The 57,671-nt window shown below is 39.0% G+C and carries 54 protein-coding genes (2 of these 54 cut by a window edge); 19 read left to right on the top strand and 35 right to left on the bottom strand.

The window, feature by feature from the left end; all coding sequences use genetic code 11:
- The 4 genes from ABLC00_RS03250 to thrS all read right to left on the bottom strand — a co-directional run.
- Nucleotides 1–59, bottom strand: the 5' end (the start) of a protein-coding gene (locus ABLC00_RS03250) for a YqaA family protein (protein WP_033846493.1). The gene continues 370 nt to the left of window position 1, outside the view; only the first 59 of its 429 coding nucleotides appear in the window; its start codon is at nt 57–59; its stop codon lies off the left edge, out of view.
- 52 nt (nt 60–111) lie between these two features.
- Entirely contained in the window at nt 112–732 is a 621-nt protein-coding gene (locus ABLC00_RS03245) for a glutathione S-transferase N-terminal domain-containing protein (protein WP_002054551.1), read from the bottom strand.
- Between the two features lie 205 nt (nt 733–937).
- Nucleotides 938–1,489, bottom strand: coding sequence for a translation initiation factor IF-3 (gene infC / locus ABLC00_RS03240; protein ID WP_079377112.1), 552 nt, complete (start codon nt 1,487–1,489; stop codon nt 938–940).
- 5 nt (nt 1,490–1,494) lie between these two features.
- Nucleotides 1,495–3,417, bottom strand: a complete 1,923-nt coding sequence (thrS, locus tag ABLC00_RS03235) for a threonine--tRNA ligase (protein ID WP_033846492.1) — start codon at nt 3,415–3,417, stop codon at nt 1,495–1,497.
- Nucleotides 3,418–3,829: 412 nt separating this feature from the next.
- Between thrS and ABLC00_RS03230 the strand changes: the two genes are divergently transcribed.
- Complete coding sequence (locus tag ABLC00_RS03230) at nt 3,830–5,458, top strand: acyl-CoA synthetase (protein ID WP_033846491.1); 1,629 nt, start codon at nt 3,830–3,832, stop codon at nt 5,456–5,458.
- Between the two features lie 58 nt (nt 5,459–5,516).
- Here ABLC00_RS03230 and yjgA read toward each other — a convergent pair whose 3' ends face one another.
- From yjgA to mazG, 9 genes are all read right to left on the bottom strand, one after another.
- Complete coding sequence (gene yjgA / locus ABLC00_RS03225) at nt 5,517–6,053, bottom strand: ribosome biogenesis factor YjgA (RefSeq protein ID WP_004710561.1); 537 nt, start codon at nt 6,051–6,053, stop codon at nt 5,517–5,519.
- 2 nt (nt 6,054–6,055) lie between these two features.
- Complete coding sequence (locus ABLC00_RS03220) at nt 6,056–6,325, bottom strand: HPr family phosphocarrier protein (RefSeq protein WP_000567533.1); 270 nt, start codon at nt 6,323–6,325, stop codon at nt 6,056–6,058.
- Nucleotides 6,322–7,173: an RNase adapter RapZ gene (rapZ, locus tag ABLC00_RS03215; protein ID WP_002054547.1), complete on the bottom strand. Its 852-nt coding sequence runs from the start codon at nt 7,171–7,173 to the stop codon at nt 6,322–6,324. The genes ABLC00_RS03220 and rapZ overlap by 4 nt, the downstream gene beginning before the upstream one ends.
- Before the next feature lie 22 nt (nt 7,174–7,195).
- Entirely contained in the window at nt 7,196–8,044 is an 849-nt protein-coding gene (gene panC, locus ABLC00_RS03210; RefSeq protein ID WP_002054580.1) for a pantoate--beta-alanine ligase, read from the bottom strand.
- A gap of 3 nt (nt 8,045–8,047) precedes the next feature.
- Nucleotides 8,048–8,857 (bottom strand): 3-methyl-2-oxobutanoate hydroxymethyltransferase, encoded by an 810-nt coding sequence (gene panB / locus ABLC00_RS03205; protein WP_000624763.1) that lies wholly within the window; start codon nt 8,855–8,857, stop codon nt 8,048–8,050.
- 45 nt (nt 8,858–8,902) lie between these two features.
- Entirely contained in the window at nt 8,903–9,385 is a 483-nt protein-coding gene (folK, locus tag ABLC00_RS03200) for a 2-amino-4-hydroxy-6-hydroxymethyldihydropteridine diphosphokinase (RefSeq protein ID WP_006581366.1), read from the bottom strand.
- Nucleotides 9,382–10,845 (bottom strand): polynucleotide adenylyltransferase PcnB, encoded by a 1,464-nt coding sequence (gene pcnB / locus ABLC00_RS03195; RefSeq protein ID WP_004710567.1) that lies wholly within the window; start codon nt 10,843–10,845, stop codon nt 9,382–9,384. The genes folK and pcnB overlap by 4 nt, the downstream gene beginning before the upstream one ends.
- 125 nt (nt 10,846–10,970) lie before the next feature.
- Nucleotides 10,971–11,381, bottom strand: coding sequence for a ComEA family DNA-binding protein (locus ABLC00_RS03190; protein ID WP_033846489.1), 411 nt, complete (start codon nt 11,379–11,381; stop codon nt 10,971–10,973).
- The gene (gene mazG, locus ABLC00_RS03185; RefSeq protein ID WP_033846488.1) at nt 11,350–12,156 is read right to left on the bottom strand and encodes a nucleoside triphosphate pyrophosphohydrolase; all 807 of its coding nucleotides are present in this window, start codon (nt 12,154–12,156) and stop codon (nt 11,350–11,352) included. The genes ABLC00_RS03190 and mazG overlap by 32 nt, the downstream gene beginning before the upstream one ends.
- A gap of 111 nt (nt 12,157–12,267) precedes the next feature.
- On the opposite strand from mazG, the gene ABLC00_RS03180 reads away from it, so the two are divergent.
- Nucleotides 12,268–13,041, top strand: coding sequence for an SDR family oxidoreductase (locus tag ABLC00_RS03180; RefSeq protein WP_033846487.1), 774 nt, complete (start codon nt 12,268–12,270; stop codon nt 13,039–13,041).
- Nucleotides 13,042–13,083: 42 nt separating this feature from the next.
- On the opposite strand, the gene ABLC00_RS03175 is transcribed toward ABLC00_RS03180, so the two are convergent.
- From ABLC00_RS03175 to cysM, 4 genes are read right to left on the bottom strand one after another with little or no spacing between them, the layout of a single operon-like run.
- Nucleotides 13,084–15,390: a bifunctional (p)ppGpp synthetase/guanosine-3',5'-bis(diphosphate) 3'-pyrophosphohydrolase gene (locus ABLC00_RS03175; RefSeq protein WP_002054537.1), complete on the bottom strand. Its 2,307-nt coding sequence runs from the start codon at nt 15,388–15,390 to the stop codon at nt 13,084–13,086.
- Between the two features lie 30 nt (nt 15,391–15,420).
- Nucleotides 15,421–16,812 (bottom strand): 23S rRNA (uracil(1939)-C(5))-methyltransferase RlmD, encoded by a 1,392-nt coding sequence (gene rlmD, locus ABLC00_RS03170; RefSeq protein ID WP_033846486.1) that lies wholly within the window; start codon nt 16,810–16,812, stop codon nt 15,421–15,423.
- A 9-nt stretch (nt 16,813–16,821) separates the two neighbouring features.
- Nucleotides 16,822–17,640: a 3'-5' exonuclease gene (locus ABLC00_RS03165; RefSeq protein ID WP_033846485.1), complete on the bottom strand. Its 819-nt coding sequence runs from the start codon at nt 17,638–17,640 to the stop codon at nt 16,822–16,824.
- A gap of 12 nt (nt 17,641–17,652) precedes the next feature.
- Complete coding sequence (cysM, locus tag ABLC00_RS03160) at nt 17,653–18,585, bottom strand: cysteine synthase CysM (RefSeq protein WP_002054567.1); 933 nt, start codon at nt 18,583–18,585, stop codon at nt 17,653–17,655.
- 172 nt (nt 18,586–18,757) lie between these two features.
- On the opposite strand from cysM, the gene ABLC00_RS03155 reads away from it, so the two are divergent.
- The 6 genes from ABLC00_RS03155 (at nt 18,758) to ABLC00_RS03130 (ending at nt 25,684) form a co-directional block, all read left to right on the top strand.
- Entirely contained in the window at nt 18,758–21,565 is a 2,808-nt protein-coding gene (locus ABLC00_RS03155; protein WP_033846484.1) for an ATP-binding protein, read from the top strand.
- A 97-nt stretch (nt 21,566–21,662) separates the two neighbouring features.
- On the top strand, nt 21,663–22,451 hold the full coding sequence (locus ABLC00_RS03150) for a crotonase/enoyl-CoA hydratase family protein (protein WP_033846483.1): 789 nt from the start codon (nt 21,663–21,665) through the stop codon (nt 22,449–22,451).
- An 11-nt stretch (nt 22,452–22,462) separates the two neighbouring features.
- A complete protein-coding gene (locus ABLC00_RS03145) occupies nt 22,463–23,329 on the top strand; it encodes an NAD(P)-dependent oxidoreductase (protein ID WP_033854136.1) in 867 nt (288 codons plus the stop codon).
- 16 nt (nt 23,330–23,345) lie between these two features.
- Nucleotides 23,346–24,140 carry a hydroxypyruvate isomerase family protein gene (locus tag ABLC00_RS03140; RefSeq protein WP_033846481.1) on the top strand — a complete coding sequence of 265 codons (795 nt, stop codon included), beginning with the start codon at nt 23,346–23,348 and terminating at the stop codon, nt 24,138–24,140.
- An 81-nt stretch (nt 24,141–24,221) separates the two neighbouring features.
- Nucleotides 24,222–24,623, top strand: coding sequence for a ribosome silencing factor (gene rsfS, locus ABLC00_RS03135; protein WP_001047580.1), 402 nt, complete (start codon nt 24,222–24,224; stop codon nt 24,621–24,623).
- Between the two features lie 239 nt (nt 24,624–24,862).
- Complete coding sequence (locus ABLC00_RS03130; protein WP_033846480.1) at nt 24,863–25,684, top strand: SDR family NAD(P)-dependent oxidoreductase; 822 nt, start codon at nt 24,863–24,865, stop codon at nt 25,682–25,684.
- 51 nt (nt 25,685–25,735) lie between these two features.
- Here the strand turns inward: ABLC00_RS03130 and ABLC00_RS03125 are convergent, their stop codons facing one another.
- Genes ABLC00_RS03125 through ABLC00_RS03115 form a run of 3 tightly spaced genes read right to left on the bottom strand, consistent with a single transcriptional unit; the run spans nt 25,736 to nt 28,656 of the window.
- On the bottom strand, nt 25,736–27,190 hold the full coding sequence (locus tag ABLC00_RS03125; RefSeq protein WP_000394402.1) for an NAD(P)(+) transhydrogenase (Re/Si-specific) subunit beta: 1,455 nt from the start codon (nt 27,188–27,190) through the stop codon (nt 25,736–25,738).
- A 12-nt stretch (nt 27,191–27,202) separates the two neighbouring features.
- Nucleotides 27,203–27,517 (bottom strand): proton-translocating transhydrogenase family protein, encoded by a 315-nt coding sequence (locus tag ABLC00_RS03120; RefSeq protein WP_000230434.1) that lies wholly within the window; start codon nt 27,515–27,517, stop codon nt 27,203–27,205.
- 11 nt (nt 27,518–27,528) lie between these two features.
- Nucleotides 27,529–28,656 carry a Re/Si-specific NAD(P)(+) transhydrogenase subunit alpha gene (locus ABLC00_RS03115; RefSeq protein ID WP_004883185.1) on the bottom strand — a complete coding sequence of 376 codons (1,128 nt, stop codon included), beginning with the start codon at nt 28,654–28,656 and terminating at the stop codon, nt 27,529–27,531.
- A gap of 240 nt (nt 28,657–28,896) precedes the next feature.
- Here ABLC00_RS03115 and ABLC00_RS03110 point away from each other — a divergent pair, with 240 nt between their 5' ends.
- From ABLC00_RS03110 to ABLC00_RS03090, 5 genes are all read left to right on the top strand, one after another.
- Entirely contained in the window at nt 28,897–29,823 is a 927-nt protein-coding gene (locus ABLC00_RS03110) for a DMT family transporter (protein WP_033846479.1), read from the top strand.
- A gap of 68 nt (nt 29,824–29,891) precedes the next feature.
- Complete coding sequence (locus ABLC00_RS03105) at nt 29,892–30,299, top strand: RidA family protein (protein WP_004883190.1); 408 nt, start codon at nt 29,892–29,894, stop codon at nt 30,297–30,299.
- 18 nt (nt 30,300–30,317) lie between these two features.
- Nucleotides 30,318–31,508, top strand: coding sequence for an MFS transporter (locus ABLC00_RS03100; protein WP_004710591.1), 1,191 nt, complete (start codon nt 30,318–30,320; stop codon nt 31,506–31,508).
- A 142-nt stretch (nt 31,509–31,650) separates the two neighbouring features.
- Nucleotides 31,651–32,655, top strand: a complete 1,005-nt coding sequence (dusA, locus tag ABLC00_RS03095; RefSeq protein ID WP_033846478.1) for a tRNA dihydrouridine(20/20a) synthase DusA — start codon at nt 31,651–31,653, stop codon at nt 32,653–32,655.
- Nucleotides 32,656–32,991: 336 nt separating this feature from the next.
- Nucleotides 32,992–33,501, top strand: a complete 510-nt coding sequence (locus tag ABLC00_RS03090; protein WP_002050979.1) for a hypothetical protein — start codon at nt 32,992–32,994, stop codon at nt 33,499–33,501.
- 11 nt (nt 33,502–33,512) lie between these two features.
- On the opposite strand, the gene ABLC00_RS03085 is transcribed toward ABLC00_RS03090, so the two are convergent.
- The gene (locus ABLC00_RS03085; protein WP_033846476.1) at nt 33,513–34,406 is read right to left on the bottom strand and encodes a LysR family transcriptional regulator; all 894 of its coding nucleotides are present in this window, start codon (nt 34,404–34,406) and stop codon (nt 33,513–33,515) included.
- Nucleotides 34,407–34,508: 102 nt separating this feature from the next.
- Here ABLC00_RS03085 and ABLC00_RS03080 point away from each other — a divergent pair, with 102 nt between their 5' ends.
- A complete protein-coding gene (locus tag ABLC00_RS03080) occupies nt 34,509–34,631 on the top strand; it encodes a hypothetical protein (protein ID WP_009503237.1) in 123 nt (40 codons plus the stop codon).
- Between the two features lie 65 nt (nt 34,632–34,696).
- On the opposite strand, the gene ABLC00_RS03075 is transcribed toward ABLC00_RS03080, so the two are convergent.
- The 14 genes from ABLC00_RS03075 to ABLC00_RS03010 form a co-directional block, all read right to left on the bottom strand.
- Nucleotides 34,697–35,458: a ThiF family adenylyltransferase gene (locus ABLC00_RS03075; RefSeq protein WP_002050983.1), complete on the bottom strand. Its 762-nt coding sequence runs from the start codon at nt 35,456–35,458 to the stop codon at nt 34,697–34,699.
- 366 nt (nt 35,459–35,824) lie between these two features.
- Nucleotides 35,825–38,581 carry an aconitate hydratase AcnA gene (gene acnA / locus ABLC00_RS03070; RefSeq protein WP_033854142.1) on the bottom strand — a complete coding sequence of 919 codons (2,757 nt, stop codon included), beginning with the start codon at nt 38,579–38,581 and terminating at the stop codon, nt 35,825–35,827.
- Nucleotides 38,582–38,705: 124 nt separating this feature from the next.
- Nucleotides 38,706–39,518 (bottom strand): TatD family hydrolase, encoded by an 813-nt coding sequence (locus tag ABLC00_RS03065; protein WP_033846473.1) that lies wholly within the window; start codon nt 39,516–39,518, stop codon nt 38,706–38,708.
- Nucleotides 39,518–40,459: an RsiV family protein gene (locus tag ABLC00_RS03060; protein ID WP_033846472.1), complete on the bottom strand. Its 942-nt coding sequence runs from the start codon at nt 40,457–40,459 to the stop codon at nt 39,518–39,520. The genes ABLC00_RS03065 and ABLC00_RS03060 overlap by 1 nt, the downstream gene beginning before the upstream one ends.
- 87 nt (nt 40,460–40,546) lie before the next feature.
- On the bottom strand, nt 40,547–41,389 hold the full coding sequence (locus ABLC00_RS03055; protein ID WP_033846471.1) for a hypothetical protein: 843 nt from the start codon (nt 41,387–41,389) through the stop codon (nt 40,547–40,549).
- 69 nt (nt 41,390–41,458) lie between these two features.
- Entirely contained in the window at nt 41,459–43,048 is a 1,590-nt protein-coding gene (locus ABLC00_RS03050) for a peptide chain release factor 3 (protein ID WP_289409795.1), read from the bottom strand.
- A 181-nt stretch (nt 43,049–43,229) separates the two neighbouring features.
- Nucleotides 43,230–44,234 (bottom strand): Fic family protein, encoded by a 1,005-nt coding sequence (locus ABLC00_RS03045; protein ID WP_002045547.1) that lies wholly within the window; start codon nt 44,232–44,234, stop codon nt 43,230–43,232.
- A 96-nt stretch (nt 44,235–44,330) separates the two neighbouring features.
- Nucleotides 44,331–44,837: a DUF4411 family protein gene (locus ABLC00_RS03040; protein WP_002045442.1), complete on the bottom strand. Its 507-nt coding sequence runs from the start codon at nt 44,835–44,837 to the stop codon at nt 44,331–44,333.
- On the bottom strand, nt 44,830–45,936 hold the full coding sequence (locus tag ABLC00_RS03035) for an ImmA/IrrE family metallo-endopeptidase (RefSeq protein WP_002045573.1): 1,107 nt from the start codon (nt 45,934–45,936) through the stop codon (nt 44,830–44,832). Before ABLC00_RS03035 ends, ABLC00_RS03040 begins: the two co-directional genes overlap by 8 nt.
- 125 nt (nt 45,937–46,061) lie before the next feature.
- On the bottom strand, nt 46,062–49,109 hold the full coding sequence (locus tag ABLC00_RS03030; RefSeq protein ID WP_002045594.1) for a type I restriction endonuclease subunit R: 3,048 nt from the start codon (nt 49,107–49,109) through the stop codon (nt 46,062–46,064).
- A gap of 34 nt (nt 49,110–49,143) precedes the next feature.
- The gene (locus ABLC00_RS03025) at nt 49,144–50,376 is read right to left on the bottom strand and encodes a restriction endonuclease subunit S (RefSeq protein ID WP_002045359.1); all 1,233 of its coding nucleotides are present in this window, start codon (nt 50,374–50,376) and stop codon (nt 49,144–49,146) included.
- A complete protein-coding gene (locus ABLC00_RS03020) occupies nt 50,373–52,610 on the bottom strand; it encodes a class I SAM-dependent DNA methyltransferase (RefSeq protein WP_002045509.1) in 2,238 nt (745 codons plus the stop codon). Before ABLC00_RS03020 ends, ABLC00_RS03025 begins: the two co-directional genes overlap by 4 nt.
- Before the next feature lie 27 nt (nt 52,611–52,637).
- Entirely contained in the window at nt 52,638–53,231 is a 594-nt protein-coding gene (locus ABLC00_RS03015; protein WP_002045337.1) for a restriction endonuclease subunit S, read from the bottom strand.
- A gap of 239 nt (nt 53,232–53,470) precedes the next feature.
- Complete coding sequence (locus tag ABLC00_RS03010; RefSeq protein WP_002045460.1) at nt 53,471–55,411, bottom strand: DUF262 domain-containing protein; 1,941 nt, start codon at nt 55,409–55,411, stop codon at nt 53,471–53,473.
- A gap of 3 nt (nt 55,412–55,414) precedes the next feature.
- Between ABLC00_RS03010 and ABLC00_RS03005 the strand changes: the two genes are divergently transcribed.
- From ABLC00_RS03005 to ABLC00_RS02985, 5 genes are all read left to right on the top strand, one after another.
- Nucleotides 55,415–56,284: an AAA family ATPase gene (locus ABLC00_RS03005; protein ID WP_348941093.1), complete on the top strand. Its 870-nt coding sequence runs from the start codon at nt 55,415–55,417 to the stop codon at nt 56,282–56,284.
- Nucleotides 56,285–56,841: 557 nt separating this feature from the next.
- The gene (locus ABLC00_RS03000; protein ID WP_002045440.1) at nt 56,842–57,096 is read left to right on the top strand and encodes a hypothetical protein; all 255 of its coding nucleotides are present in this window, start codon (nt 56,842–56,844) and stop codon (nt 57,094–57,096) included.
- Between the two features lie 2 nt (nt 57,097–57,098).
- Nucleotides 57,099–57,227, top strand: a complete 129-nt coding sequence (locus ABLC00_RS02995) for a hypothetical protein (protein ID WP_002045493.1) — start codon at nt 57,099–57,101, stop codon at nt 57,225–57,227.
- On the top strand, nt 57,228–57,455 hold the full coding sequence (locus tag ABLC00_RS02990) for a hypothetical protein (RefSeq protein ID WP_002045549.1): 228 nt from the start codon (nt 57,228–57,230) through the stop codon (nt 57,453–57,455).
- Nucleotides 57,456–57,467: 12 nt separating this feature from the next.
- On the top strand, nt 57,468–57,671 hold the beginning of the coding sequence (locus ABLC00_RS02985; RefSeq protein ID WP_002045463.1) for a hypothetical protein. 453 nt of this gene lie beyond the right edge of the window; only the first 204 of its 657 coding nucleotides appear in the window; the start codon lies at nt 57,468–57,470; its stop codon lies off the right edge, out of view.

Here is a 57,671-nt window from a genome sequence, read left to right as displayed (position 1 = left end):
AGTGGTAATAATGTAGCAGCCCCAAAAGCACTCAAAAAAAGTAAAAAGTAACTTAGCATTCTAATTAAACCAAACTACCTTTCACTTTATTCATTGTGCTACCAAGCAAAATTAGATAACTTTAATTGATAAAGCTTTTTGTACCGCAGGACGTGCTGTTAGGCGGACAATGTATTCTTGTACATAAGGATAATCCTCTAATTGAATCCCCTGCCATTCATAGCGCAGAATCCAAGGTAAAATTGCCATATCAGCAATTGAGTATTCCCCTGCAACAAACTTCTGACCAATAAGCTGTTTGTTTAATACGCCATATAAACGCTTAGTTTCATTCACATAACGTTCAATTGCATAAGGAATTTTCTCTGGCGCAAAGCGGTTAAAATGATGATTCTGCCCAAGCATAGGCCCTAGCCCACCCATTTGCCACATGAGCCATTGTTCAACTTCAACTCGCTCTTGTTCATCTGTTGGATAAAACAATCCAGTTTTTCGACCTAAATATTGTAAGATCGCGCCTGATTCAAATACTGAAATTGGCTCACCACGTGGACCGTCCTGATCAACAATTGCGGGGATTTTATTATTCGGGGAAATTTTCAGGAAATCTGGTTGAAATTGATCATTTTCTAAAATATTAATTGGATAAAGGGTGTAATCCAGTCCCATTTCTTCTAAGGCAATTGTGATTTTATGTCCATTGGGTGTTCCCCAATAATATAGATCAATCATTCTATTTTCCTATTCATCGTTATCATGACTGCGTCTTGCGTTATATCATGTTTTGGCTAATACAATGATATGTCCAACACCAAAAAACACATAAAATTTGAGAATAACTTTGGTTTAAAAAGTTATTAAATCGCACTTTAAAGGAATTAAATCAAGAAATGACGGGCATAAAAAAGCACTGCGTTTGCAGTGCTTTTTTTGAGTATTACTTTTTCTTTTTCGGTCCAAGTAACATACCCATTTGTCGACCTTCCATTTTCGGAGCTTGCTCTACAATACCAAACTCAGCTACGTCTGCTTCAATCTTTTGCAATTGAGCTAAACCAAGTTGTTGGTGAGCCATTTCACGACCACGGAAACGTAAAGTGATTTTGACTTTGTTACCTTCTTCAAGGAACTTCAAAATAGCACGAAGCTTAACTTGATAATCACCTACATCAGTTGCTGGGCGTAGTTTGATTTCCTTCACTTGCACTTGATGCTGTTTTTTCTTGGCATCTTTTTGCTTCTGTTTCAGGTCAAACAAGTGCTTGTTGTAATCCATGATTTTACAAACAGGCGGCTCAGCGTTTGCGACAATCTCAACAAGGTCAAGATCTGCATCCTCAGCAGCACGCAGTGCTTCATTTAATGAAACAATTCCTTTTTGCTCACCATCAGCAGCGACGAGGCGTACTTCTTTTGCACGGATCTCATCGTTAATTGCTGGACGGTTACTCTTTGCACCTTGTTGTTGGTTACGGTCAGGCTGTTTAATCTTTCTTACTCCACAATATACCGGCCACGTTCGGCGACGGCAGATTTCACTAAGTCAATGAAAGCATCCACTGACATAGTACCTAAATTTTTTCCTGAGCGAGTACGTACATTCACTGTACCTTCTTCAACTTCTCGATCACCAAGAACTAACAGGTAAGGAATGCGCTCTAGAGTACGCTCACGAATCTTAAATCCGATTTTTTCATTTCTCAAGTCAGAAATAGCGCGAAGGCCATTTTCCTTGAGTTTTGCCACAACTTGCTCACTTGCTTCAGCTTGAGCATCGGTAATGTTCATGACACATGCTTGTACAGGTGACAACCAAGGTGGCATGAAACCAGCGTAGTGTTCAATTAGTATACCAATAAAACGCTCAAAACTACCAAGAATTGCACGATGCAACATTACAGGCTGATCACGTTCGTTTTCTTCAGTTACATAAGAAGCGTCTAAACGAACTGGCAAGTTGAAGTCACATTGAATGGTACCACATTGCCATACACGACCAAGACAGTCTTTTAAAGAGAACTCAATCTTTGGACCATAGAATGCGCCTTCACCCGGCTGCAATTCCCATTTAAGACCAGCTGCATCTAAAGCATCTGCTAAAGATTTTTCAGCTAAATCCCAAAGAGCGTCATCACCTACACGTTTTTCTGGGCGAGTAGACAACTTCATTTGAACTTCTTCAAAGCCAAAGTCTTTATAAACGTCTAAAGTAAGTTGAATAAAATCTGCAACTTCTTTACCAATCTGTTCTTTAGTACAGAAGATATGTGCATCATCTTGTGTAAAGCCACGAACACGCATAATACCGTGTAAAGAACCAGATGGTTCATTACGGTGACAAGAACCAAACTCAGCTAAACGAATTGGTAAATCACGGTAAGATTTTAATCCTTGGTTGAACACTTGAACGTGACAAGGACAGTTCATTGGTTTTACAGCATAGTTACGACTTTCTGAATGAGTCGTAAACATGTTTTCTGCATAGTTTGCTGCGTGACCAGATTTCTCCCAAAGCGTAAAGTCTACGATTTGCGGAGTTTTAATTTCTTGGTAACCATTGTCTTGCTGAACTTTACGCATGTACTGCTCTAGTACTTGATAAATAGTCCAACCATTTGCATGCCAGAACACCATACCCGGTGCTTCTTCTTGCATATGGAACAAGTCTAATGCTTTACCAATTTTACGGTGGTCACGCTTTTCAGCTTCTTCAATACGCTTGATGTAAGCTGCTAATTGTTTTTTATCAGCCCAAGCCGTACCGTAAATACGTTGAAGCTGTTCATTCTTCGCATCACCGCGCCAGTAAGCACCAGAGATTTTAGTAAGCTTGAATGATTTTAAGAATTTTGTGTTCGGTACGTGCGGACCACGACACATATCTAAATAGTCTTGATGGTAGTACAAGCCCATTTGAGTTTCTTCAGGCATGTCTGCAATCAAGCGTAATTTGTATTCTTCACCACGAGCAGTAAATTCAGCAATGACTTCATCACGTGGAGTCATTTTTTTGATAACGTCATAATCTTGATCGATGAGCTTTTTCATACGCTCTTCGATTGCTGCCATATCATCTAATGTAAAAGGACGTGGCATCCAGATGTCGTAATAGAAACCTTCTTCAATGACTGGACCAATCACCATCTTTGCTTCAGGGAAAAGTTGCTTTACTGCATGCCCTACAAGGTGTGCACAAGAGTGGCGAATGATCTCAAGACCTTCTTCATCTTTTGGAGTGATAATTTGTAAGGTCGAGTCTTCAGTAATTAAGTCACATGCATCAACTAAGCGATCATTTACTCGTCCAGCAACGGTATTTTTTGCTAAACCAGGCCCAATACTTTGAGCGACTTCCATAACAGATACAGGGTGATCAAAATTCTTTTGATCGCCATTTGGCAATGTGATAATTGGCATAGAAAAATCCTTAAGGAGTGATGCCCTATACGAAGGAGCATTTCACCGCGAGATTATGATCGAGGCAAGCCTCAAAATATAAAAACGGTGTAAATCAAAATTAAAAAACCTGAAAGATTTTACACTTGTTCAAGCCAAGTGAAAACCTTTGTACTCATAAAATCATAAATACATTTTGCTTATACGGTAAACAGCAATAAGTGACTTTAATAAGTGCTCTACCTAAATTTTAAGAAATACATAAATAGGATAATTATTCATCAGAACTGTTTTAAGATGTTGAAAATAGCATTTGTGCTCATTTCCTGACTGAGGGGTATTTCTGTTTAAGACTAAAGCATTAATGCTTTGATTAATATTAAGTCATATTTTCAAAGAATGAATTAAAAAATAGAACATGGAGTTATTTCACATGGTTAGTGCATACGATGAATTACCACGCACACCCGCAAACTTTGTTGCGTTATCCCCTCTGCGCTATTTAGAACGTGCAGCTTATATCTATCCAGACCAAGCGTCTATCATTCATGGTAATCGTCAGATTTCATGGAAAGAAACTTATCAGCGCTGCCGTCAATTTGCATCTCAGCTTCAACAATTAGGCATAACTAAAAACGATACCGTTTCAGTTTTATTGCCAAATGTACCAGCAATGATTAAAGCCCATTTTGCTGTCCCTATGGCAGGTGCCGTTCTTAATACACTAAACACCCGTTTAGATGCTAAAACCATCGCTTTTATGCTAGAGCATGCTGAGACGAAAGTGCTTTTGGTTGACCCCGAGTTTGTTAATTTAGCCCGAGAAGCCCTATCACTCATTCCAAACCAACATATCATTGTGATTGATGTAGCTGATGAAGAATATGAAGGTGAAAATCAATTTCTTGGTTCGTTTGAATATGAAGAATGGATAGCTCAAGGCGATGCTAATTTCGAATGGCATTTACCGCAAGATGAGTGGGATGCAATTAGTTTAAATTACACATCAGGAACAACGGGTAATCCTAAAGGAGTGGTTTATCACCACCGAGGTGCTTATTTAAATGCAGCTAGTAATATTTTAGCTTGCGGTATGAAACCTCGAGCTGTTTATTTATGGACACTTCCTCTTTTTCACTGCAATGGTTGGTGCTTTGCGTGGAGTATTGCAGCAAGTGGCGGAACCAATATTTGTTTACGCAAAGTTGACCCCGAACTGGTGATGCAGCTTATTGCTAAACATAAAGTTGATTACTTCTGTGGCGCTCCAATCGTCTTATCCATGATTATTAATCTACCAAAAGAAAAGCAGCGAATCATAGAACATCATGTTGAAGTTATGGTGGCAGGTGCTGCTCCACCTGTCGCTGTAATTGAAGGTATGCGAAATATTGGAATCAATGTCAACCACGTCTATGGATTAACCGAAACCTATGGACCATCTGCCCTTTGTGCCTCTCAAGCAGGATGGAGTGACCTATCAATTACTGAACAAGCGCAACTACACTCTCGTCAGGGTGTGCCTTATCCACTTCAAGATAGTATGCGAGTACTAGACCCTAAAACGATGCAACCAGTTCCAAATGACGGTGAAACCATGGGAGAAATTATGTTCCGTGGCAATATTGTTATGAAAGGATATTTAAAAAATCCAAAGGCAACCGAAGAAGCTTTCGCTGGTGGCTGGTTTCATACTGGAGATTTAGCTGTTTGCCATCCAGATGGTTACGCAAAAATTACTGACCGCTCTAAAGATATTATTATCTCGGGCGGAGAGAATATTTCATCTTTAGAAGTTGAAGATGTTTTATATAAACACCCTGCGGTTTTAACAGCGGCTGTTGTGGCAAAACCTGATGAACGTTGGCAAGAAGTACCATGTGCATTTATTGAATTAAAAACGGGTGCTACAGTGACTCCTGAAGAAATTATTGCACATTGTCAAAAAGAACTGGCACGTTTTAAAGTTCCCAAAGATGTAGTGATTACTGAAATTCCAAAAACCTCAACAGGCAAATTGCAAAAATTCATTTTGCGTGAATGGGCAAAAGAACGCGTTTAAACAATATAGGAAATAAAAAAGCGACGTGTTAAACGTCGCTTTTTTAGTTAAAACGAAATTAACCTTGATCTGACAATAAAGCGACTTGTTGCACGTAGTTAATAAACTTACCTTTAGATGCTTCAAGATCTGCTTCTGGAACTTGCTGAGTCTTATCACGGTTAATCCTTAACACATGCTGACGCAAAGTATGACGTTCTGATGCATTATAGATTTTACTAAACTCGTTAATTGCAGGATCACCTTGCTCGATCATACGATCTACCCAACGCATAAGTTGAGCTTGTTTTTTCGCGCCTTGTTGAGGAGTCAAATAAGATAAAATGACTGTCTCATCTTCATTACGCAAGAGTTTACCAACACGTTGAAATTGGCGACGGCGTGCTTCAAACGAACTAATATTCTGGACTTCTAAAAGAGCATCAATTAAACGCTCATCAACCGGAAGCTTTTGAATCTGTTTGATAGAAAGTTGTGCTAACTGCTCACCTAAAGCAGCCATACGTTGAACTGCTTTTTTCTGTTCGGTTTTACTTGCACGTCCTTCTAAAGAATCAAAATCTTCTTCAGTATAACGCTGGGGACGACGTGCCACGATTAATCTGCCTCATAAAATTTTGCGGCGAATAACGCCTGTACTTCATTTAATGCCTGTTCTTCGTCAGTGCCATCAATGACCAAACGTAAAGTGGTCCCTTTTCCTGCACCTAACATCAGTAACGACATAATATTTTTAGCATCTACTAAATGATCGCCCTTACCAATCTGAATTGACGAACGAAACTTTGTAGTGACCTCTATCAGTTTTCCTGATGCACGTGCATGTAAACCGAGTTTATTAATTACATCAACAGTTGTGTCTATCATGACCAGTGCTTCATTTCTCTGTGTAAGACCTGAACAGACCATTCTGCCTCAAGTGCTTGTTTTAGTCTATCTACCATATAAACTGAACGATGCTGGCCGCCAGTGCAACCTATTGAAACCGTCATATAATGACGATGCCCTTCAGCAAATGCCGGCAGCCATTTTCTTAAGAAGTGGTGTATATCCTCAAACATTTCGTTTGCTTGCGGACTTGCTTCTAAAAACTGCTTAACTGGCTCGTCTAAACCAGAAAAGCGGCGTAATTCTAAATCCCAATGCGGATTTGGTAAATGCCGTACGTCAAAAACATAGTCGGCATCTAAAGGAATGCCATGTTTATAACCAAATGACTGCAATATAACAATCAGATTATCTGACTGCCCTAATTTTGACAGCAAGATATGTTTTAAATCATGAACACTTTTATCAGTGGTATCAATATGAACCGTTGCTCGAAACTGAATTGGAATCAGTAACTGCTTTTCTTCATGAATACATTGCAAAAGGCTTTTGAAGCGATTTGCCAACGGATGTGGACGACGCGACGCACTAAATCGTGCAATCAAATCCTGATCTTGTGTCGTCAGATAAATCACATCAACCGTACCATGTTTTTGTAATTGCTCAAAAACATGGTCGAACTCTTGCATATCAGCCCGAGTACTTCGGACATCTACACCTAAAGCCAGCTGTTCAAGATTATTTTCATGATCTAGCTTTGCCACAATTTCAGGCAGCAATGCCAAAGGTAAATTATCAATACAGTAATAGCCCAAATCTTCTAATACTTGAAGAGCTGAAGATTTTCCTGAACCAGACTGTCCTGTCACGATAAGTATACGCTTCATGGCATGGCTGTCCTTTTATGTATTATTGAGGTGTAAAGGCAACTTGTAAATTATCAATTAAACGTGTTCCGCCCAACTTAGCCGCGACAAACAACACAATATCACGATCAAATTGAGACACAGCCAACAAGTTTGGCTGACGAGCTTCCACATAATCCACAACAAAACCATTGTCTGTCAACAACGTTTTTAAATCTGCCAAGACTTGTTGTAAATCTTTACCTTGGTGTAATTGCTCTTCAGCTTGCTTTAGTCCTTGATAGATGACTGGCGCAATCTGACGTTGTTCCGGAGTCAAATAACCATTTCTTGAACTCAGTGCTAAACCATCTGCTGCACGAACAATGGGTACGCCAATCACTTCTAATGGAATATTTAAGTCTTGTACAAACTGGCGAATCACCGCCAACTGTTGATAATCTTTTTGACCAAAAAAAGCATAATTCGGTTGCACAATATTAAAGAGTTTTGTGACAACTAGCGCTACACCGTCAAAGTGCCCAGGACGTGAACTACCGCATAAGTCATCTGTAATCTGGCTTACACTAATATTAGTTAAACGAGGTTGTGTACCGTACATTTGCTCAACTGAAGGCGCAAAAATAATATCACAACCAACATCAGCAAGTAGACGACTGTCCTGCTCTAAAGTACGTGGATAGTTATCAAAATCTTCACCCGGACCAAATTGGGTCGGGTTTACGAAGATACTCACAACCACAACATCACATAACTTTTTCGCTTCACGAACAAGGGTGAGATGGCCTTCATGTAGATTTCCCATAGTTGGGACAAAACCAATGATTTTACGTGCAGCTCTAGCAGGATTTAAAGAAGCAGCTAAGCCTTGTATAGTGGTTTCTGTTTTCATGAATTACAGCTCAACTTGGAAAGTATGTTCTTTGGCTGGGAACGACTGGTCCTGTACAGCAGCATGAAAAGCTTTAAAAGCATCTAAAATCGCTGTTTCACCAGATTGTTCTTTCATAAAGTTACGCACAAAACGTGCAACTCGACCAAAAGTTAAACCTAACATGTCTTGTACTACAAGTACCTGACCATCAGTTGCATTACCTGCCCCAATACCAATCACAGGAGTATTCGGGAATAATTCAGCAATTTCTTGACCTAATTGTGCCGGAACACACTCGAGCAATAAAACTGCCGCGCCCGCTTCAACCACCGCCGTACAGTCAGCAATAAGTTGATCCGCTGCTTCACGGGTTCTAGCTTGTAGTTTGTAGCCACCAAAAACATGTACAGACTGAGGGGTTAAACCTAAATGTACGCATACAGGCACACCATTACGTGTTAACACCTGTACAGTTTCACTTAGCCATGCGCCACCTTCGATTTTGATCATCTGCGCACCAGCTTGCATAACTGTTTTCGCATTCTGCAAAGCATCATTTAAAGTGGCATAACTCATAAATGGTAAATCAGTCATAATCAAAGCATGCTGGTTACCACGGCGCACTGCCGCTGTATGATAAGCCATGTCTTCAACAGTTACAGGTAAAGTTGAATCACGACCTTGAATTGCCATTCCAAGAGAATCACCAATTAAGATAGTATCAATTTCAGCAAGTTCCATTGCTTTTGCCATACTTGCATCGTAACAAGTTAGACAAGAGAACTTACGTCCTTCGGCTTTAAATTTTCTTAAGTCACTTAGACTAATCATGATGGTATCCTCTACAGGAGTTTGCAGAACGTAATAAGTCAGACTTTAAGCCCAAGACTCATCAGCAAGTACAGTCAGCGTTGGCTGCTGTAAGAGTTCTAAATTCTTAAGTGGCTGATCATTGATATGTAAATCAGCGTCTAAATCTAATAAAGGAATCACAACAAAATCTCGTTGCATTATTCCTACATGCGGCACCGTTAAGCGCTCATTTTGTATTTTTTCATCACCATAAATCAGCAGGTCTAGGTCCAAAGTTCGCTCCCCCCAATGACGGAGTCTTACTCGCCCAGCTTCTTGCTCAAAACGCTGTAAATGATCGAGTAAGTCAAGCGGAAGTAACTCAGTTTTTAGCTGAGCTACTGCATTTAGATAATTGGGTTGATCTTGGGGACCCATTGGTGGGCTTTGGTACAGTTTGGATACCTTCACTTCACCAATAGTTTTAAGCTTGGCTATCGCTTCAGACAAAATCTGGCGCGAGTCACCTAGGTTACTTCCTAAGCCAATATATGTGGTTACTGTCATTGTGTCGGCCCAAAAATAACTTGGCTCAAATCACGTTGTACCCGCTTGCGCTTTAAAATTGGGTGATCGCTCGTCATATTGGTTTGTGATGTGGAAGATTTTTCCATAAAACGATCGACAGACTGCTCTTGTCGTGCACGTTCTTTCTTACCACGACGGCTTCGAGGCTCTGGAACATCCACCAAAGGCTCAATTTCTGCATCAGCTCTATTGTTTTCAATAGGTTCAACAGCAACCTTACGACGACTTTTAGCTTTTTGACGATTATATTGGCTAATCGCAGCTTCTTTTTCATCGTTTGACATTTCTTGGTAAGCATCCCACCAGCTTCCCATTCCTTGTGTTGTGTCATCTCCTGACTTTTCACGAAGTAATAAGAAGTCAAAGCCTGCACGGAAACGCGCATGGCTTGCCAATGCTTCAATTTGCTGTGGCTTTGGATTAAGCAATCGGGTTTGCATTTCCCAAACTTCACGAATAAAAGTTTCGGCAAAACGAGGAATGACTGTACGTGTCGCTTGACGTTTTAAAACATCTAAACCTGCTTGAGCACGTGCTTCGGCTGGAACAACGCCTTTTGATAAATAAAAGTCACAACGCTCTAAAAATGGCTGCCACAATAAAACTGCATAGAAAAATGCAGGGTTAATGGTTTTACCAATTTGAATGCGTTGATCTGTATTTTTTGCAGCGCGTTGAATAAATGGGGTGAGATCTGGACGAATATCAGCAAAAAGCTGCTTCCACACGCCAAATTCAATTAGCATTGGTAATACACGTGCCAAATGACCCATTGTGAAAAGCTTCTGAGACTCATCGTATAAACGGTGCGGAGAAACATCACGAAGCAATTGTGTCATCTCAACATCAAAAATATCGAGAATTGCTGGATCAATTTTAAAATTTAGCTTAGCTGCAAAACGTAACGTCCGTAGCATACGCACCGGATCTTCTTCAAAACGTTGCACAGGATCGCCCAATAAACGTAAAGTCTTATTCTTGACATCATCAATTGCTTTACAAAAATCGAGCACAATACCCTTACGTGGTTGGTAATAAAGCGTATTGATAGAAAAATCGCGTCGAGCAAAGTCCTGTTCGATGGTTCCCCAGTTATTGTCACGCAAAATCATGCCAGAAGCATTGGTAACTGCTTTTTTAGGAGGAGCACGGAAAGTCGCAACTTCGATCAGCTCACGTCCTGAATAGACATGTGCCAATTCAAATCGACGGCCAATAATTCGGCATCGACGACCAAAAACTTCTTTAATTTGAGAAGGTGTTGCATTGGTGACTGCATCGAAATCTTTAGGATTGAGTCCTAGCATTAAATCACGGACACCACCCCCAACAATATAAGCTTCATAGCCTGCTTTGGTCAGACTATCGATCACATCTAAAATCGAAGAAGGAAGTTGGGCTGTGGACAAACCACATTTTGACGCTCGCAAGGTTTGCAAAAGACGCTGTCTCCTACGTCAGGACGTAAATAACAAGTTGTCGCTAATCATAGCTCTAACACACACAAAGGGCAATTTGATTCTCTTTAGATTGCGCAGGAAATGATAATTGACGAATAGAACTTTTATAAGGCTAAACGTGATTTATTTTTTTCAAAAATAGCGGGGCCGATTCCTTTGACGTTTTTAATTTCATCAATATTTTTAAAACCACCATTCTTTTGCCTGTATTCCACAATCGCTTGAGCCTTTTTCTCACCTATACCTTTTAACTGCCGAAACTCATTTACAGTAGCCTGATTTAAATGAATCTGCCCAATAGAATCATTTAAACTCTTCGTTTGATAAATTTTAGAACCATAAGAATGAGAAGATTTAGAGACGTTTAACTTTTGGTCGTACATCTGCTGTTTAGCCTTCCATTCCTGAAAATTCTGATCAAACGATTGAGCAAAAACCGAAGGTGAAATCACACCTAAGCACAACATCATTAAAATAAAACAATTATTTTTCCAAAGTCTCATGCTGTATCGCATGTCGTTTTTCCCCTGAATGTAATTGTCGTTTTGCTTGGTTCCACAATTCATCCATCTCGGACAAGGTCATGTCTTCTAATGTTCTTTGCTGTTTTATAGCTTGCTCTTCAATAAAAGCAAAACGACTTCTAAATTTATGTATGGTTGATAAAAGTGAAGTTTCACTTGAAATGTTAAGTTTACGTCCTATATTGACCAATGAAAACAGACAATCCCCAAATTCGTCTTGAATTTCATCAATATTTTGATTTTTAAGCGCCTCTTTGAATTCACCTAATTCTTCTTCTAATTTTACATAAGCATCTTCTACTGTTTCAAAATCAAATCCGACTTTTGCAACATTCTTTTGAATTTCCTGTGCTTGAGTCAGTGCAGGACCATGTTTAATTTCATCTAATCTTGATTTCGGCTTGCCTTGCTTTTCTTGTCGTTTAATTTGTTTCCATAACTCGCTTACTTGTTCTGGTGTTAAGTTATTAAATTGATCAGCCTGGAAAACATGTGGATGACGTCTTATCAATTTTTCACTAATTGCCTCAACTACATCTTGAAAATTGAACGCCCCTTGTTCGCTAAACATTTGCGATTGAAATACAACTTGTAATAACAAATCACCCAACTCATTTCGAATTTCATCAATATCGCCCTGACGGATAGCAGCTTCGACTTCATATGCTTCTTCAATTGCATATTTAGTCAGTGACATTGGGGTTTGCTCTTGATCCCACGGACATTTTTCACGTAGCTCTTGCATAATTTTAAGCAATTTATCCATTTAACCCTCAAGTTTAAAAAGTTGGTCAGTAAATTTAAAATCTTAATTTGCTATGATCAAAATTAAAGCGGCAAATCATTCGTCATATTGTAACGATAAAGAGAAAAAAAGATGAAACATAGCATTCTGATTAGTGGCGCAGCTCAAGGTATTGGAGCAGAAATTGCACGAGTATTTTACAACCAAGGATATAAAGTAGGCATTTATGATATTAACGAATCACTTGCTCAAAGCTTAGCAACAGAGTTAGGACCCAATGCATGCGCTGGTTATTTAGATGTCAGTGATTACGAGCAATGGCAACATATATTAAAAGAATTTACTGACTGGGCTGGCGAGCTTAATATTTTAGTGAATAACGCAGGAATTTTATATTCTGGGGCTTTTGAACACATCGATATCAATTCACACCAAAGAACAATCAATATTAATGTAAACGGTGTAATCAACGGTTGCCATGCTGCACTCCCTTATTTAAAACAAGCTTCTTTTGCACGCGTCATTAATCTCTCTTCAGCTTCTGCAATTTATGGGCAAGCTGATCTCATTTCATATTCAGCCAGTAAGTTTGCAGTTCGCGGAATTACCGAAGGTTTAGATGTGGAATGGAAAAAATATGGTATTCGTGTTTTAGATGTGATGCCTTTATTTGTACAAACCGCAATGGTCAATAATATGGATGCAGGTAGTATTCAAAATATGGGCGTTGACTTAACTCCAAATGATATTGCTCAGCAGGTCCTTTCACTTGTCGAGAAAAAAGCTCATTTCTGGACTCCTACTCATACTCCTGTTGGCATAAAAACCAAATTGCTTTATCAACTCTCAACAATAAGCCCACAGTTTCTAAATCGTTTAACTAATATTTATTTATCGAGAAAGTAGCTTATAAAAAAGGCCGTCAAATGACGGCCTTTTTTAATTTAATTAAACACCTTGAATCATGCGTCGTGCGCTAATAATTCCAGGTTGTTGCTCTAAACGAGCTAACAAACGTGAAAGCTGAGCCAAACCTTTCACCTCAATAAGCAACTTCATATTGGCAATACCATCTGCCTCAGAAATTGTATTCACCTGACGAATATTAATTTGGTCAGAAAAAATCACTTGAGTTAAGTCTTTGAGCAAACCACGACGATCGTAAGCTTCAACCACAATTTGAACACTTTGACCACGAGTTGGCTGCATTTCCCAATCGGCTTCAACAGCACGTTCTGGTTCTTGCTTGATCATACGTTGATAATCAGAGCACAAGACTTTGTGAATACTTACACCACGGTTCAATGTGATATAGCCAGCAATTGACTCCCCGTGAACCGGTTGGCAACACTGCGCAATATGTAACTCAACATTGTCTAAACCATCAATTAAGATGCCATGCGCCGACAAAGTATGACTGGCACGTGGATTTAATGTTGGTTTAAGTACCAGCTCAGGCTCATCCTGATCCAGATGCATTTGACGATTAATCTGATTAATCAAGGCATGCAAGCTGATATCACCGCTGACCAGACTAACTAAAATGTCATCCCCTGTTTTCACATTAAAATGTGATGAGTAGTCGTTCAGGTCGATACTCTTAGGGTGAATCGCCAATCGAGACAATTCTTTGTTTAATAACTCACGGCCAACTTCAAGGTTCTTGCTACGATCTTGCTGTCTGAACCAATGACGTAGTTTGTCACGTGCACGAGCTGTCTTGATATACCCTAAAGAGTTCACCAACCAGTCACGGTTAGGCTCACGGTCTTTTTTGGTTAAAATCTCGACCTGTTCACCAGTTTTTAGCGTATAGGTTAATGGTACATAGCGTTGGTTAACACGTGCCGCATAACACTTGTTTCCTACTTCTGTATGCACATGGTAAGCAAAGTCTAAAACCGTTGAACCACGTGGTAATTCTTTAATATCACCATCACGGCTAAACACATAAATCTTTTCAAAACCTTCAAAGTCTTGAAGCTGATCAAAGCCTTCCGTCTCATCTTCGTTTTGGTGTACGGTGGTTTCATTACGTTCTTGGTAATGTTCCAAAACGGCACGAAGCGAATGTAAACGATGGTTAAAAGAATGGTCGGTATTCTTCGAGCCTTCTTTGTAGTTAAAGTGCGAACATACGCCTAATTCTGCTTCATCATGCATCTCATGAGTACGGATTTGTACCTCTAAAGATTTATTTTCAGCAATTACAGCAGTATGTAATGAGCGATAACCATTAGCTTTCGGGTTGGTAATATAGTCATCAAACTGGTGTGGAATATGGCGCCAGATTTGATGAACAATACCTAATGAGTGATAACACTCCGGCACGCTATTGACTAACACACGTAAGGCACGAATATCATAAAGCTGATCGAAACTCAGGTTTTTACTTTTCATTTTTCGATAAATCGAATAAATGTGTTTTGCTCGACCTGTAATTTCCGCCTCAATACCGTAAGATGCCAATTCATTTTTTAAGCGGTCGATTACGAACTGAATATAGTGTTCGCGCTCAAGACGCTTTTCATTTAGTAATGAAGCAATCTCTTTATAACGGTCTGGTGCCAAATAACGAAAGGCTAAATCTTCTAGTTCCCACTTAAGCTGTGCAATACCCAAACGGTGCGCTAATGGCGAATAAATAGTTAGAATTTCACGCGCTACACGCTCTTGACGCTCACGTGACGAATTGGCCAACTCACGTAAAGAATAAGTACGCTCAGCTAACTTAATTAAAACAACACGGACATCTTCAGTCACTGAAATCAGCATTTTATAAATGCCGCTTAAATGTTCCCTCTGGTTGTTATTAAAATGGTCTTCTAGTCGTTTATTTTTTTCAATGAGTTCTGAAAGCTTACCCATTGCCAAAGTACCTTTGACAAGGTTATAGACTTGCTCACCAAACTTGCGCTTTACTTCTTCTATATCAGTAATGTCTTCACGAACACTACGATAAAGCATTGCAGCAGATAAAGTATCTTCATCTACATGTAAATGCGCCAGAATATCCGCCATTCCAACACCAGTAGCAAATGTATTGGAACGATGATTAACCGTTGAATCTAACTCTTTTTGCAGGGTTAAATGCGCAACCTCTTCGAGTTGTTTAAGCTCTGCCCCATCTAATATTTCACGAACCCGATCCAACCATGAGGCTAAACCGACTTGTGTTTCGGCGGCATGCTCTACAGTCGTTTCCTCTGACAACTCAGTTAGTTGTTCAGGTAACTGTTCACGTACTGTGACCATACCATTCTCCTGGATATGTAACTCATGTTTTTAATCGTTTATCTCTTGAATTTTTTCAAATAAAGCAATTGATTCAACATGTTCTGTGTGCGTAAACATGTCCATAACCGCTGCTTTTTTTAACTTGTATCCATGTTGAGCCAAAACACCTGCATCCCTTGCTAGTGTTGCTGGATTACATGATACATAAACGATTCTTTTTGCTCCAAAGTTTGGTACATACTGCATAATTTCATATGCACCAGCACGAGGAGGATCAATCAATAATGCATCAAATCCTTGATTTGCCCAAGAATGATGCGAAAAATCTTTTGTTAAATCTTGTGAAAAGAAGCTTGCTTGCACCAGATTGTTGCACTTGGCATTATCCGTTGCTCGCTGCACCATTTCTTCACTTGCTTCCACACCAACAACTTGTCCATTTGCACCAACACATCGTGCAAGTGGAAGCGAAAAATTACCTAATCCGCAAAACAGATCCAGTACTCTTTCACCCTGCTGCAATTGAAGCAATTCACATGCCAATTGCACCATTTGTTCATTTACTGTGCCATTGACCTGCGTAAAATCCAATGGCGAAAAAGCAAAATTTACTTCAAATGCATTTAAAGCATAATGTAATCGCATAGCGCCTTGCTCTTCATCAATACGACGAAGACTTTCGGGACCTTTAGGTTGCAAATACAACTGCCAGCCTTTGTGTAACGCGAATTGTCTTAATTGGTTGACATCAGAATTGTTTAATTTTTCTACATGGCGAACCAATAAAGAAATTTCATCATCACCTTTTGCTAATTCTACATGACCAATATGCGCTTTGCCTTTTAGACTTTGGAGTAAAGTACGTAATTCTGGCAGACTATCTGATAATTTTTTGTCCAAAACACTACAGGTATGGATAGAAGTTAAACGATTACTATGATGCTCACGAAACCCTAAAATCAAACGGTCCTGTTTTGGCAAATAGCGCACACCAATACGCGCTCGACGGCGATAATCACTTTGTAAAGATCGAATTGGCTCTAACCACTGTTCAGGTTGAATACCCGCAAAGTGTTGTAAATGTGACTGGAGTACATTTTGCTTTAAGCGAATTTGCTCATCTGGATGAATGTGCTGCATGCTACAGCCGCCACAAATACCATAATGAGGACAAACAGCCTCTACGCGATTTGACGAAGGTTCTGCTAAAAGCTCAATCATTTCAGCTTCTTCAAGGCGCTTAGCCTCATGCGTAATTTGAGCCTTTACTGTTTCTCCAGGCAACGCATAACGGATAAATACCTTTTTACCATGCTTATCTGCCGGATGATCCGGATGAGAACCATAGTGCGCAATTCCTCGCCCCTCATGAGAAAGAGTTTCAACCTGAAAAATATATTCAGGTTGCTGAGCTTTGCGAGATTTGGCTTGCTGTTTCAAAGAATGAACCTAAAAATCTAAAGGATTAAAATAGTGGCATGTAAAGTCGGTATGTTTCGACGTACGTTGCCACACTTCAAGAAAATCGGCCTGCTGAGGCATAGTCTGTAAATATTCAATACTAGAACTAATCCAATGATTATGTTTATCTACATTGATTTGACCTTTAAGTAACAACCAACGCAAATAAATAAACCATGTATTGAGTACATCACCCTCACAATAACTGGTTAACTTTAACCATTGCTGAGCACGTACATATTCAGGAACATGATACCCCGATTCACCACGCTTACCTGGTAAACCTAAAATACAGGCAACCTCATCAAGTTTCTGGAAATTACGGCCATTAAACATTGCCATCACATCCATTAAATCAATATGACGGTGGTGATAACGGTTTTGGTAATTATTAAAACGCTTCTGGCTATCAAGCTCACCTTGATCGAACAAGCCCGGTGCAGAAAGACCATGATACATGGCACGGAACAAGATAACCGGCAAATCAAATTGTGAGCCATTCCAACTCACCAAAGTGGGATGGCGCTTGTCAAAAATAGATAGAAATTTCTGTAAAATTTCAGCTTCTGAATAGTGCTCTCGGCTAAAAGAAAACAGTCTAAAGCCCGATTCATCAATCCATAAACCAGAGATACAAACGATTTCATGCAATGGCAAACGCTGAAAATCCATACCTGATTCTTGGCGGCGGATTTTTGTGAGTGCCTGTTCAACATCTGCCTCTGGCAAATCAAGATGATATAAATGCGCTCCCGCTTTTAAATCAGTTAAAGTTTCAATGTCAAAAACTAAAGTTGGGAAACGCATTCTTTCTCTCAATTATGAGTTATCGTCCTGTACTGAGAACAAACCTGTAGACAAGTAGCGGTCGCCACGGTCACAGATAATGCAAACAATAACAGCTTCTGGATTTTCTTCTGCAATCTTAATTGATGCCCAAACTGCACCACCTGAAGATGTACCTGCACTGATACCTTCCATACGAGCCAATTTACGCATGGTTTTTTCCGCCTCAATTTGAGGAATATCAATAATTCGGTCTACACGACTGCTATCAAAAATTGTTGGTAAGTATTCTTTTGGCCAGCGGCGAATACCGGCAATACTTGAACCGTCTGCTGGTTGTAAGCCCACAATCTGAATGTCTGGATTTTGTTCTTTTAAATACTTAGAAACACCCATAATAGTACCGGTTGTACCCATTGAGCTTACAAAGTGAGTAATTTTACCACCCGTTTGCTTCCAGATTTCAGGACCTGTCGTCAGGTAATGAGCTTCAACATTATCAGGATTACCAAACTGGTTTAAAACATGACCTTTGCCGTCTTTTTCCATTTGCAAAGCTAAATCACGTGCGCCTTCCATACCTTGCTGTGGAGTCACTTCTATCAGCTCTGCGCCATAAGCTAACATCGCATCTTTGCGTTCTTGGCTCATGTTATTTGGCATGATAAGTTTCATTTTATAGCCGCGCATTGCCGCAACCATAGCCAAAGCAATACCTGTATTGCCGCTAGTTGCTTCAATTAACGTATCGCCCGGTTTAATTTGACCACGCTTTTCTGCCTGCATAATCATGTTATATGCAGGGCGATCTTTTACAGAACCTGCCGGATTATTACCTTCCAATTTTGCTAAAACCGTTGCCTGCGTGTGACAAGCCAAGCGCTGCAAACGGACTAGAGGTGTTTTACCTACATAGTGATCTAACAAAAATTCGTCGGCTAAAAAATCAGGTTGTGTATTACTCATGATCAACACCTAAATCGGGGTGGCACTATTGTATGAAAAAATGATCGGTACTGCACCCATTTCACTATGCTTTTTAATTAAAGTGATTAAAGCCCAGTCAGTTATAAAATGCCGTCTGTTTTAAAATAAAGCGTGATAATATGCCCTACAGAGAGATCAATCCGATGTAGCCATGTCTAATTTCAATAAAACCTTATCGAAACGCTTACGTCTGAATCATGCATATGGGCAACTGATTGCTCTTATTTTTGTGCCCATGATGATTTTAACTGGTGTTGGTGCTTTTCTGGTTTTAACTGAAACATCTTACTCTGCAAAACAACAGCAACTGCATCATGCCTCAGCTATTTTGGCGCGTTATAATCAAATCGCTAAAGATCTCTATACATTAGTAGAACTCAAACCCGATGAATATGACCATGCTCAACATATTATGCAAAGCATGTTCAGTGAAAAAAATCTCAAGCGTGCTGCTTTAATTGACAGTAATGGTCAGACTTACTTAAGTGTAGGCTATCGAGATAATCGTTATTGGCCTAACTTTACGCAAAACAATAGTTTTTTTGGTCCGATCTCTTATAACAATAACAATATTTATGGGGTTCGCATCAGCAATATCACAGGTAAAACCCCTGTCTGGCTAGTGATTGAAATGGATAATCAACCACTAGAATTAGCACGTTATCGTATTCTGATCGCTTTAGTTATTACGAGTTTAATGACGCTGCTCTTACTTTTGCTCTGTCTAAATTTCTTCTCTCGTCGCTGGGTTGCACCAATGTACGAAATTCGGATGCAACTACAGCGACTTAATGCAGACACATTAGATCAGCATATGGTCATTAACAGTACGGGTGAATTACGCTTACTCCAACGTGATATCGCAAGTGTGGTGAAAAGACTACATTTTAGTTTTTTAGAGCTTAAAGAACACACCGAACAAACCGAAGAAGATTTACGTAGAACATTAGATACCCTCGAAGTTCAAAACATTACTTACCGTCAAGCACGTGACCAAGCGATTTCATCAAATCAGGCAAAATCAGTTTTCCTTGCCAATATCAGTCATGAGCTTCGTACACCACTTAACAGTATTGATGGCTTTATTCATTTACTACTTCGCCAACAAAATCTAAGTAATGAGCAAAATCTCTATTTACAGACTATTCGAAAATCTTCTGCCCATCTATTAGCATTAATTAACGATGTATTAGATTTCTCAAAAATTGATGCAGGTAAATTAGAGCTTGAAACAGCGCCGTTTGATTTAGAAGAAGCTATTTTCGATGTGATGGATATGTTGTCACCTTTGGCTGCGCAAAAGCATATTGCCATGGCATTTTATTATGCAGACAACATTCCTCAAGAAGTCATTGGAGATGCTTTACGGTTTAAGCAAATCTTGACCAACCTAATTTCAAATGCCATCAAGTTCACGCCAGACGGAGAAATTATTGTTCGTGTCCGTATGGAACATGATGACATTGGTCAATGTTTGCTGCATTTTAGCGTTCAAGATAGTGGTATTGGTTTGAGTGGTACTGACCGTAAAAAGTTATTTGAATCATTTTCACAAGGCGATGCATCTGTTACCCGTCAATTTGGTGGTACAGGCTTAGGCCTTGCAATTTCCAAACAACTGGTTCATCTCATGCATGGACAAATTGGTTTTGAAGATAACCAAGAACGTGCACCAACAGAAAAAGGTTCAACATTCTGGTTTACTGCACAGTTTGCTGTAGATGAAGAACATGAGATAGAACACCCTCACTTCGAACACTTACAAGTGGTGTCTTATTTAGCACATCCTGCAACAGCAAGTGTATTACGATACTATCTTGAAAATTACCAAGTTCCACACATTGAAACTCAATCAATTCTGGACTTGTTTAGCCGCCTAAAACACCTCGATCAGAAAGACAATACATGGCTTATTGTTGATCATAGTGGCGATACAGAAGCTCTGCTTAAAGAAATTCGTAGCCGCTATCAGGGCAACTTAGCAGTTTACGGCTATCAAATGACCCTTGAGCCAAACATGCTCACTGAATATCGTGCTCGCCCACTTTATCAACCATTAAGCCGTAGCGGACTCATTCAATTATTAAGTGACCAACCTATTTTTGAAGAGGAACAACAAGACTTTAATGGTCAGGGTTTACATATTTTAGCGGTCGATGACCATTTACCGAACTTAATTGTTTTAGACGCATTGTTAGGTGAGTTAAATGTTAAAACCACTAAAGCCTTAAGTGGACAAGAAGCGCTGAATATCATCCAAGAACGCATTGACCAAAAACTCAAACCGTTTGATTTGGTGTTTATGGATATTCAAATGCCAGTTATGTCAGGCATTGATACTACTCGCGCGATCCGTTCACTAGAGTCAACGCTAGATGGAGAAATGCAGCTTCCAATTATTGCGTTAACAGCCCATGCTCTTGCTGATGAAAAACAAAAGCTTCTGAAAGTTGGTATGAATGACTATGTCACCAAACCAATTCAAATGGAGCAAATCATTCAGATTTTAACGCAATGGACTAAAAACAATTTCACTGCACAAGCTTTAGATAAAGATCACCATGTTGTTGCCGAGGCACTCGACCCAGAAATATTAAACTGGCAACAAAGCCTACAATTGGCTGCAAATAAAGAAGATCTTGCCCAAGACTTATTGAAAATGTTGGTAGACAGTTTCCCAACCGAGTTAGGTGAAATGCAGCAACTCATTGAGCTTGAAGACTTTCCTCAACTCGAACATGTGTTGCACCGCCTCTATGGTGCAACTCGCTATGTAGGCACACCAAAGCTTCAACAAGTTACTGGTGACTTCGAGCAATTCGTTTCAACATTACGTAAAGAGCGTCGCAGAGCTGACGATGGCTTCATTGAAGAAGTCATGAGACGTTTCGATGAATTAGGTCTTGTCATTAAAGAAGTTGAAAGTGCGGCTCATCAAATCTTAGTTATACCGGACTAAACAAGAACCTGTAAAAAAGGCATGACTGACCTGTCATGTTTCCAATTTCAAGCCATGTTATGCTCCGTTTATCGATAAAAAAATAAGCGGGAATTTCATGGCACTTTTACGTATTGAAAAAAATAATGGTATTGCAACAGTTTATCTAAACCGTCCTGATAAACGTAATGCCATGAGTTTTGCCCTCCTCAAAGAACTCCTTTCAACGGCTAAAGCTATACAAAAAGACCGAGATATCCGCTGTGTAATTTTGACTGGTGAAGCACAAGTATTTAGTGCTGGTATTGATTTATCTGACCTTAACAACCCTAAAAACTCTGCATTTGCGATTTGGGAGCTTGTAAAACCTGGACAAAGCCTTTTCCAAAAAGCATTTCTAATTTGGCAGAACTTACCTGTACCTGTGATTGCGGCACTTGAAGGTTATTGCTTTGGTGCGGGGATGCAACTTGCGCTGGCTGCCGATATTCGTATTGCCCACCCAGAGACAAAAATGTCGATTATGGAAAGTCGCTGGGGATTAGTACCTGACATGGGACTTACTCGCTCACTCAAAGGTTTGATAGGTGTTGACCTTGCCAAAGAACTCACCTTAACTGCTCGTGTGTTTGACGGAAACTATGCAAAAGATATTGGCCTTGTAACTCACCTAAGCGAGAACCCTTTAGAAAAAGCGAATGCAATTGCCTCAGAAATGCTACAACGCTCACCTGATGCATTGACTGCTGCAAAACGTGTATTAGATGCAATGGAGCACCAGCCAGAAAAATCATTGCGTCTAGAAAAAATCTGGCAACTTAAATTATTACTTGGTAAAAATAGCAAACTTGCTCGTAAAAAAGACAAACATCCGGAAGTTAAATTTTTACCACGCCAATATAGATAAGAGCTTTGAAGATGAATTTTGATCGTAATACACCTATTGCCTTTTTAGGTATAGGACTTATGGGGAGCCGTATGGCTAGCCGCCTTATTCAAGCTGGTTTTCAAGTTGCTGTCTGGAACAGAACAGCATCTGCTTGTGAAGAACTTATCGATATTGGCGCACATGCTCTCGATCTTTCAAACATCGGACAATACCCTATAGTTTTAACTTGCCTAGCTGACGATAAAGCTGTGCAAGCCGTATTTGAGCAAATCCAGCCTCATTTAAAAGCAAATCAAGTTATTGTCGATTTCTCAAGCCTGTCTGTTGCTGCAACAAAAGCACTTGCTCAGGCTGCCGCGTTACAACATGTGACATGGATTGACTCTCCTGTTTCAGGCGGTACAGCCGGGGCAGAACAAGGCACGCTAGTCATTTTTGCAGGTGGAGATGCTCAAACTATTGAAGCTTTGAGTCCTGTTTACAATGTACTTTCTCAACGTGTAACACGTATGGGCGATACAGGTACAGGCCAAGCCACTAAAATTTGCAATCAGCTGATTGTGGCAGCAAATAGTGCTCTTATTGCCGAAGCTGTAGCACTAGCAGACCACGCAGGTGTAGACACGACATTACTGGCTCCCGCCCTAGCAGGTGGATTTGCTGACTCAAAGCCTTTTCAAATACTTGCACCACGCATGGCGACTCATACTTTCGAGCCTATTCAGTGGAAAGTTCAAACATTATCCAAAGATCTTAACAACGCGGTAACATTGGCTAACAATGTTAATTTAGACATACCTGTTGCACAAAAAGCTCTATTACAGCTACAAACTCACCAAAAAAATGGCTTTGCTGAGAAAGATTTAGCTACTATCATTCAATTAGTAGAGCAATAATAAACGGAGTTTTTGTATGGGTCGTCTTGCCGTTAACTTATCCATGATTTTTACCGAAGTTTCTTTAATTGATCGCTTTGCATTAGCCCATGCAGAGGGCTTTGAACATGTAGAAATCCAATTCCCATACGAACTTTCCATTGCCGATATTCAAGACCAACTTGAACGTTACAACCTAAGTTTATGTTTAATTAATGTTCCTGCTGGCGATCTTATGCAAGGTGGAAATGGTTTAGCAGGCATACCTGGCCAAGAAGCAGCATTCCGTGAAGCACTAGAGTTAGCTATTCGCTATGCTACTGCCTTAAAAGTGCCTCGTGTTAATATTTTGGCAGGTAAGCAACCTCAAGATTCTGACTTACTTCCTTGCCTTAAAACACTTGCAAGCAACTTAAAGTTAGCTTGTGATTTACTTACAGAACACAACATTGAACCTGTATTTGAAATGATTAATGGCACAGATATGCCACGCTTTTTAGTACAGAACATTGCCCAAGCTCAAGAGATGCTTGAAGCAGTCAACCACCCTGCTTTAAAAATGCAATATGACTGTTATCACATGGCAATGATGGGTGAAGATGTACTTGAAGGGTTACAAGAAAATATTCACCAGATTGGCCATATTCAGTTTGCAGACTGTCCTGGACGCCATGAACCCGATACGGCTCAAATCCCTTATGAGCAAATTTTTTCATGGATTAAACAAAGCACGTATGACGGTTACATTGCAGCAGAATATAAACCTAAAAACGGGTCAAATCAGTCATTTACATGGAAAAAGAAATACTTTTCCGATGATGTAAATATATAAACTGTTACTAGTTTTGTTTGAAATTCTGAGTGAAAACCACTATATTAGATAGTGAGTAATTGTCAGGAAAATATACCCTATATGAATTTAGAACCATCGCCCAGCGTGTCTAATTCTCACGATTTCGCAATGAACACCTCAAATAAAGACGTACAAGCTTGTCTCAAAGTCGTCCATGACGCTTTAGTTGATGTAAAAGCAAAAGATATTCTACAGTTAGATGTTAGTTCTATTAGCAACGTTGCGGATGCTATTGTCATTGCGAGTGGTACATCTACTCGTCACGTCAAAGCACTTGCTGACAATGTTGCAGAAGAAGCTCGAAAAGCTGGTTTCCGCCCGATTGGCGTTGAAGGCGAACGAGATGCCGAATGGATCTTAATTGATCTTGGTTTTGTTGTAGTACACGTGATGCTACCAACTGCCCGCAAATTCTATGATTTAGAAAGTTTATGGCGTACTGCCCCAGAGTCAGTCGCATAAAATTTTTGCTTTTAAAAAAAAGCGGCTCTTTTGAGCCGCTTTTTGTTTATATAACTAATCAAAATTTTATTTAAAAAAATTATCTTTTATAGCCTCAGATATCCTCATCAAAGCTTCAACAGCACTTACGAGCTAGTCATCAATCTTACTTAAATTTGACATGACAAATTGTCAGAATTACAGCACTATAACTACTCTTATAGTCTCATCAATAAATAGCATAACCGGAGCACTAAAAAGTGAAAATACTCATTACAGGCGCCAACACAGGGATTGGCTTTGCCACAGCCGAACAACTTGTAAAACAAGGACAACATGTGATTTTGGCATGCCGAAATCCTCAAAAAGCACAAGAGGCACACAACAAACTACGCTCACTCAACCAAGGACAAGTTGATGTCGTTTCTCTTGATCTGAATAGCCTTGAGCTAACGCGAAAAGCTGCTGATGAAATTACAGATAAATATGGCAGCCTTGATGTGCTTATTAACAATGCCGGGCTATTTGCAAAAACAAAACATCTCACCGCAGATGGTTTTGAGCAACAATTTGGCGTTAATTACTTAGGTCATTTCTTACTTACTCAAAAGTTACTTCCGGCTTTAAAACAGTCACCTAAAGCACGCATTATTCATCTTGCTTCTATTGCTCATTGGGTTGGCTCAATTAAACCTAATAAATTTCGCGCAGAAGGTTTTTACAATCCCCTGTTCTATTATGGACAATCCAAGCTTGCAAACTTGCTCTTGAGCAATGCACTAGCTGAACGACTAGCAGACAGTTCAATTACCAATAATGCACTACACCCTGGTGGTGTTGCCTCCGATATTTATCGCGACTTACCAAAACCAGTTTATGCAGCCATGAAAGTAGGTTTAGTTCCAACATCAGTTCCTGCAAAGCTCATAACAGAGATGGCGATTGGAGAATCATGGCAAAACCGCAACGGCGAATATGTCAGTGCGCATATGCCTGACTGGAAATCGTCACATGCCAAAAACCAGCAACTGGCACGCGACCTCTACCAACAATCAATGGACTTAGTAGAAAAGTTTCTTTAAATCCCAAAAAGCAAAAAACCACCCGAAGGTGGTTTTTTGTATCAAAGCAACTTAGTGACCTGTACCATTAATTGCTTTAGTCATGTCTTCAACAACTTTCTTAGCATCACCAAAGATCATCATTGTTTTTTCGTTATAGAACAAGTCATTATCAAGACCGGCATAACCCGTCGCCATAGAACGCTTAATCACCATGATTGTACGTGCTTTATGTGCTTCAAGAATCGGCATACCATAAATTGGTGAACCTGGGTCATCTTTTGCAGCAGGGTTCACAACGTCGTTTGCACCAATAACAAGTACTACGTCAGTTGCCGGGAAGTCAGAGTTAATCTCATCCATTTCCAAGATGTCTTCATAGGCTACGTCTGCTTCAGCAAGCAATACGTTCATGTGACCAGGCATACGACCTGCAACCGGGTGAATTGCGAAACGAACACGAACACCTTGCTCTTTTAGAATTTCACACAGCTCTTTCACAGCATTTTGTGCACGACCTTGCGCCATACCATAACCCGGTACAATCACAACACTGTCTGCATTTGACATCAAGAAGCCAGCATCATCAGCAGAACCTGAACGGTAGTTACGTTGAACTTGTTCACCTTTAGCCGCTGTAGAAACTGCCGCACCACCCATTGCACCACCAAACAATACGTTGATGATTGAACGGTTCATTGCTTTACACATGATGTATGACAGAATCGCACCAGATGAACCTACAAGCGAACCCGCAACAATCAACATGTTATTTTCAAGGGTAAAACCAATACCTGCCGCTGCCCAACCAGAGAACGAGTTAAGAAGCGATACCACCACAGGCATATCACCACCACCTACCGGTGCAATCCATACCCAGCCAAATGCAAGTGCAAGTGCTGTCATTGCCCAGAAAGCAGTCATATTACCAGTTGTAAAGAAGTAGAAACCACAAGCCAACATCGCAACAAAGATAAGTGCTTGAACAGGTTTAACCCATGCGCCAGAGATTGTTTTAGCCCATTTTTTCGCAGCCAATTTACCGTAAGCAAACACAGATGCTGTAAAGGTAATCGCACCAACGAAACAGCCCACAAACAATTCAAATAAATGAACTTTGCTCATGTGCGCATGTTGCACGCCAGCCGCTGTTAATGCTGCCTCGTTTTGAGCAAACAATGCTGTAAGCTGGTTGTTATGCAAAATTGCAGCAACTGCAATTAAAACTGCAGCCAAACCTACCAATGAGTGCATAAGTGCAACAGTTTCAGGCATTTGAGTCATTGGTACAGTACGTGCACGTGCAATACCCACAATCGCGCCAAGCACCATTGCACCGCCAATCATCCAAATAACCGGGTTGTTGGCAACAAAGAAGGTTGTTACAACTGCAATCGCCATTGCGATCATACCGTAACGGTTACCTTGAATTGCTGTTTTAGGACCAGATAGACCGCGAAGCGTCAAGATAAAGAGAATTGCGCCTACAAGGTACAACCAGTTTGCATTTGCTTGAATAAATTCCATGTCAAAGCCCTCTTATTTCTTTTGCTTAGGCTTAAACATTTCCAACATGCGTGCAGTTACTGCGAAGCCGCCGAAAATATTAATGCTTGCCAAAAATACCGCAATCGCACCAAGTACGCTTACAACATTCACACTTTGAAATGCAACATTTGCATCTACACCAAGTACAGGCAGCCCGACTGTTTGCAACATCGCACCAACGACAATAATTGATGACAATGCGTTAGTTACCGCCATAAGTGGCGTATGTAAAGCTGGTGTAACACCCCAAACTACGTAATAACCTACGAAGATGGCAAGGACGAAAATTGTAATAGTTTCAACCATGAGAAATCTCCTTAACCACGCTTAAGCAGCACTTGACCGCCATGAGTGACCAATAGGGCTTTTTGGATTTCGTCTTCTTGATTAATCGCAAAGTTTTTCTCTTTGTCGAATAAAGTCTCTACGAAATTGAAAACGTTACGTGCATATAATGCAGAAGCTTCTGTCGCAACAGTGGCTGGAATATTTGGAATACCCAAAATTTTCACGCCATTTTCAGTCACAACAGTTTCGCCAACTTTAGAACCTTCAACGTTACCACCCGTTTCAACTGCCATATCTAAAATGACAGAGCCCGGCTTCATTTTGGCAACAGTTTCAGCTTTAATCAGACGCGGCGCATCACGACCCGGCAACAATGCTGTTGTAATCACGATATCGGCATTCGACACAGCTTTATCCACAATTGCAGCTTGGTCTTTGATGTATTGCTCACCCGGCATCCAGCCATAACCATTTTTTGCTGCATCTGCTGCACGTTGCTGTTCTTCTTCAGACATTGGTACGTCTAACCACTTACCACCTAAAGACTCAACTTGATCTTTAGCTGTTGGACGTAAATCTGTTGCTTCAACAACAGCACCCAAACGTTTTGCTGTAGCAATCGCTTGAAGGCCCGCAACCCCAACACCCATAATCACAACACGTGCAGGTTTTACAGTACCAGCAGCAGTCATCAGCATTGGGAACATGCGTTGATACTCGGCAGCCGCAAGCAAGACTGATTTATAACCAGCCAAGTTTGCCTGAGAAGACAACACATCCATGTTTTGTGCACGAGAAAGCGTACGAGGAAGCAATTCCAGAGCAAAAGCAGACACTTGCTGATTCGCAAACTGATCTAGCTCGGTATTACGATAAGGATCAAACATTGCTACAACAGCTGTATTTGCTGCAAGTTTTTGAATTTCCCCGCCTTGTGGCGCACGAACTTTCAAAATAATTTGACTACCCGTATAGGCATCATCCGTAATGGTTGCACCGACCTGTTCATAAGCACTATCAATGTACGCAGCCTTTACACCAGCACCACGTTCAATCACAACGCTATGACCAGCGCTAATCAACTTCTTTACTGTCTCTGGCGTAGCAGCTACACGATTTTCACCGACGACAGTTTCGGTTGGGATTCCGATCTGCATGAGCGTTCCTCAAGCTAATTTCTCATTGTTAAAAACATTGCAACCCGCAATGTTTCCCCCATGTGTATTCTTTGTACAGAATTTGGATTCTAATTGAACTTTTTGAAAATACCACCCACTATTTATTTAATAAATACCCATATTTTGAACTGATGATTCACGATATTTGACTTGAGGTGTAATATAGGAAGATTTTTCTTTTTTTTTGCAGACAATAGTCTCTCTTATACAGTCCTGTATATGAAAATTTCTTTATCTTCGTTTCAAATTGGGTCTTTTTTCGCGCTTTGTTCTGCTTTTCTATTCAGTACAAAAGCAATCTTTATTAAACAAACTTATGCCCTTTCTCCATTAGTAGACGGTACAGTCCTGATGGCTTTACGTATGCTAAGCGCCTTACCGTTCTTTCTATTAATTTGCTGGTTCAATAGGCATCATAATCAGGGCATAAAAAAGAAGGATTGGCTAATTTTAATTTTTGCCGGTCTATTAGGCTACTACTTTGCCAGCTGGCTTGATTTCATGGGCCTTATGTTTATTAGTGCTTCTTTAGAGCGAATTATCTTATTTTTATATCCAACACTTACCGTGATTGCATCAAGCCTGCTCTACAAACAAAAATTAGATATAAAAAGTTTAATCGCCATTTTTCTTAGTTATGGTGGAACCGTGCTAGTGATGCTCCAAGAACACAACAACGCACCAATTCAGGGCAATTTCTGGCTAGGAACAAGTTTTGTATTTGCAAGTGCTGTAGCATTTGCTGGTTATTTACTGTTAACCCCACCATTAATTAAAAAATTTGGTTCTTGGAATTTCACAGGTTTAGCGTTAACTGTGGCCTGTATTGGGGCATTAACACATTACGCACTAAGTACTCCTCACCCTATTCAACTAATATTACAACTCCCCTCAAGTGTAATTTGGTATGGAGTCGGCTTAGGCTTTTTAGTCACTGTCTTACCCACCGTTATGCTCATACAAAGTATTGAACGTCTTGGTGCATCACAATCTGCAATGATCGCTTCAATCGGACCAGTTTTAACTATTTTACTTGCCGTTGTTTTCTTAAATGAGCATCTTAATATATGGCAATGGGTCGGTTGCCTACTCAATATTGTAGGGGTAATGATGATTACGCTTAGAAAGAAAAGACTAAAACATTAAATTCTCTTGACCTCAACTTAAGTTGAGGTTGGATACTCATCTAAATTTTACTGAAAGGTTGAGTTCCAATGAATAAAGAAACTTTTAGAATCATAAACCCCTCTACTTTATATAACCCAACGCCAAATGCTTATAGCCATATTGCTGTAGTCCAAAATTTTAAAAATATTATTCATATTGCAGGACAAGGCGGTGAAGATTCGAAAGGGGAATTAAGCCCAAATTTTGAAGAACAAGCCACTCAAGTTTTTAATAACATTCAAAATGCATTAACAGCAGCAGAAGCAAAAATCTCAGATATTGCTGTTTTAAGGGTTTTAATTGTTGACCACTCAGACGAAAAACACCAAATTTTAATTAAAATCATGCAAAATCTATGGAAAAATCATCCTTTTCCAGCCTGTACGCTCATTCCTGTACCACGCCTTGCATTAGAGCGCATGCTCATTGAAGTTGAAGCAACAGCATACACCTAATAAAACCGAGAGAATATCATGTCTACCCCTGAAGATATCAGTCAAAATAAACCTTTGCTTTGGTTGATGGCAGCAGCATGTGGCTTATGTGCAGGTGTGAATTATTACTGTCAGCCTCTAATTCATTCTATTCAGCAAGAGTTTGCTGTAACTCAAGCACAAGCCGCTTTAACAGTGACATTTGCTCAGGTGTCTTATGCCCTTGGTCTACTCTTTATTGTTCCGATGGGTGACATCGTCAATAAAGCCAAAGCTATTCCGTTTTTGATGGTGCTTTGCGCAGTTGGTCTATTTACTTCTGCCTTTGCTGTTAACTTACCTATGCTCTGGATTGGTACAATTTTAGCGGGCTTATTTTCTGTTGCAGCTCAAGTATTAATTCCATTAGCTACTATGACAGTCAAACCTGAAAAAACAGGCGAGATTATCGGTTTTTTAATGAGTGGCTTATTGGTCGGGATTTTACTCTCCACCAGTCTGGCTGGTTTATTTTCCAATCTTTTCCACTGGAAAGTCGTTTATGTGGTAAGCGGCGTTTTAATGCTATTACTGGCATTTACTTTAAAAAGCCGTCTACCTTACGTCTTGCGTATGAAAATGAATTATGGGCAAATTTTTGTTTCGATGGCTCAGCTTTTAAAGCAGGAAAAGCGACTATTACTAAGAGCGCTTACAGGTGCTTTCGCCTTTGCAGCAGTAAGTACTTTATATTCCACTATCGCCTTACTACTGACCTCAGCACACCATTTACCAGATCTGTTTATCGGACTCGTTCCTCTAGTTGGTATTTTTGGTGCATTATCAACCCGCTATATTGGTAAATACGCCGACCAAGGCTACACAAAATTACTTACATGGATGGGCTGTGGACTATTCTTAGTCAGTTGGGTTTGTTTCTACTTTGGACAAACTCTACTTTCTACATATGTCATTGGGTTTGCGTTAATTCAATTAGCACTCGCGCTCGTTCACACCAGTAACCAAAGTATTATTTTCCGTCTACGTCCAGATGCTAAATCCCGTATTAATGCCATCTATATGACCACTTACTTTATTGGTGGCGCAGCTGGTTCGGCATTAGGAATTTTTGCTTGGAATCATGGTGGATGGGCCATGACTTGCCTTGCAGGGGTTGGACTCGTTCTGTTTTGTATTTTATTTAGTGTGATTGATGCCTTCTTACAAAAAAAGCAGTTGGCTCACTCATAAGGTAATTTGTTAAAAATCATCTTTCTACATTCATCCTAAGGGCGGTTATAAATTACGCGATTAAATGTCTCTGTCGATTCAGAGCTAAACCCCGTATAATGCTGCCCTTTCTTTAATTTAGCGACTTTTGGGTCTATTGATTATGCAATCACTTCAATCGTTACAACCTCGTATTTCAGTTGCCCCAATGATGGACTGGACTACAAAGGATTACCGATTCTTTGCACGGTTGTTTAACCCAAACGTTGTGCTGTATACCGAAATGGTGACAACAGGCGCGATTTTATTTGGCGATGCAAAACGCCACTTGGACTATAACGCTCAAGAACACCCAATCGTACTGCAACTTGGTGGTTCAAATCCTCAAGAGCTTGCCACTTGTACAAAAATGGCTGAAGACTGGGGCTATGACGAAGTCAACCTGAATGTAGGCTGCCCAAGTGACCGTGTACAGAACAATAAAATCGGCGCATGTTTAATGGCAGAGCCAGACTTAGTTGCTGAATGTATTCATAGCATGCAAAAAGCGGTGAATATTCCAGTAACGGTTAAGCACCGTATTGGTATTGATGACATGCAGTCTTACGAAGAAATGCTGCACTTCGTAGACACCGTTGCGGCAACGGGCTGCACACACTTTGTCGTCCATGCCCGTATTGCGATATTAAAAGGTTTATCTCCGAAGGAAAACCGAGAAGTACCACCGCTACGCTATGAAGATGTTTACCGTTTAAAGCAAGAACGCCCGCACTTAACGATTGAAATTAACGGCGGAATTAAAACTTTTGCCGAAACTCAAGCTCATTTACAGCACGTTGATGGCGTGATGATTGGTCGTGAAGCCTATCACAACCCTTACCTACTTGCTGAGCTTGGCCAACTTTGGAACTTAGAAGCACCAGACCGTTTCGATATCATGGAGCAGATGTTGCCTTATATTGAACAACGTATGGCGGAAGGAGCTCCACTCTCTATCATTACGCGCCATATTTTAGGTTTATTTCAAAACCTACCGGGTGCCCGTAAATGGCGTCAAGCATTAAGCGGTGGAAATGCAAAAACTTTAACTGATGTCGAGAATGCTATTCGAAACATGCAAGCTGCGATTATTCGTACTGAAGAATATGTGAAAGAGCATCAGGCTTAAGCCCACTCAGCCTTCTTAAATTGTAAGAAAATGTGGCATTTTAAATCAGAGACTTAGATTTTGAGTATATTCGCAAATGTCGGCTCGAAATATTCAAATTTAAGCTCTGATTACTTATTTATACTCAATAATATCAGTTACTTAAATTTTACTAGTTTTAGCCGCTATTTTAACTAGGCTATTTTTTCGCAGTCAGAAATAAAAACTGGAAAAAAGATACGTTATTACATAACATAAACAAAACTTTTAAGTTTGGGCAATTAGTATCTCTGAACGCCACAGGTAGGTGGTGATTTTCTAAATACGGATATAGGTAGTACGGGTAGAGATTTCACGATGATTATTTATGACGGACAAGTAGCTGATAACTATATGTATCAGGATTCAAATCAGGCAGCGATTGTTGTATCACACAGCACACCAAGCCTTCCTTATCCCTTCACCATGAAACCCAACAATCACCGCACTGAAAGCAATACCCCTCCCGCCATTGATGTAGAAAAATTCGTAGCAAAACTAGAAAGTGTTACTTCTAGACGCAGCAAAGCTCGTTGTGCACGTAGCATTCGTCTTGCACTTGAATCTGCTGGTGCCGATGTTGAAAACCACCCAATTGCAGCATCTGATTGGGGCGATACCCTGAAAAAGATTGGCTATAAAGAAATTAACCCAGCTTTTGATGAGCCTCAAGAAGGCGACATTTACATCATTCACAGAACTCGCAACCATGTTTATGGTCACATCGCTGGTTACACAGGAAGTGAATGGGTTTCGGACTTCAAACAAAGCAGTTACGACGTCTATAAAGATGACAACGTCACTTATACTTACTACAGATTAGGTTAGTTTACTGCTTTTTAAGATCGAAACATTTGATGAATTTGCTCGGCACAATGCTGAATCATTTCATCCTGATCTTTTCTATAAACCAACAAAACTTCTGAGAATGACAAATCATCTGCCAAAGGTAATAGCTTTACCTGATTAGGCAAAATTTGTTTGAACTCTTCAGGAACTATACTGATTCCCAAATTTGCAGCGATCAATTGTAACTGCGAAACCTTACGTGACAGAATTGGGGCTTTTTGTGGAGTAAATCCTGCAGCTAAACACAGATTTGCGACCAAATAACTCAAGCCCCCTCTTTCGGCATGAGGTGTAGTTACAAAACACTCATCTTTCAAGTCTTTTAAATAAACCTTTTGTGCTTTAGCAAATTTGGCATGCTCGGTATGCACAGCCACCATTAAAGGCTCTTCATATAACTTAAGAATGCTCATCTCATCTAGTGTGTGCCGAACGGGAGGTCTAATAAAACCAATATCAATTTCACCGTTCATTAAAGCTAAGATTTGCTGCTCGGATGACAAGGTATTGATCTCAAAACTCAGCTGCTGCGTTAAGCTAACTTCTTTTAATATTTGTACCTTTTTATGATCCATAACAATGCTACTTGAATGAGCAATTTTAATCTGGCGGTTTTTCCCTTCCGAAACACTCTTGGCAAGATCAATAATTTCATTTAAGTAGAGCAAATTATCTTTTATTTTCTTATAAAACACTTCTCCCGCTGCCGTGAGTTTTACCCTTTTATCAGTGCGATCAAATAACTGAAAACCTATCTCTTCTTCTAATAGCTTCATTTGTCGACTTAAAGCAGACTGAGCAATAAATAGTTTTTCCGAAGCAGCGGTAAAACTCCCTTCTTCAACAATTTTTATGAAATATTGGAATTGTTTTAATGTGAGCATTACCATCTCAAAATTAGATCATTTGGTCTATTTTCTATATTAGATTAGATAGATTCCCTTCGCTAGAATTTTATTAAGACCATTCACTTGATTGAATTCTTCATGAAATATTTAAAAGGTTTCGCAATATGCACCATCGTTATTTTAATTTTATGGTGCTTTAAATTTTATGATCAGCAGCTACCTACACAGCCACAGCAAGACCACATAGAGCTGTACGATTAAATAGTTTCTCTCAAAAATAAAAGGCATGTACTCTCACCTAAGCGCATGCCTTTTCAATATTTAAATTAGGCTTTCTTTAAATCGAGTTTTTTCAAAACTTCGGCCACAGCAATCATGGCAAAGCTTGAAGTCACTACTACTGCTGAACCATAGCCACCACAGCGCAACCCTGCCGATGGGCAGACATCCGCACTAGAAAACGGATTGTCGATAGAATAAATACAGGTAATGCCAAATTTCTCTTTTGGCTTTTTACAGATGCCGCGAGCACGAAGTTGACTACGTAGCTTCGCTAACATTGGATCTTGTTCTGTTTTTGATAAATCAGCCACACGGATTTTAAGTGGATCGAGCTTACCACCTGCTCCGCCCGACACGATCAAAGGAATTTTATTAAAACGGCAGTGCAGCATTAAAGCCAGTTTTGCTTTAACGTCATCGATGCAGTCCAAAACAATATCTGGTATAGGGTTTAAAAGCTCTGCAACATTCTGTGGTGTTAAGAAGTCATCAATAATATTAACTTTAATACGTGGGTTAATTTGGCGACAACGCTCCGCCATAATCTCAACTTTTTCACAGCCCAGAGTAGAGGTCATTGCAGGTAGCTGACGGTTCACATTTGATGCCGCAACCACATCCATATCGACTAGTGTGATCTCACCAATTCCCGTGCGTGCTAAAGCTTCTACCGCCCAACTGCCAACACCACCAATACCAATCACCATCACATGACTTTTTTCATAGTGCTGGAACGATGAATCACCATAAATTTTGGCTACACCTGCAAAACGGCGGTCATATTCATCTTGTTGAAGATCGGTCATTGCTACTCTTTGAGGGGATATAAAACACGGAGAGTATTTTACTGCTTTTCAGAAGAAAGTGTATTTCAGATCAAAGAAAACTTGAGATGGGGATATTTAAATTCACGACAAGTCTTATCATTATAATTCAAGTACTAACAGCTAAATCTTCTTACTTTTTTAAAAAAGTAAGCAAAAACTTTCTCATTCACAAAACCTGTCATCTGTTCACGAGTATCAGAAGAATCGCAGAAACTATTATGTTTTTATAATGGGCAGGTTGTGAATGATGATTAGCTCAAGCAAATAAAATGAAAAGTTCTAATGTAAAAGCTCAATTAATACCAACCAATAAAAATATTGATTGGTATTAATCTCAAGACAACATTAACCAGCAATCAAATTCCGTAGTACATAATGCAAAATACCACCTGCCTTAAAGTACTCAACCTCATTTAACGTATCAATTCGACATAACACATTAAAGTGGCTGGCTACTCCATTTGGCCCTTTCACATCAACTTCAAGAATTTCATGAGGCTGAATGCCATCCGATAAACCACGAATCGAAATAACCTCATGACCGGTTAAGTTAAGCGACTGTCTGGTTTGACCATCAACAAACTGTAATGGCAACACGCCCATACCCACCAAATTTGAACGGTGAATACGTTCAAAACTTTCGGCAATGACAGCTTTAACACCTAACAAGTTCGTTCCTTTGGCAGCCCAGTCACGTGAAGAACCTGTTCCGTATTCTTTACCAGCAATAATCACAAGCGGTGTATGTTCTTGTTGGTAACGCATCGCCGCATCATAAATGGCAAGTTTCTCGCCACTTGGCACATGAATGGTATTACCACCTTCTTCGCCACCCAACATTTCGTTTTTAATACGAATGTTGGCAAAGGTACCTCGCATCATGACTTCATGGTTACCACGTCGTGAACCATAAGAGTTGAAGTCTTTTGGCTCAACACCTTGTTCTTGTAAATATCGACCTGCCGGACTGTCTTTTTTGATATTACCCGCTGGTGAAATATGGTCGGTGGTTACCGAGTCACCTAGCACTGCCAAAATACGTGCCTGTTCAATATTTTTGATTGGTTTTGGCGGATCACCAATGCCTTCAAAGAACGGCGGATGGCGAATATAAGTCGAATCATCAGCCCATTCGTAAGTTTTACTTTTTGGAATCTGAATCGCTTGCCAGCTTTCATCACCATCAAACACCGCAGCATATTCTTTGTGGAACATGTCGGTATTTACTTTTTGTAAGACGGCATCAATTTCTGCCTGACTTGGCCAAATGTCTTTTAAGTAAACAGGTTGCCCATCTTTCCCTTGCCCGATTGGTTGAGTCGTTAAATCGGTACGGATATTCCCAACTAAACCATAAGCAACTACAAGTGGTGGTGAAGCAAGCCAGTTGGTTTTAACCAATGGATGCACACGCCCTTCAAAGTTACGGTTACCCGAAAGTACAGATGCCACGTTTAGATCATGACACTGAATTGCATCTTCAATTGGTTCAGGTAAAGGACCCGAGTTACCAATACACGTTGTACAACCATAACCTACCAAGTTATAGCCTAACTCATCTAAATACGGGGTAAGTCCAGCAGCCAATAAATAGTCGGTTACGACTTTAGAACCAGGTGCAAGTGAACTTTTTACCCACGGTTTACGCTGCAAGCCTTTTTCAATGGCTTTTTTAGCAAGTAAACCTGCCGCCAGCATTACACTTGGGTTAGAGGTATTGGTACATGAAGTAATCGCTGAAATGACGACATCACCATGATTTAACGGATATTCCTGTCCTTCAATCACACAAGATGGGCTTTCATGCTGAATATTGGCTTTGGTCGCTTCTACAGCCGTACCACCACCGCCTTCATTTTCCAAACGTTCTTTGGCTTCTTTGGCTGGCTTAAGTGTTAACTCCATGAGCGCATTAAACGTTTTTGGTACTTCTGATAAAAGCACACGGTCTTGAGGGCGTTTTGGACCTGCCAAACTTGCCTGAACCGTACTCATATCTAAACTTAAGGTATCTGTGAAAACAGGTTCATCACCCGGATTACGCCATAAGCCTTGTGCCTTGCTATATGCTTCAACCAATGCAATACGGTCACTTTGACGACCAGTTAATTTCAAATAACCCAAAGTCACTTCATCAATTGGGAAGAAACCACAAGTTGCGCCATATTCAGGTGCCATGTTGGCAATGGTCGCCCGGTCAGCAAGTGGTAAGTCGGCTAAGCCATCCCCATAGAATTCTACAAATTTACCTACCACACCTTTTTGGCGAAGCATTTGAGTAATGGTGAGTACCAAGTCAGTTGCCGTAATTCCCTCTTGTAATTTTCCGGTCAGTTTAAAACCGATCACTTCAGGAATAAGCATAGAGATAGGCTGCCCCAACATGGCAGCTTCTGCTTCAATACCACCAACACCCCAACCTAAAACCCCTAAACCATTAATCATAGTGGTATGTGAGTCTGTACCTACTAATGTGTCAGGGAAAGCAAAGGTTTGACCATTGTCTTCACCTAACCACACCGCTTGAGCCAAATACTCTAAATTGACCTGATGGCAAATACCTGTACCCGGTGGCACAACACTAAAGTTATTAAATGCAGATTGTCCCCAACGTAAAAATTGATATCGCTCGCCATTACGCTGCATTTCAATTTGAACGTTTTCTTCAAAAGCCTGATCATCGGCAAAATAGTCCACCATCACGGAGTGATCAATGACTAAGTCTACAGGTGATAAAGGATTAATTTTTTCAGGGTCGCCGCCCGCTTGTGCCATTGCAGCACGCATTGCAGCCAAGTCAACAACTGCCGGAACACCGGTAAAATCTTGCATTAAAACCCGTGCAGGTCGATATTGAATTTCCTGATCGGAAGTACGGGTTTTTAGCCACTCAGCTAAAGCATGAATGTGTTCTGTTTTAACACTGTGCTGATCTTCAAACCGTAATAAGTTTTCCAACAGTACTTTTAATGATTTCGGCAGTTTGGCAATGTCACCTAGCTTTTTCTCGGCTTGGGTTAAGCTAAAAATCTGATAATTGCTGGAACCTACTGTTAGCGTCTGTAGAGCATTAAAACTATTGATATTGCTATACTTAGCCATTGGGTTATCCTCCCATGTCTGGCAATGTTATTTTTCACGTTTTTACATGTTGTTTTCTTACTTTAAGCTTCTTTTTTCATCGCTGTGTTTTGTTTTAGTTACTATTTCTAATCTTTGATTTTTATTACGATAATTTCAATGCTGATAGTGAGTTTTTCCACAGCAAATCAGCTAAATCTGACTCGGCCATATTTAAATTTTCGGCCAAACTTTTGAGTACATAAGGTAAGTTCACAGGCGTATTGCGAGTACGCTGCTCAGTTGAAGTTTGACAGCAAAGCGGCGTCATATCAGGACAGTCTGTTTCAATCACTAAATGCTCTGCACCTATAGCCTGTACCACAGTATGAAGCTTTTTCGCATTTGGGTTAGTTACTTGTCCCGTCACACCAATTTTAAAACCAAGCTTAATTAGACCTTTTGCCTCTTCCACACCACCACTAAAAGCATGAGCAATTCCACCGAGTTTAAACTTATGTGCTTTTAATATTGCTAATACGTCCCCGTGTGCTTTTCGAATATGAAGTAACACTGGCTTTTGGTATTGAGTTGCCAGATCTAACTGATCGGCAAAATACTGTTTTTGTTTGGCATATATATCGGGCTGCTTATGCTCTTTCAAAAAAGTGTCGAGGCCAATTTCACCCACTGCCACGCAGTCTTCTTGCTGCAAAATTTGTTCAAGATGAGAAAGATGCTCTGGCCTGTGTTGCTCAATATAAAACGGATGCAACCCCGGCGCTAAATAAGAAGTGGGCACATTCTCCCACTGCTTGAGCTGATGATGAGTGCGTACCAACTCATCAAAACGTGACTGTAAAAAGCCAATTAACACCAAAGCATCCACACCCACTTTTTTAGCTTCAAGTGCTAATTGCTGCCGATCTTTATCAAAATCGGCAACATCAAAATGGGTATGAGTATCAAACAGATGCATTAGCTGGCACTTTTTGCGGCAGGTGTCGAAGCCGGCTTATCTTTAGGCTGCGGCAAATATTCTTCTTTCAATACATCTTGTAATTGGTCATATGGAATGACTAAACGAGGTAGTCCAACCACATAAGGTCCAATTTCATATTCGCCATATTGAAGAATCAAGCCCTGATCACCGAGCAAGAAATTTTCTGTGAGTTTAAACGGCCAAGCTTGCTCATATTCACTCACACTATTTGCAAGTTTTGAGTCAGTCACCCAAGCTTTAAACGCTTCATGTGCTAACTTTTCTAAAGCCGCTTTTTTCTCTGGACGCAGCAAGTTTTCAAGTTTGACTTGCTTTTCCTCTTTTAAATCAAAATTGTAATAGTGCTGGGCAGCCGAACCATGCGCCCCACCCAAATAGCTACTACTGTTAACTACAACAGTTACGACTTTACCTTGCGACTGTATGATTTTAGGTTTTACTAAAAGATTAATCTGATGATTACTACTTAACTCTTTTAGTTCCTTGTCTAAACCAATAAATGAGTTTGCATAGCGCTGAACCTGAGCATCGAAACTATCTTGTTGGTCAGCAGCAGCAACTCCCGAAGCTTCTGTCTTTTTATCAGCTTTTGCTGTTTTTGCATCTGGTTCTGCAATTTCAAGAATCTGGCCAAGTGCTTTTAAAACTTGTTGATCAATAATCTTATCAATAAATGGATAGTTACTTTGCAAGCGCTCTACAGTAAATTCAGGGCAAGTTTTACCACTACAGTCTGGCAAAACCACCTTACTTTGAACTGTTTCCCCTTTTAAAGTCAGTTCCACAGGCTTTTGCTCAACCACTGCTGGCTTTTGCTGATCTTTCGACTCTTTAGGATCACTTTTAGGCTGACATGCCACTAAAAATAGTGCAGAAGCAAGTAGCGTTAAACGTAGCGAGGCCTTAGAAGTTAACATCATATTTTGCCTTTATTCTGAGAAGATTATGCATAACTCATATGAAGTTAGCGCATCTATAAGTAGGTTGCAAATTCTGCTACCAACTTAAAACATTTGTTCATAAACCTCAGGTTGTAATATTTTTTTGGTTTGTTCTGTCGTTAAATAAATATCGAGCTGAGGCGCATCTTTGGTAATCTGATTTGCCTGATAATGCAGACCTACACCCTCACCATCAAAGAACCAGTCGGCCTGTCCCCAATACAAAGTTTTTGGTGCGTCTTTTTTAACGTCAGCATTTTGTTTTTTCAGCCAATCCTGATACGCAGTTTGCACGATTTGATGCACAGTGGTTTGCTGATCTTTTTGAAGTACATCAAGCAAAGTTAAGCTTTTATGCAATTTACGATCAGCCACGAAAAAATAATAACGATCTTTTATGGTGATCTCTTCTTGTTTACTGTCCAAAGCCAATTGTAGTAATACATATTGATTACGCTGCGAGGCAATACGTGTATGAATGTGTAATTCATAGGCACGGTTTTTAGAATATTTATCTTGCCATTCGTCTGACTTTTTAACGTAAGCATCAACTGCTTGTTGCAGGTTCAAATCTTTTTTCAAATTAATTTGAGTCTGAATGACTTTCGCCTGATTTTTTTCGATCCAGCTATTTAACCACGCATCTTGGGTTTTTATGGTTTGAATATCGACATCAATACAGTTTTTCTTTTCACAAAAAGGCACTGCATAATTTGCCTTGGTTTCAGTCAAGTTTAAGTAAGGTAAAACCTCTGCCTTTTCAGTAGGATGCTCTTGAGCAGAAATTGGATTTTTTTGAGAAGATGATGAGGACTGAGTGCTTTTCCAGACAAATGCAGAAATAGCAGAGATTAGTGTTACGGCTGCAACTACAAGCGCAATAATTGCCTTCTTACTCAAATTCATTTCATCATCCTTTCTTATTTTTCAAAACAAAACAGCTTCTGTTCGAAGCTGTTTGTCACATTTATATGCTTAGTGTTCACGTGTACTACGGAACTCAATATCAGGCCAACGCTCTTGCATAATCTGCAAGTTTACTCGGCTAGGAGCAAGATACGTTAAGTGACCGCCGCCATCAATTGAAAGTTGATCATGTGCTTTTTTCTTGAACTCATTAAGAATCTTGTCATCATCACAATGAATCCAACGCACAGTATTTACACTTACTGGCTCGTAAACACAGTCAACTTTATATTCTTCTTTCAAGCGGTAAGCAACAACGTCAAACTGAAGCACACCAACCGCGCCCACAATCAAATCATTGCTAATTTGTGGCATAAACACCTGAGTTGCCCCTTCTTCAGACAACTCTTTCAAGCCTTTTTGCAATTGTTTTGACTTTAATGGATCTTTCAAACGTACACGACGGAACATTTCTGGCGCAAAGTGTGGAATACCAGTGAAGTGTAAGTTTTCACCGCTAGTGAAAGTATCACCAATCTGGATGGTACCGTGGTTGTGTAAACCAATAATATCGCCCGGCCATGCTTCTTCTAAGTGCTCACGTTCACCAGCCAAGAAAGTCAACGCATCACTAATACGGACTTCTTTACCAATACGCACGTGGTTCATTTTCAGGCCTTTTTCATACTTACCTGAACAAATACGCATAAAGGCAATACGGTCACGGTGTTTAGGGTCCATGTTGGCTTGAATTTTAAATACAAAGCCAGAGAAACCTTCTTCTTTCGCTTCAACCATACGCTCTTGCGTTGGATGTGCTTTAGGTTCAGGTGCCCAGTTCATAAATGCATCAAGTACGTGGTCAACACCAAAGTTACCTAATGCTGTACCAAATAGAACAGGTGTTTGTTTACCTTGTAAGAAAAGTTCACGGTCTAATGGCTCGTTTGCCATTTGTACCAGCTCAAGCGACTCTTCAAAAGAAGCCCAAGCCAACTCACCTACTTTGTCACGAATATCGGCGTGATCATAACCATCGCGTACTTCAATATCGGTAATGGTTGAACCAAAACCTGCTTTGTAAACATACAATTTATCTTCAAGAATATTGTATACACCAGCAAAGTCACGACCCATACCAAGTGGCCATGTAATTGGTACACAGCGAATATTTAAAACGTTTTCGATTTCGTCTAACAACTCAAGTGGCTCACGAATTTCACGGTCCATTTTGTTGACGAAAGAAATAATTGGTGTGTCACGCATACGACACACTTCCATCAATTTGATGGTACGTTCTTCGACACCTTTTGCACCGTCAATCACCATCAGTGCAGAGTCAACCGCGGTAAGCGTACGATAAGTATCTTCCGAGAAGTCTTCGTGCCCCGGTGTATCGAGTAAGTTAATGGTGTGACCTTTATATGGGAACTGCATAACAGACGTGGTGATCGAGATACCACGTTCTTTTTCCATTTCCATCCAGTCAGATGTAGCTGCACGGTCAGATTTACGGCTTTTTACCATCCCTGCAACCTGAATCGCTTTACCCCATAACAAGAGTTTTTCTGTCATGGTGGTTTTACCGGCATCGGGGTGGGAAATAATAGCAAAAGTCCTACGAACCTTTACCTGCTTAGCTAATTCATCTTTAAACATGAGAAAAATCTACAATATGTACACAGTTATGTACACATTTCTAAATATGTACCAAAACTGAAAAAGTGGGAATTCAAAATTGGCGCAATTGTAGCAGATTTAGAGTTATATAGGCATAGTTGGTAATCCAGCGGCTTGGGGAATTGAGCTACCGATCGTCTATCTATGACGCTACTTAGTTTTATACACTCAATCTATACTTTTGCTTCGGACTCTTCGGTTTATTTGGGATTGTACGCTCAATCAAGCCAGCTTCTATAGCAGGGTTCAAGTAATTCTTTTGGAACGTTGCTCGATGAGTCAATCCGACCAATTGCATCAACTCAGCCAAAGTATAGTCTTCTTGCTTCATTGCCGAAATTAAACGCTGAACTTGATCGCTCACTTGTACGCCAGCTTGAGCGGTAACATGATCACTATCTTGAGCGGTATCAGTTGAACTCAGGATTGCATCTAAAATCATCTGTAAAATGAATTCTATAAAAGGGGCTGAGTCTGTTCGGTCGGTACTTGCTTGTAAAGCCTCATAATAGGCTTTTTGATTTTGGTAGATCAGGCTTTCAACAGGGATATTGGCAAAAATTGGATTCCAACGACTCAATATTAAAGTTTGCCAGAGCCGACCCATTCGCCCATTACCATCAGCAAATGGATGGATAAACTCAAATTCATAGTGGAAGACTGAGCTTTGAATCAGTGGATGTATATCGCTGTCATTCAACCAATCGAGTAGATCAGCCATAAGTCGATTGATCTGATTAGCAGGCGGAGCCATATGCACTACTCGATCACCAGACATCACACCGACACCACCATGACGATACTGACCAACTTCATCAATCAAGCCTGTCATTAAAATTTGATGAGCTTGTAGTAAGTCCGACTCTTGACTTGGTTGCCACTGCTGAAAGGCTTCATAGGCTTTAATCGCATTACGTACTTCCTGAACTTCTTTTGGAGGTGCTATTACTGTCTTACCATTTAGGATCGCCGTGATTTGCTCTGTGCTTAAAGTATTTCCTTCAATCGCTAGTGAGCCTTGAATCGTGCGGATACGATTAGCCTTCCTGAGCTTAAGACTATCTTGGATTTCCTCTAAAACAGTCAAGCGCCCTATATTCTCACTGATCTGTGCAATCAGATGAATAATTTTGGAAGTGATGGTATAAGGCGGTTGGTATTTCATTATTAGTTTACTCAACTAAACTGTATTAGTTCTGACTTCATCTAAAAACTATTTTTAAACCAGTACATTCAATTAACTTATAAATAAATATTACCTCTAAATTTTTAAGCCAATCTCTTGAAAAAAAGTATTCATATTGATACAGCGAATCCCAAGATCATTAGCAATATCAGGAACTTTTGGGCTTTGTGAAGGTTGTTTTTTATTTAAACTAATATTTTTAACTTCACTTGTTACAATCACTAAATTATCTTTTTTTGCAATTGCGATCAGCCATCCATCTGCTATTTTTTCATGTGTCCAACTTTTGTCATTTGTTAAGGCTTTCTCACTATAACAGTCATGAGTTGCAATATGTTGAATAACTTCACCCCATAAATCAGCATAGTCTTTGTATCTACAAGAAGCTCCCGTAAAGTTTTCTTCAAGCCATTTTTTAAAACGTTCATCTTGATAATGTTCATTAACAACAATATCTGGAAGTACTACTTGTGAATTGATGATCACTTTAATTTTCTCCCAAAAACTTGGAAAAAAATCAAATTGATAATATCTTTCATAAAAGTTGATATAAATATTAGTGTCCAATAAATACTTAGTCATTGCCACCTCTATTCATCAAAATTTTATATCCTTTAAAACCAACACCTACAATATTAAATGCATCTGTATATGAGATACGATCATGATTTACTGCATTCATTACATATTTAAAAAATCTATTATCGACCCTAAATCTAATGTTATTTGTATAACTTCCACCATTAGATTCACTTGGTAAAAAACGTTCAAGACTTTCCTTTAAGTCTCTAGTTCTACTCTGGTATTCTTTGCGTGTTATTTTATTTAAGTCTAATAACTTTCTAACAATTACAAATTCACTGACTTTAAATTTTCTAGCTAAAAAATTACTATCTGTTGAATTAGACTGTAAGAAAATCTCTTGGGGAACTAAAATTTCTGCTGTTACTTTATTTATAAATGCTTCAGTTCGATCAAATTGATAATCACCAGCATCTACAATATTAAATATTTCTTCAGTACCTACAAAAATATGCACTAACTCATGTACTAATGTAAAAAGTTGCCCAGTCTTAGTATCCTTTTGATTAATAAAAATTATAGGTGCTTTATGATCAAGTAATACAAAACCTCGGAATTCCTTCACACTAAGAGGCCTATGTGTATTGTCTTTCACTTTTCCATTAAAAAAAACAAATACACCTATATCATTAATCTTATCACGTAGATAATTTAATGGATTATCAGCTTGATTCTGAAAAAACAAAGGAATTTCTAGCTTATTACGTATTTTTTGAGCCACCTCTAGAAAGTTGGAATCAATAGAAAATTGACCCACAAAATCTAAATTGTCAGTAATTTCATTCTTCAAAAATTCCTGCTTGACTTCCATTTCTGCAATCGTATCTCTTAACTCTTCACTTGCTTCATCGATTGAATCAGACTCAAGTGTCCTAAAGTCCAATCGTTTGATGTCAATATCAATAGTTTTATTTAGTAATAAGAGACCTGTTGGAACATTTATTTTTTTTGCTATTTCAGATAACTGATTAAAAGTTGGCTGTTTTTCTCCACTTAAAATTTCATCTAAATTATTAATTTTGGTTCTTAAAACACTCAAAGAAATTTGGGCATTTTGAACATAATAATTCAATGTGTTAGTGTCGATACGCATTGACATTACATTCCCTCCTCTATGCCCATTTGACCTTGTCTTATGCTAACATAAATTAACTGTGCAATACTGTCTATAAACATTCATAACAGCACGGCACAAGTTGACGTTAATTTTAAATAGAATTATTTTCAAACCTTCTTTTTCGTCCGTGTATAAATATGCTTTGCCAATCGCTTAGCAACTTTTTTACGCAACTCATCTGTACTCATAACCTTATTACAGACTTCCTCATTTCCTGCAAGTCGAACAAGAAACAGATCAATCAACTTTCCAGATAAGTACTCTGTAAAACTGTCTAAAGAATTTGCGTTCACTGCTTGTACAATTTCTTCATTTTCGATAGCTGCTTGCTCAACCTGATCAAAGAACAATTGATCTGCTACTGTAAAATCAGTACCAAATGCCTCATTCAATTCATCAATCAGATGCGATACATTATCTGTAGATTCTGCCTGTCCTGTTCCCACATCCGTTGAACCTTTCAAGGCATTGGCTTCACCATGCCCTAAATCGATACTATTTTCACTTAACTTTTGTAGGCGATAAAATTGAAGTTCAACAATTTTAGATAAATCAACTTCATTTTCTTTAGAGCCTTTAGGTAACTTTTGTAGTAAAGCTTTTAAATACGCATATCGTTGCTCATGCTCTGAATCTGTAAAGTCCATAATTTGTGAAACAAATAAGTATAAGTTTAAATAGCTTTGCAACTGGCTTTTAAATAGCTTTTGTTGCTCTTGTTGATGTACAAGATCATCAGGATGAATTTTCTTATATTTATCAACAGCACGATCAATAATACTATTCAACTGCTTATGTTCATGCCCTGTTAGCTTACTTCTATCCTTAAACCAAATATTTGCAAACTCAATTAAATCAGCATCAAAGTAGAACTTCCATTGATCCAATGTATGCCCAAGCTCATTCAATTTTTGCTCATTTGGAATATCGCCAAGTTTAGTTAGCTCGTAGAATGGCTTAAATGCTTTATAAATATCTTCGTGGGTATTCACAAAGTCCAATACAAAAGTGTCTTCTTTACCATAAGCACAACGGTTCAAACGCGATAAGGTTTGTACTGCTTGAATGCCAGATAGCTTCTTATCTACGAACATGGTGTGTAGTAAAGGCTGGTCAAAGCCTGTTTGATATTTTTCAGCAACCAATAGTACTTGATAATCATCTGTGTCGAATTGGTCAGGAAGCTCAGTTTCTTTAAAACCATTCATTTTAGGTTCTGTATATTCAGTACCATCAACCTCTAGTTTCCCTGAAAAAGCGACTAAGGACTTAATCCCTGTATATTTTTTTTCTTTAATGTATTCATCAAATGCGAGTTTATAACGCACTGCTTGCTCACGGGAATTGGTAACAACCATAGCTTTGGCACGACCACCAATTCGATGCATCGTCACTGTTCTAAAATGCTCGACAATGATTTCTACTTTCTGAGCGATCACGCTTGGATGCATGGAAACAAAACGAGCCATTAAGGCTTTGGTTTTATTTTTTGCAAGTTCTGGATCATTGTCAGCGATTTTGATTAATTTAAAGTACTGTTCATAAGTCGTGTAGTTTGCCAATACATCTAAAATGAAGCCTTCCTGAATTGCCTGTTTCATACTGTAATGATGAAACGGAGCTTCGCCGTTATCACCTACTTCATCAAAGCAAGCGAGCGTTTTCCATTTTGGTGTAGCGGTAAAGGCAAAGAAACTTAAATTAGGTTGGCGACTACGTTTTGACGCTTCTGCAAATAAATGCTTTTTCACGTCATCAGTGAGTTCGCTTTCATCCTCATCGCCATCATCTAAAAACTCTTGAGCAATTGCAGATTCAATCCCATCCTTATTTAGAATTTTACGTAATTCCATTGCCGTTTCCCCACTTTGTGAACTGTGGGCTTCATCGACAATAACAGCAAAATTCTTGCCTACTGTACTCAAATCAACCTTAATGCCTTTTTTCGCTTGGGTACGAATAGATTGCATGATGTATGGGAATTTTTGAATTGTCGTAATAATGATCGGTACATTTGAAGCTAAAGCATTGGTGAGCTGTAAGGTATTCTCATCAATCTTTTGAACCACGCCATCTTTATGCTCAAACTGTGCAATGGTTTCTTGTAACTGACGATCCAATACAATACGGTCAGTAATCACAATAATAGAATTAAAAATTTTCTGATCATCTGCATTGTGCATGGATGCCAATTGATGTGCGAGCCAAGCAATGGTATTTGACTTGCCTGAGCCTGCTGAATGCTGAATTAAGTAGTTATGACCTGAACCATTGGCTTTACTATGTTTTGTGAGTTTACGCACAGCATCTAATTGATGGTAGCGTGGGAAAATCATGGTTTCTTTTTCGATATATCGAAAACCAGTATCCGTTCTAATTTTTTTGGTTTCTACACTCAAATGCATATAACGCGCAAAGATTTCCATAAAGCTATGACGCGCTAAAGTTTCTGTCCACAGGTAATGCGTGCATACATCGCCTTCTACAGGCGGATTACCTTTTCCGTTTAAATAACCTTTGTTGAAGGGTAGAAAAAAGGTGCTTTCTCCATCCAACTTAGTCGTCATATAGACTTCACAGGTATCTACTGCAAAATGAACCAAGGTACGTTTTTTAAAATCGAATAAACGTCCTTTTGCATTCCGATCTTTCTTAAATTGAATTTTGGCATCTTCAACATTCCAACCCGATGCTGAAAACTCATTTTTAAGTTCAAGCGTGATTAATGGAATACCATTAAGTGAAAGCACCATATCTGGGATTTCATTAAATTCTGTATGAAGCTGTCTGGTACATTTAAGGACATTGGCATCGTATTGTTCTTGGGTGGTTTTATTGATACTGGTATTGGGTGCAAAGTATGCCATTTTGATTTTTTTACCAAAGCATTTAAAGCCTAGGCGTAAAACTGATAATGCACCTTCGGTATCTAACGCATGTGATAAGTCATTCACAATACGTGTTGCTGTTTCTTCTTTACATGAGTTATGAATTTTCTCCCAAGTTTTCGGCTGTGTTGCCTGAATAAAGGCAACGACATCCTTAGGAAATAGAGCAATTCTTGGGTCATAGTCTTTCGGGTTGCCTTTTACATAGCCTCCATCCGTTGTTAAGCTCTGTTCAATGGCTTGTTCAAAATAATATTCGCTATGCATGGCATTTCCCCAAAAAAATATGACCCAATGTTTTTTAGTTTACTTTAAGATTTCGAACATCGATCTTCCCTGTCACCACTTGCGTAATCAAGGTTGAGCGGTATTCTTTTAATTTAGATTTCAATAAAATTACTTTATTTTCAAACTCACCAATATTTAATAAAACATTTTCAATATATTCAGCTATTTGATTTTGCTCTTTGACATCAGGAAGTAAAATTTTTAATCGACCAATCACTTCCGCAGATATTCCTGGTTGAGCCGCAGTAGTTGAATATTGATTCAAATTCATTGCCATTAACAGAAAGCCTAGCCATTTAAAATTTATATCAACCAATGGATTAACTACTACCGCATGTTCAGTTGCAAAAAAACTGCCCGTAGCAAAGTTAATATTTCCACATAAAGCACCTTGACGACCGATTAATACATAATCACCCTGATGAGTATATCTATCAATATAACCTCTAAAACCATTCCCACCATAAACAGGATAATCACCATCTGCTACAAAATCTAATGCTGTAATGCTATCTCCACTAACTAATCTCACAATGTAATGTAATGCCAAAACTTTCCAATGATTTGGAACTTTTCTAAAGAAAACATCCCCACTCTCTTTCATCTCAACATCAGGATTTAAACCCTTAGTCACCGCATGAGAAATCAAAGCAACTCGTTGTTCAGCCAATTTTTCCAATAAAGTTTCTTGCTTGGCAATTAAAGCATCAACTTGGGCAAGACGTTTATCTAAAAAACCTGCAATGAGTTTTTGTTCATCCAAACTTGGATAAACCATTCTAAATGAAGAAATATTATCCCAACTTGCACGAGGCATTTTAGAGCCAAAAGTTGTTCCGTTAACTTCATTAATGAAATCTTGCGATAAGCAGTAATAACTTAAAAACTTTGGATAAATTACTTCAGAAGATCTAAACACCAAAGCTTCGGTAGAAGATAAACCTTCTTCTTGAGCTAAAAAAACTTTAGCTAAATAGGGTCTTAACTTACCAAATAGAACATCATCCTTTTGGAATCTATGACCTATCCCCTCACTTTCAAGCTCTACTGAATCAAGTAATTTACCTGTAAATGATTCAATATTTTCTAGACCAAAATATCTGAGATCAGATTCTTTAGCATCAATTTTATCCCCAACATTAGCGACTACAAATTTCATGCGTTTAACATCCCAATGGCTAGGGATTTCCCCTAACCATTGCACGCCACTATCCTTATAACTTTCGTAACGTGGTAATTGGCTCATGCAGATAGACCTCCTAACATCTGCATAATCTCCTGCTCAAGCTGAACAATCTCAGACCTAATCTCTTCTAAAGGACGTGGTGGCTCATATACGTAGAAATGACGGTTAATTGGAATTTCATAACCCACTTTAGTTTTACTGTAGTCAATCCACGCATCAGCCACATGCGGTAAAACTTCCGCTTTTAAATAAGCTTCGCAATGCGCTGTAACCAATGGCAATAACTTAGACAAGTCAGGCTCTTTGTCATAATTCACAGGCAAAGGTAAAGTCAAATTGTCAGGGAATGAAACAAGTTCTGTATCACGCAATTGCGTATCTGGTTCAATATTGCCTTTACTGTCTTTGCATACATCCGCAGTCTGATCACGTTCAGACAACGCTTCTAAAATCGCTTTCTTCACAGGTGCACCAAGTTTAAAGCTTAATCCTTTTAAAATTGGATCAAGTACTTTTAAAAATTCATTACGATTCTTCCAAACTTGATCAGAAATTTTTTCTGTAAGTACCTGTTTAATTTCTTCTTGCTGCAAGCGACCTGCTGCTTCTTCCTTTGCAATTTCAGCAGTATCTTTGACTTTCTTACTCTTGGCTAAGTTTTCAAAGGCAGATTGATCATCCAACAAAGCAATGCGTTCAGCAGAAATCATAAAGTTCAAACGTAATGGGCGTTCTACAGTCAGCTTTAAATAACCAAAGTCTTGATTATTGAAAATCTTCGAACATACCTTCGCTTCACCAGCTTTGGTTTGAATCATTGCACTGGTGTCTTGATCTTTAAATTTCGAATAGAACTTCGTCAGTTCAGCAATATGGTCTTTAGATAACTCATGACGCTTGTTACCTAAGCTTTTCGCCATTTTCTGATAATGCGCCGTACCATCAATGAGCTGTACTTTACCTTTACGCTGTTCAGATTTTTTGTTCGAAATAATCCAGATATAAGTATAAATACCTGTGTTATAGAACATCTGATCAGGCAAAGCGATAATCGCTTCAAGCCAGTCATTTTCAATAATCCAACGACGAATATTACTTTCACCACTGCCTGCATCACCTGTAAATAATGGCGAGCCATTAAACACCACAGCAATACGTGAACCTTCCCCACCATTTTCAGGCGAAGGCTTCATTTTAGAAATCATGTGTTGAGCGAACAATAATGATCCATCATTGATACGTGGCAGGCCTGCACCAAAGCGACCTGAAAAGCCTTGCTTCTCTTCCTCATCAATAAACTCTTTTTGGTTTTTCCATTCCACACCAAAAGGAGGATTTGAGAACATATAGTGAAAGTCTTTGTCAGCATGACCATCACGCGGAACATACCCATCTTTTTCCTTGGCATTTTTCACACCAAGCGTGTCGCCATACACAATGTTTTCAGCAGGTTCATCTTTAATCAATAAGTCAGAACAACAAATCGCATATGACTCAGGGTTATATTCTTGCCCATACATATCAAGGCTAATCTTCTCATTGTATTTTTTGAGAAATTTTTCAGACTCAGACAACATCCCGCCCGTACCCGCCGTTGGGTCATAAATACTACGGTGCACGCCTGCTTTAATCAGCTCTTTCTGATCCTCCTCAAAAATCAAATTCACCATAAGTTCAATTACTTCACGTGGGGTAAAGTGATCCCCTGCTTCCTCATTTGCCTGTTCATTAAACTTACGTACTAACTCTTCAAATAGGTAGCCCATTTGTAAGTTACTTACGCTACTAGGCGCAAGGCTTAAACCTGATTCAACCAAACCATTACGGAACTCTTGAAAGACTTTATATAAACGGTTTGCATCATCAAGTTTTTCAATTTCTTTCGCAAATTCAAACTTGGCAAAAATATCCTTCGCTTTAGGTGAAAAACCATCAATATACTTTGTTAAATTTGCCGTGAATTGATCTGGATCATCCAACAGTTTTTGTAGATTAAAACCACTGATGTTATAAAGATTTTGTTTACGATTTTTATCCGCAATTTGGCTCAACTGCTTTTGTAAAAAGACATTTGGGGTTTTGTCTTGCAAATTCGCCACAGCTTTTTCATAGCATGTTTTCATTTCATCTGCATGCGGTGCAAGAATTGCATCAAAACGCCCTAATACAATTAACGGCAACATCACACGACGATACTGCGGTGGACGATAAGGTCCACGAATAATATTGGCAATACTCCAAACTAATCCAACAAGTTTAGAATGCTGTGGGTGTTGATTTACTTCATTTGTCATTTCATTTCTCCAATTCAAAAATTCGGTTTATTGCGCCACTTTGGCTTGCGCTAAAATTTGTTCGCTCTTCGCTTGATTGTATTCAGCTCTTAAAGCTGTCAATTGTTTGAATATTAAAGCTTCATTGTGTGCTTTTTCGGCAAGACGAAGAATCTCTTCTTGTTGAAACATAGAAGGAATAACTATTTCCGCTTCTTTTAAAGTCGAAATACTGAGCATCATGAGCAATGATCCTCGACTATTCATTTCAAAATAAGATCGCATTGCTTGTGAATGATTAAAGTACCAAGCTAAAAATTCGGGTTTAATGTTATCAACATTCAAATTCACGACGATAAATTGATTACTCACAGCAACCTGATCCAGTTGCTGACCTTTAAATACGTATGCTCGTGGTTCTCCACGAGCAACAACAATAAGTGAATTATGCTTTAAATATTGTGGCTTCGATTCATAAGACCATTCAAGATCAACCAGTTGATCATCTAAAATGATGACTTGCTCCTTGGTTAAATCCTTAATTTGAATCGTTTTTAAATCAAAAGTATTTACTGATTTTTCAGGAGGGCGCTGTGTGAACCCCGTATAAATCTCAGCAATATTTTTTAATTTTGTCTCCATAGTCCTTCCTTTAATAAACTTGGAGTACTTCGTTATTTTTCAGATATAATCTGTTTAACAAAGTCTCCTGTGATAGTGGATTTTGTTTTGAAAAGTTGTCTGATCGCCAAATCCCAACTTTTCAAATCATGCAGTAGAGCTCGTACTGAGCTTTTTACTGCATGAAATCACTATACGATATCCCCTTTATCAAAGCAAATATATTTTGCACTTTTCCACGTACTGCAAAATAAAAATATTTAATTTTCCAATTCTTCGTGATATTTTTTATAACCAATATACCCCTTTAATGACCATCTTTTCATCGCAAACTTAATGTAACGCTCTTCCTGTTCATCAATAATTTCACTATAAAAATCAGAATAATAATTAATAGTTTTCTTGACATCACTCATAGTGTTAAAGGTTTTCCGAACACTTTTACCTGCTAGCCGTACATGATATAAATCTGTTGGAGCTTCTTGTTCAAACCCGTCAAGATATCGATCTGCTTTAACCCAGGCATCATCATTAGTACCTTGAATATTTAAACGGAGTTCAAGTAAGACGAAATTTCCAAGTCTTCTTTTTTGATAACGATCAACTTCTCTACAATTTTGCCCCTCAAAATTTCTATTCTCTGTTGCCCACAAATGCTCTACCGACAAATAATCATTGGTTTTACCAGATGATCTACTCTTTAAAATCTTATCTATATTAATAGTCTTATTAGGTTGTAAAGAAGATTCATAGTTCATTAAGAAGTAGCGAAGTCCTCTCCACCCATAAAAATCAAAAGAACTCTTACCATCCAAATAAAATGAGGCTTCGAACCAACCATCATGCGCAAGATTTTGAGTAAAACTAACCAGTAAATATTCCAATGCTTGGTCATCATTTGTTAGTGTTGTTTTTCCAACTACTCTATTCTCCTCTGCAATAAAACTGTTTAACAAACTCCCATAGTAGTACCTACTCGCATACTGGTATAAGTCACCCTGACCTGTATCTTTTCTAAATGTCATGCCGTTAGCGATATAAACTCTAAAATTTAACGTTTCTAATAATTGTAAATGCCGTTCAAGCATCTCACCCTTACCTTTATTTTTGAGTACCAATGCTAAAAACAAGGGCATAATTGAAGCATGAACATTCTGAGCACGAATGTTTTCAATTAGTGGTTGAATAGCTTTATCAAGCCCAACATAATTAGGGGCATAAAGATGTTCGTACCATTTTGCAGATAATTTTAAAAATTGAATAAAATCTTGTAGTTTGGTTATTGTTTGATTTTTCTTTTCACTGGACTGCAAACATTGATCTATTTTTATTCTGTCCTTAAGAACATCATACCCATACTGGCTATCCGTTTTATTCATTTTAAAAAATACAACCAAACAATATCTTAAAAATGAACTCTCTTCATTTGGTGATGTTTTTTTCGCTTTATTTAGTGATTGTAAAATATCAGACCAATGTTCAGTAATATCATCCCGCAATGAAAAAGCAGATAGCTTAATTGAACAATAAATTAAATAGTTTTTGACTTTTTCCAATTCACTGAGTTGTTTACCTCGATTGTTAATCACTTCAAACATGATACCAGTTTCAGCATCTTCAACTGGCGAATAAACTAAAAACCCTAAACGCTCTTCTAAAACATTTAAAATCTGCGTAATAAGAACTCCTGAAGAAGTTTTTTGAGTCAACCATTTATGGATCAAATCATGAGCATTCAATAGTCGTTCGTGTGACTCTAATGTAATAGGGCAATTTTCTAAATTACGATCAGATAAAATAACTTTCTCAAAAAATTTATTAGTATCTAAATTCAACTTCAAAACAAACTGATCATTACCAATATCACCACGCTTTAAATATTTGGTGCCAATACTCTCTTTGTCCTCTCTATCAGCAAATAGAGAAATACATTTTAAAAAAATAACCAAGGTAGTTAACCGCTGTTGACCATCTACAATATGATATTGATTAGACTGATCTTTATTCAGTGATAAAACAAGTGTACCTGTATAGTGCCTAACGGCTGAAGTATCTAAAAGAAGATGATCAATATCTTTCAATAATTCATCAATCTGCTTTTCATCCCATGCATACCCTCGTTGATAGTCTGGGATACAAAAAAAATTCCCCTCAAAAATCTCTGGTAATGTCCGAAGCTGATGTACAAAGTTATTTTTCATTAGGTGCCCGAACCTGGTCTATCCCTTCATCCTTTAGCACAGAAAGATTTATCATTATTTTTTGGTAACTTGTCTAAGACTAATCAAATTTTATATACCACACACTCTCCATTTCTAGTTGATTCCAACCATCTTAATCAGGTAAAAGCCGTATATATTCAGGATGATGGCACCACAAATATTTCTTCTAACCTTAGAGCAAATGAGGGCAACTCTTCTCAAACAAAATCAATTTATCCAGTTCATGCTGCCTTAGGTTTAAGCGTGTCAGAAATGTTATTCAATAATTGCACCCCTGTATTAGTAGAAGGTCCTTCAGATCAAATTTATTTATCAGCAATAAAAACCTTATTAATTTCTTTTGGAGAGTTAACACCCAAAAAGGATATAATTTTTATTCCATCTGGAGGAACCCGAGGAGTCAAACCTATTGTAAGTCTTTTAACGGGAAAAAATGATGAACTGCCAATTGTTTTATTAGATGGTGACACTCAAGGTTCAAAAATGGCAGAAGCTCTGAGAAAAGATTTGTACCAAGACACGCCTAATTCAATTCTAATAGTTTCAGAAATTATAGGAATGGATCAAGCTGAAATTGAAGATTTAATACCACCTTCAATCATGAAAAAACTTTCAAGATATCAATTGCGTTCCAATGACCCAGATTGTGATTTTGAAGATTATTACGCTAAAGACTTACCCATTCTTAAACAATTGGAAGAGTTTGCTGTTACAAATGAAATCATGCTTGAGAAAGGATGGAAAGTTGAATTCGCTAAACTTGTAAAAAATCATTTACTCAAAATTTCACGAGACAAAATTTCTGAAGATACTATTAACGTATGGAAAACTCTTTTTTCTAAATTAAATTAAACTATCACTTATTACTATTAGCCGAATTAATGTGATTAATTCGGCTGTTTTCTTTTATAAATTAAACTGTTTTAAATTCCTGAATTGACTAAACCTACCCTTAATTTTATCATTCAACTGCTGACCTACATCGTCAGTCGGTTTTAGCAGACCGTTTCATACAGCGCATCAGGGTTTATTCTTCTGAGTATCCCTTATGCGTAAAACCTTCTCGTCCCCCTTTGCGGTAGAACGGGAGGGGGACGCGTTCGCGCGTGCTGGTTCTGTATGTCCAGTCTGCTAACCCCTTTTCGTTCTGCCACCATTATTTAGCAGTAAGTTGGTAGAGCTTCTTAATACATACAGGAGTAGTCGCCATGACTCAGCATTTTCTATCTTTATTGTTTTCCCTAAAGCGATTTTCTATCCCCTTGTTGCCCTAGCAACATTCATAAACCTTTGCTGATATGACTGATCCAAATGCGGTTTAGCTTTGGAAGGCTTTGTCTCGCCTAAATTTCAGAACATAAGCAAAATTTATAACACTTTAAATTACACAATAATAATTCGGGGAAATGATGAAAATTCAAACTTCACTTGTGCTCATCTCTATTGCATTGATGGCTTCAGGTTGTGCCAGTAAAACAGAACGTCAATTTATCAGTGGTTGTAAAACAGGTGGTATTGATGGCAGTACCTGTTCATGCATCTACGACAAACTTGAAGATAAATATGGAGAGGATGGTCTTAAAAATAATCTGTACACCCTTCAACAAACTGAATCCTTTCAGATGGATATGGTCAACGTTTCCTATCAGTGCATGAAGGAATAGCCATGAGAACACTTGCAGGCATCATCTGTGTCATCGCCGTGATTTGCTTTTTAGGTTTGCCATTTATTGGCTTCATGATCGTGATGGGAATTTTTATTGCATTGGCAAAATATGCAATTGGGGGAAAGTAAATGAATTCAAATATTAAGACATGGGTGATTAGTAGCTACTTGGTGATTGGTTTTTTCTTTGCCATCTATCAACACTTTTGGGGACAGTATAACTACAAGCCATTTACCTACAATTTGGGACAAGGCTTAGTGTGGCCTGCTGTAATGTTTCCAGTCATCGGTAAAATTGTAGGCGGTATCTTGATCCTCTTATTCATTTGGTTCGTTGTTATTCGACCTAAGTTATAACGGAGTGCAATCATGAAAAAAATACTTTCCACTGTAGCACTTTCAACTTTACTAATCGCTTGTAGTCAAAACAATCAGCTAGCTCAACAAAGTGCTACAGATCAAGCTGAACACAGCTCATCTAATACTGCTACACAGAAGGAGCAATCTAAATATGCCCCATATAGCAAGGAAGAGGTTGAAGCCAAAGTACAAGCCTTAACTCAGATTGTAGAA

The organism is Acinetobacter nosocomialis, assembly GCF_041021905.1.
Classification (GTDB): Bacteria; Pseudomonadota; Gammaproteobacteria; order Pseudomonadales; family Moraxellaceae; genus Acinetobacter; species Acinetobacter nosocomialis.
The sequence above is the reverse complement of the archived record's forward strand: the minus strand, read 5'-3'. Positions and strand labels throughout refer to the sequence as shown.

Bases quoted from the DNA above. Each gene is read 5' to 3' on its own strand.
- ABLC00_RS03140 (WP_033846481.1), top strand. From the start codon at position 23,346: ATGGGTCGTCTTGCCGTTAACTTATCCATGATTTTTACCGAAGTTTCT.
- thrS (WP_033846492.1), bottom strand. From the start codon at position 3,417: ATGCCAATTATCACATTGCCAAATGGCGATCAAAAGAATTTTGATCAC.
- ABLC00_RS03020 (WP_002045509.1), bottom strand. From the start codon at position 52,610: ATGACAAATGAAGTAAATCAACACCCACAGCATTCTAAACTTGTTGGA.
- ABLC00_RS03035 (WP_002045573.1), bottom strand. From the start codon at position 45,936: ATGTCAATGCGTATCGACACTAACACATTGAATTATTATGTTCAAAAT.
- ABLC00_RS03165 (WP_033846485.1), bottom strand. From the start codon at position 17,640: ATGCGTTTCCCAACTTTAGTTTTTGACATTGAAACTTTAACTGATTTA.
- ABLC00_RS03230 (WP_033846491.1), top strand. From the start codon at position 3,830: ATGGTTAGTGCATACGATGAATTACCACGCACACCCGCAAACTTTGTT.
- ABLC00_RS03110 (WP_033846479.1), top strand. From the start codon at position 28,897: ATGAAAATTTCTTTATCTTCGTTTCAAATTGGGTCTTTTTTCGCGCTT.
- ABLC00_RS03120 (WP_000230434.1), bottom strand. From the start codon at position 27,517: ATGGTTGAAACTATTACAATTTTCGTCCTTGCCATCTTCGTAGGTTAT.
- folK (WP_006581366.1), bottom strand. From the start codon at position 9,385: ATGACAGTAACCACATATATTGGCTTAGGAAGTAACCTAGGTGACTCG.
- panB (WP_000624763.1), bottom strand. From the start codon at position 8,857: ATGATTAGTCTAAGTGACTTAAGAAAATTTAAAGCCGAAGGACGTAAG.
- ABLC00_RS03015 (WP_002045337.1), bottom strand. From the start codon at position 53,231: ATGGAGACAAAATTAAAAAATATTGCTGAGATTTATACGGGGTTCACA.
- ABLC00_RS03010 (WP_002045460.1), bottom strand. From the start codon at position 55,411: ATGAAAAATAACTTTGTACATCAGCTTCGGACATTACCAGAGATTTTT.
- ABLC00_RS03190 (WP_033846489.1), bottom strand. From the start codon at position 11,381: ATGCGATACAGCATGAGACTTTGGAAAAATAATTGTTTTATTTTAATG.
- ABLC00_RS03030 (WP_002045594.1), bottom strand. From the start codon at position 49,109: ATGCATAGCGAATATTATTTTGAACAAGCCATTGAACAGAGCTTAACA.
- rapZ (WP_002054547.1), bottom strand. From the start codon at position 7,173: ATGAAGCGTATACTTATCGTGACAGGACAGTCTGGTTCAGGAAAATCT.
- ABLC00_RS03000 (WP_002045440.1), top strand. From the start codon at position 56,842: ATGAAAATTCAAACTTCACTTGTGCTCATCTCTATTGCATTGATGGCT.
- ABLC00_RS03105 (WP_004883190.1), top strand. From the start codon at position 29,892: ATGAATAAAGAAACTTTTAGAATCATAAACCCCTCTACTTTATATAAC.
- dusA (WP_033846478.1), top strand. From the start codon at position 31,651: ATGCAATCACTTCAATCGTTACAACCTCGTATTTCAGTTGCCCCAATG.
- ABLC00_RS03075 (WP_002050983.1), bottom strand. From the start codon at position 35,458: ATGACCGATCTTCAACAAGATGAATATGACCGCCGTTTTGCAGGTGTA.
- ABLC00_RS03085 (WP_033846476.1), bottom strand. From the start codon at position 34,406: ATGCTCACATTAAAACAATTCCAATATTTCATAAAAATTGTTGAAGAA.
- ABLC00_RS03150 (WP_033846483.1), top strand. From the start codon at position 21,663: ATGGCACTTTTACGTATTGAAAAAAATAATGGTATTGCAACAGTTTAT.
- ABLC00_RS03115 (WP_004883185.1), bottom strand. From the start codon at position 28,656: ATGCAGATCGGAATCCCAACCGAAACTGTCGTCGGTGAAAATCGTGTA.
- ABLC00_RS03100 (WP_004710591.1), top strand. From the start codon at position 30,318: ATGTCTACCCCTGAAGATATCAGTCAAAATAAACCTTTGCTTTGGTTG.
- ABLC00_RS03060 (WP_033846472.1), bottom strand. From the start codon at position 40,459: ATGTTAACTTCTAAGGCCTCGCTACGTTTAACGCTACTTGCTTCTGCA.
- ABLC00_RS03080 (WP_009503237.1), top strand. From the start codon at position 34,509: ATGAAATATTTAAAAGGTTTCGCAATATGCACCATCGTTATTTTAATT.
- ABLC00_RS03180 (WP_033846487.1), top strand. From the start codon at position 12,268: ATGAAACATAGCATTCTGATTAGTGGCGCAGCTCAAGGTATTGGAGCA.
- ABLC00_RS03040 (WP_002045442.1), bottom strand. From the start codon at position 44,837: ATGACTAAGTATTTATTGGACACTAATATTTATATCAACTTTTATGAA.
- ABLC00_RS02995 (WP_002045493.1), top strand. From the start codon at position 57,099: ATGAGAACACTTGCAGGCATCATCTGTGTCATCGCCGTGATTTGCTTT.
- ABLC00_RS03065 (WP_033846473.1), bottom strand. From the start codon at position 39,518: ATGCATCTGTTTGATACTCATACCCATTTTGATGTTGCCGATTTTGAT.
- cysM (WP_002054567.1), bottom strand. From the start codon at position 18,585: ATGAGTAATACACAACCTGATTTTTTAGCCGACGAATTTTTGTTAGAT.
- ABLC00_RS03125 (WP_000394402.1), bottom strand. From the start codon at position 27,190: ATGGAATTTATTCAAGCAAATGCAAACTGGTTGTACCTTGTAGGCGCA.
- mazG (WP_033846488.1), bottom strand. From the start codon at position 12,156: ATGGATAAATTGCTTAAAATTATGCAAGAGCTACGTGAAAAATGTCCG.
- ABLC00_RS03175 (WP_002054537.1), bottom strand. From the start codon at position 15,390: ATGGTCACAGTACGTGAACAGTTACCTGAACAACTAACTGAGTTGTCA.
- panC (WP_002054580.1), bottom strand. From the start codon at position 8,044: ATGAAAACAGAAACCACTATACAAGGCTTAGCTGCTTCTTTAAATCCT.
- acnA (WP_033854142.1), bottom strand. From the start codon at position 38,581: ATGGCTAAGTATAGCAATATCAATAGTTTTAATGCTCTACAGACGCTA.
- ABLC00_RS03045 (WP_002045547.1), bottom strand. From the start codon at position 44,234: ATGAAATACCAACCGCCTTATACCATCACTTCCAAAATTATTCATCTG.
- ABLC00_RS03090 (WP_002050979.1), top strand. From the start codon at position 32,992: ATGATTATTTATGACGGACAAGTAGCTGATAACTATATGTATCAGGAT.
- ABLC00_RS03220 (WP_000567533.1), bottom strand. From the start codon at position 6,325: ATGATAGACACAACTGTTGATGTAATTAATAAACTCGGTTTACATGCA.
- ABLC00_RS03055 (WP_033846471.1), bottom strand. From the start codon at position 41,389: ATGAATTTGAGTAAGAAGGCAATTATTGCGCTTGTAGTTGCAGCCGTA.
- ABLC00_RS03050 (WP_289409795.1), bottom strand. From the start codon at position 43,048: ATGTTTAAAGATGAATTAGCTAAGCAGGTAAAGGTTCGTAGGACTTTT.
- ABLC00_RS03145 (WP_033854136.1), top strand. From the start codon at position 22,463: ATGAATTTTGATCGTAATACACCTATTGCCTTTTTAGGTATAGGACTT.
- ABLC00_RS03245 (WP_002054551.1), bottom strand. From the start codon at position 732: ATGATTGATCTATATTATTGGGGAACACCCAATGGACATAAAATCACA.
- ABLC00_RS03155 (WP_033846484.1), top strand. From the start codon at position 18,758: ATGTCTAATTTCAATAAAACCTTATCGAAACGCTTACGTCTGAATCAT.
- rsfS (WP_001047580.1), top strand. From the start codon at position 24,222: ATGAATTTAGAACCATCGCCCAGCGTGTCTAATTCTCACGATTTCGCA.
- ABLC00_RS03025 (WP_002045359.1), bottom strand. From the start codon at position 50,376: ATGAGCCAATTACCACGTTACGAAAGTTATAAGGATAGTGGCGTGCAA.
- ABLC00_RS02990 (WP_002045549.1), top strand. From the start codon at position 57,228: ATGAATTCAAATATTAAGACATGGGTGATTAGTAGCTACTTGGTGATT.